Raw genomic sequence first — 55,893 nt, 5'->3', positions numbered from 1 at the left:
CTCGGCCGCCGCGAGTTCCGCCTCGGCCTCGGGCCGTCCGGCCCGGCGGACCAGCGTCGCGGAGGGGCGCAGCGCGAGCGCCGCGAGCAGCAGGGTGGCCCGGACGGGTGGGGGAGCGGCGCCCAGGAGCTGACGGGCGAGGTCACGGGCGCGGCCGGAGAGCGTCAGCGCCTCGGCGTGGTGCACGGGGGTGCGGGCGTCGGCGAGGGAGCGGCCGACGGCGAGGGCGAGCCGGGGGTTGCCGCCGCTGGCGCGGTGGATGCGGCCGGCCATCCGGGACGGCAGCCGGTGGTGGATGAGGAGTTCGGCGATCTCGTCGGCGTGGAGCGGCGGGACGAGCAGCAGATCCGCCTCGGACGGCACCCACAGGTGCGCGGAGCCGCCGGTGTGCGGCCGGCCGGGGGTGCCGGGCGCCGACCCGTCGGCGCGGTGGGTGTCCCCGTACGGCTCCGGCGTCTCGACCGCGATCACGCGCAGCGACGGCGGGGCGAGGTGGAGGGCGAAGCGCAGCAGGTCGGTGCTGTCGGGGTCGAGGAACTCGGCGCCGTCGACGACGAGCAGCACGGGGCCCCGGGAGGTCAGCGCGCGCAGGATGCGGGCGATGCCCAGGCGCAGGGCGATCGGGTCCCAGCCGCCCTGCTGGATGGGCGCCTCGCGGCAGAGCATGGCGACGGCGGTGCGCTGCGGCCCGGGCAGGTCGTCGAAGACGCCGGAGGCGAAGACCCCGGTGGGCAGGGAGCCGGGGCCGGAGAGGCCGGCGGGGCCGGCCGGGGTGTCGTCCCCGAGGGGCCCGGCTTCGGCGCGGGGGCCCGGCCAGGTGACGGTGGCCGCCACGGAGGCGACGAGGGCGGCCGCGGCGGCGCCGGGGATCGCGCGGTCGGCGGGGAGCGCGGCGAGCCAGAGCACGGTCTCGCCCCGGGTCTCGGCCCGGGCGGCGGCGGCCAGCGCGACCTCGGTCTTGCCGACGCCGGCGGGCCCCGTGAGCAGGGCGCGGCCGCGCGCGTGCAGGACGGTCTCCAGGCGGGCGAGAAGCTCCTCGCGGCCCACCGGGGCCGCCGGACCGGCCCCGCCGGGAGCGCGTGCGGGCAGAGTGCCGTGCGGAACCGTCGTCACCTGGTCGCCACCTCCGCCCGTGGGCCCCGCCCATGAGCCCTGCGCAGAGGATACGGAGCCCACGGGCATCGTCCAGGGGCCTTGTCCGACATTCGGACACGCCCCGCCGTGCCGGCGCCGATCCGGAATTCGGCGACGCCCCCGTGGTGTAGACCACGGGGGCGCCGCTGACCAGCGGTGATGCTGGTGTGGGGGGTGGTGTCAGTGAGGTGGAGCGGAGGGTCAGAAGGTGAGGCTCCAGGAGTCGATGTAGCCGGTGTCACCCGTGGCCACATCGCGGACCTGGAGCTTCCAGGTGCCGTTGGCGACCTCGCTGGAGGCGTCGACCGTGTACGTCGCGAGGACGTTGTCGGCGCTGTCCGAGGACGAGGAGGCCTTCAGGTTGCGCACCGTGCCGTCGGGGGCGACCAGGTCGACGACCAGGTCCCCGCGCCAGGTGTGCTTGATGTCCACCGCGACCTTGAGGGCGGCGGGGGCGTTGCCGGTGCGGCCGGTGACGGCGATCGAGGACGACACGGTGGTGTTGTCGGAGATCGTGACGTTGTCGGCGTTGGTGAAGACGGTGCCCGGCTGGGTGGTGCCGGTGACCGAGTCCACGGTCTTGGCCGCGTCGGCGATGCCGGCGCCGCAGCCGCCGGAGCAGGTGCCGGGCAGCGGGCGGGCGTTGCCCTTGATCGCGGTCTCGATCTGGGCCGGCGTGAGGGTGCTCTTGGCCGACTTCAGGAGGGCGGCCAGGCCCGCGATGTGCGGCGCGGCCATGGAGGTGCCCTGGTAGGGCTTGTAGTTCTCGGCCGACTGGGTCGTCGTGCCCGAGTTGAGCGTGGAGTGGATGCCGTTCTGGGGGGTGGTCACCGTGCCGGGCGTGTCGGTGGCGCGGCGGGTCTCGCCGCCCGGGGCGGACACGTCCACCAGGGTGCCGAAGTTGGAGTAGTACGACCGGTTGCCCTCACGGCTGGTCGACGCCACGGTGATGACGTTCGAGCAGTTCGCCGGCGTGAAGCCGGAGGTGTTGGCGTTGCTGTTGCCCGCGGCGACGACGACGGTGGTGCCGCGCTGGACGGCGCCGTTGATCGCGTTCTGGTAGACGCTGGGGCAGGTGGAGCTGGCGCCGCCGAGGCTCAGGTTGATGACCTTGGCGGGGGTGGCGTTGGCCGGGACGCCCGACACGGTGCCGCCGGAGGCCCAGGTGATCGCGTCGGCGATGTCCGAGGACGAGCCGCCGCACTTGCCGAGGACCCGGACGTGCTGGACCTTCGAGCCGTACGCGATGCCCGCGATGCCCTTGGAGTTGTTCGTGACGGCGCCGATGGTGCCGGCGACGTGCGTGCCGTGCCAGGAGGAGTTCGAGGCCTTGGAGCCGACGCCGCACTCGTTGTCGGTGGCGTTCCAGTCGCCCTCGTCCTTGGCGTCCGCGTCGCGGCCGTTGCCGTCGCGGGCGTCGGAGGAGGTGGAGATGAAGTCGTACCCGGCGACCGTGTTGGCCGCGAGGTCGCTGTGGGCGGCGTAACCGGTGTCGATGACGGCGACGGTGACGCCGGAGCCGGTGGTCTTGTCCCAGGCAGAGGGGACGTTCATGCCACCGGTGGCCTCGAAGAGGTCCCACTGCTTGGCGTAGTCGGTGTCGTTCGGCGCGGCGGCCATCGCGTAGGCGCGGATGTCCGCCTCGACCGTGGCGACGGACGGGTCGGCCCGGAAGGCGGCCATGACCTCGTTCACGTCCTGCGGCGTGGCCGAGTCGCCCAGGTCGACCAGGGCGCCGCCGCCGGAGAGACGCCGCTCGAAGGCGAGCTTCTCGCCCGTCTTCGCGGCCTTCTCGGCGGTGTCGGTCTTCGCGGCCGTGTTGGAACCGGCCTCGGCGGCCTGGCTCTTGTAGGTGACGATGACCTTCTCGACCGGGGCGCTCGGGAGCGCCCGCATCGCCTGCGAAGCCGGGGCCGGCTTCGGGGTGGGAGCGGCCGGGGCGGCGGCGAACGCCCCGGTGGTGGTGACAGCGGCACCGATGATCGCGGCGGTGGCGACCACGGATATGACTCTCCGCCTGGAACCGTTCAAGGTGTGGCCCTTTCGAGTACGACGTAGGTACGGAGCAGTGGCGGCGGCGCGGGAGTCGCGGGGCGAAGTGGGGTCGCGTCCGTGGTCCCTGGGCTGGGGGGCCCGTGCGCCGCCACCGGCGCCGACGGCCCGGGTCAAGGCCGTCACCGGTGGTGATCTCCCCGCATGCACCTGTCAGGTGTATGCGGGGGATGTTATCCGCCGGTGCGGAGGACAGTAGGGAACGGGGAGGTGAACGCGATACGGGGAAAACCCTTGTCACCCCTCATGGCCGGGGAGGGGGTCCCCCCGAGAGGGCCGGAGGCCGGGGCCGGCGGGCGGATGCGCGAGGGCGGGCCGAGGGGGCGCGGGGGAGCGCCGGGGGAGGGGCGGACGCTCGTGAGCTGGGACGAAGGGCTTCGTGGGGGCGGGGAGGAGGGGTGGGGAGGAGGGGTGCGGGAGGGGAGGGGCGACGGCGTTCGGTGCGCGGGCCACGGGGAGGGCGGGCGGCTGGAAAGGGGCGCCGGTGAGGCGCCCTCGGGCACCCACGGGCGCCCTCGGGGGTGCGCGGGGTGCCGGCTGGGGGGAGGTTCCCCCGCGAAGGCAACCTCACCCGAAAGGGTGTGAAGTGGCTTGAACCAGGCGTAATCGGCCCGGTCTCAGCCGAGTTCGAGCGTCGTGACGCCGAAGACGCGCTCGGCCGGGACCGGTCGCACCGGGCCGGTGTACATCCGGGCCGTCTCGAAGGTCGGCGTCAGTCCGCGCTCCTCCGCGAGGCGGGCCGCCGCCGGGTTGGTCTCGGGCATGTCGACGGCGATCGACCGCGCGCCGAACCCGCGGGCCGCCTCGCCCAGCGCGTCGAGCAGCGCGGCCGCGTCCGCGGGCCCGTCCGCGAACAGCGGCCCCACACGCGCCTCGTCCTGCGCGGGCCGGACCACGCCGTAGCCGGTCACCCGGCCGTCCACGACCCTGGCCAGGGCGCGGTGCCCCGGTGTCGTCAGCCACGCGGCGAGGAAGCGGGGCCGCTCGACGTGGTGGCAGGCGGAGTCGTACGCGGCGAGTTGCGTGGGATCGACCGATTCGGCCGCCACGACACCGGTCACCGGCCGCTCCGGGGGCGGCACTTCCCCGACGTAGCGGGCGGTCCGGTAGGCCGGCGCGAAGCCTGAGCGCCGGTAGTTGTCCTGCTGGGCCGGCACCCCGTCGAGCCCCACGGTCCGCCCGCCCGCGTGGGCGAGCCCCGCCCGCCAGGTCGCGAGGCCGAGTCCCCGCCCGCGCAGTTCGGGGCGGACCAGATAGAAGCCGAGGAAGGCGTAGGCGTCCCCGTAGGTGACCACCGAGACGGCGGAGACCGGCTCGCCGTCGAGCCGCCCCAGGAAGAATCCGTCCGGATCCTGCGCGAAGAAGGCGTCGCCGTCCGCCCGTCCGGGGTTCCACCCCTCCTCGGCGCACCAGGCCCGGACGAGCTCCCACTCGGCTCGGGTGGCGGGGGCGACGACGAGCGAACCGGGGGAGAGCGTGGTCACGTGCGTTCCTTCGAGTGCCGGGGGGAGCGAGGAAGGGGCGGAGTACGGGCGGGCGGAGCCGGGCCTCCGCGGGAGCGGGCCGCTGCCCCCCGGCAGGTCGTACGACATACCTGTCACCGCACACCACATCGGTCGAAGCGCCTCACCCTAGCGCCCCCTGGTCCCGTCCCCTGAGCTCCGGCGATCGATTCCGGCCGCCCGGGGAGTCGCCCCGGGGAGCCGAGGCGGGGGACGGGTCGGGTGCGAGCCTGAGGGGGTGGGAGTCCGGAGGGGGAGGGGGTAGGAGCCCGGGGGTGGGGGCGCGGGGTGGGTCAGCCGATCAGGCGGAGGCGGGTGTCGGCGACGGCGAGGTGGACCGTCTGGCCCCAGGTCAGGTCGAGGGTGTCGGACTCGACGCCGTCGCCGAAGGCGATCAGGCGGTCGGACTCGACGGTCAGGCGGAGCCCCTGCCCGTCGCCGAGGACGCCCTCGACGCGGCTCGTCCCGGTCGTCGGTGACGGCCACGCCTCGCGGACGAACCAGGCGAGGCGCGGCTCCGTCGGTGACGGCAGGGCGAGCGCGCTGGAGCGCTGCTGCCAGAGCGACCGCAGCCAGCCGGTCGCGCCCGTGCCCGTGCCGGCCAGGACCCCCGAGGACGCCTGGGGTTCGGGACCGGCGCCCTCCGCGTCCAGCGTGTAGCGGGCGGTCTGGTGGCCGGGCGGCCCCACATAGATCTCGTTGAGCGCGAGCAGCCGCTGGCCGTCGTCCGTGGCCGCCGCGACCATGGTGAGCTCGTCGGCCGCGGCGCCCGGCCCCGCCGCGTACGGGAGCAGCCGGCGGGCGTCCGCCGGCCGGTGGCGCACGAGCACGCCCGCGTTCCGCCCCGGGTCGGCGTCGATGCCGACGACGGGCTGGCCGGTCAGGTACTTGGCGGTGTTGGCGACGAGGCCGTCCTGGCCGACGACCACCACCACGTCCTCGGGACCGAAGAGGAAGCGGTCCAGGTCGGCGCGCTCCACCCGGGTCTGCCGCCAGGTCAGCGGCACGGCCCCGGCGACGGCGGCGAGCGCGCGCCGCGTCCGCTCGTGGCGTTCCCGGACCTCGTCCGCCGAGCGGCCGCGCGCCGCCAGGAAGAACGCGGCCTGCCCGTGCGTCCCGTGCCGGGCGAGCAGCTCCTCGTACTCCGTCCTGCGGTGCACGAGGACCGCCCGCGGCGCGAGGCTCACGCGCCCGCCCCGCCGTTGCCGCCGCTTCCGCCGTTGCCGCCGCCCAGCTTCGCGAGCAGTCCGGTGAGGACGTCGGGGGAGAGGGTGAGGTGCTCGATGCGGGGCAGCTGCTCGGCGGCCCGGGTGAGCGCCAGCGCGTGCAGGACGGCCGGTTCGGCGGCGGCGTGCGCCTGGAGCCAGGCCGTCTGCGCCGCGGCCCTCGCCTCGCCGACCTCGCGGGCCGCCTCCGCCTCGGCCCGCGCCAGGCGCACCTTGCGCACCGCCTCGGCCTCCGCCCGTACCGCGTCGGCGGCGGCGGACTCCTCCGCCTCCCGGCGTGCGTTGGTGCCGCGCTGCTCGACCAGCCGCTCCTCCTGCCGGGCCAGCTCGATCTTGCTGGCCAGCTCGTTCTCCGCGATGGTCCGCTCGCGCTCGACGGCGACCGCGCGCCGCTCGTAGGTGGCCCGGTCGGCCTCCTGCTGGATCTGCTCCCTGGCGGGGGTGCGCAGGGCGCGCTCGACCTCGGGCTCGGGACGGATCGCGACCACGCGCACGGCGACCACCTCGATGCCCGTCGCCGGCAGCCGGGGCTCGGCGGCGAGACCGTCGGTGATCCGCTCCCGCACCGCCGCCACGCCGTCCACCAGAGCCTGCGCGAGCGACGTGCGGGCGAGCACGTCGAGGGCGTGCTGCTGCGCCGTCTCGGTCAGCAGGGTCGCGATCTGCTCCAGGGGGGTGCCGCGCCAGACGCCGGTGTCGGGGTCGATGGAGAAGTCCAGGCGCGCGGCGGCGACGGCCGGGTCCCCGATCCGGTACGTGACGGTGGCCTGCACGCTCACGTCCTGGAAGTCCGCGGTCCTGGCGTGGAAGGCCATGGCGAGCTCCCGGTCGTCCACCGGCACCTCGGAGAGTGCCGCGCTGAGCGGCCGGAACCAGAAGCTGAGCCCGGTGCCGTCGTGCGTGAGCCGGCCGCCCTTCTGGTGGCGGATGTGGGCGGTGGGCGCGGAGCGGAGATGGCGCCAGCCGGCGCGGCGGGTGATGTCGGCCATGAGAGAACCCCCTTGTCGTCACGATGACGATAGAGCCGGATTCCGGTTGTCGTCAAGATGACGTAAAGGGGGTGGCCGCTCAGGGGCTCAGCGGGCGGGCTCCGCCTCCGGTACGGGGACGAGCGCCCCGCCCAGCGCCTCGGCCAGGCTCGCGACCGCGGACTCGCCTACGGGCGCGGCGGGGGCGGGAACGGGCGCCGGACCCGGGAGGGGGAAGGATGCCAGGCCCGGGAGGGGGGAGGGTGCGGGGTCGGGGTCGGGGTCGGGGTCGGGGTCGGGGTTGAGGTCGGGGTCGGGGGCGGGGGAAGGTGTCGGCTGCGGAGCGGGGGTCGCCGGGCCTCCGGTGGTGAGGAGGACGACACCCCGGGCCGCGACCATCGCCGCGCCGGCGGCGATCGCCCAGCCCCAGGCGCCCGCGCGGAACGTCTCGCCCAGCAGCGCCACGCCGATGACGGCGGCCGCGGCCGGGTTCGCCAGGTTCACCACCGCGAGCGGGGCGGCGAGTCCGCCCCGGTAGGCGGTCTGCGAGAGGAGCAGGCCGCCGACCGCGAAGGCCGATATCAGGACCGCGAGCAGCGCCGTCTGCCACCACGACGGCCGACCGCCCGGCAGGCCCACCGCCAGTGCGGCGGTGAGGGTCTGGGTGAGCGCGGACCCGACGCCGGAGGCGATCCCGGACGCGGTGGCGTGCCCGAGCCCCCCGGCCCGTACGCCGCCCTCACCGTGTCCGCCCCGCCGTCCGGTGCCAGGCGCCCGGCCGCCGGCCAGCGCCGCGATCAGCAGCGCCGTCACCGCCGCGACCACCAGGGCTTCCCGCAGGCTCAGCGCCTCTCCGGGCGCGGCGGGGCCGGTGACCGCGACCAGGCCGACGAGCCCCGCCAGGGTCCACAGCGCGCCCCGCCACTCGGTACGGGTCACCCGCCGCCGGGCGGTGTACGCGCCCAGCGGCAGCGCCGCCACGAGGGTCAGGGCGCCCAGCGGCTGCACCAGCGTCAGGGGGCCGTAGTGGAGGGCCGCGACGTGGGCGAGGGCTCCGGCGGCGTTGAGGCCGACGGCCCACCACCACTGGCCGCGCGCGAGCAGCGCCCGCAGCGCACCGCGACCCGAGGGGGTCGAAGGGGCGGCGGCGAGCCGGGCCTGGGCGACGGCGGCGAGCGCGTAACCGGCGGCGGAGACCAGCGAGAGGAGCACCGCGAGCACGGTGCCGGCGGCGGTGCTCATCGCGACACCCCGGCCGCGGCCGACCGCACGAGCGACACCCTGGCCGGTGTGGGGCCGGTGGCGGACCGCGTGTGCGGCGCCCCGGCCGGTACGGGTCCGGCGGCGGCCCGCGCGTGCGGGACGGCCCGTGGCCCTGCCGGGGCGGTCCCTGCGGGCTGTGCCGGCGGGTTCGGAGGGTTCGGAGGGGTCGGGAGCGGCGCCGGCGGGCTCGCGGGCGCCGGTACGACGAGCAGCGCGAGGCCCAGCAGCACGGTCGCGGCGAGGGCGTCCAGCCAGTAGTGGTTGGCCGTGCCGACGATCACCAGGAGCGTCAGCGCCGGGTGCAGCAGCCACCAGCGGCGCAGCGGGGAGCGGGTCGCCGCGATCAGGCCGATCGCGACCATCAGTGCCCAGCCGAAGTGCAGCGACGGCATCGCGGCGAACTGGTTCGCCATCGAGTCGGTCTCGGGGGTGGCGCCGTACACGGACGGGCCGTAGACCCGCGCGGTGTCGACGAGGCCGGCGGCGGCGAGCATCCGGGGCGGGGCGAGCGGCACCAGGATGTGCAGCGCCAGGGCCGCGCCGGTGACCAGCGCGAGGACGCGCCGCGACCACAGGTAGTGGGCGGGGCGGCGCCAGTACAGCCAGGCGAGGAAGGCGATCGTGGCCGGGAAGTGCACGGCCGCGTAATAGGTGTTCGCGACCCGTATCAGCGGCTCGCCGTGGAGTAGTAGCTGCTGAACCGCGCCCTCGCCGGGGAGGTGGAGGGCGCGCTCGGCGTCCCAGACGCGGTCGGCGTTGTGGAAGGCGCGGGTCTCGTGGCCGTTGGCGAGCAGCCGGCCGAACTTGTAGACGAGGAAGAGCCCGGTGACGAGCAGCAGCTCGCGCAGGAGGGGCGGCCGCCCGCCCTCCGCCCGGGAGGCGGGGAGCAGCCCGCGTATCCCGCCTGTCCGGGTGGCCATGGCGCCGCACTTCCCTCGGTCGATCGGTCAAACGGTCAAATCTGCAACATCCGCAACAAACGGAGGAACTCTAGATCCGATTTCATCGAGACGCAAGCGTCTCGATACGTTTGCGTCTCGATTGTGCACCCCCTACTCTCGTATGTGCAGAACTGTCGTAGGAGGGACCGATGTCCACGCAGGCCGCCACCGCCGCCGCTCGCCGCAGCAAGATCACGCCGGAGCGCGAGGCGGAGCTGTACGAGGCCGTGCTCCTCCTCCTGCGCGAAGGCGGCTACGACGCGGTGACCATGGAAGGTGTCGCGGCCCGTACGAAGTGCGGCAAGGCCACCCTCTACCGCCAGTGGGGCACCAAGCCGCAGCTCGTCACCGCGGCCCTCGCCGCCCGCCGCTGCGCGATCTTCACCGGCCTCGACACCGGCAGCCTCGCCGGCGACCTGCACGAGGCGGCCCGCATCGCCTCCGCCCGCCACGAGCGCGACACCGAGCTGATGGAGGCCGTCGCCCAGGCGTACCTCCAGCACCCCGATCTGCGCACCGCTCTGCGCGAGACCGTCATCGCGCCCGAGGTGGCCGCCATCGACGCCGTCGTCCAGCGCGCCGTCGACCGCGGCGAGGTCGCCGCCGACAACCCGGCCATCGCCTTCGTCGCCCCCAGCTTCATGGGCCTGCTCCGCATCGAACGGCTCCTGGAGGACCGCTTCCCCGACGCCTCCGCCGCCCGCGCCTTCGTCGACGCCGTCCTGCTGCCGGTCCTGCGCGTCGACGGGTGAGGGACGTTGGTCCCGCGCGTCGACAGGTGCCGGGTGCGGGTCCTGCGCGTCGACGGGAGACGGGCGCAGGTCCTGCGCGTCGACAGGTGACGGGCGCCAGGGTCGCGCACCCTGGAAGCATGCCCGCCACCACCCCCGACGTCCGCGTCCGCCGCGTCTACGAGGACCCGTCCCCCGACGACGGGGTGAGGGTCCTCGTCGACCGTCTCTGGCCCCGCGGCCTCGCCAAGGCCGACGCCCGCATCGACGAGTGGCCGAAGGCCCTCACCCCGTCCACGGAACTCCGCCGCTGGTACCACGGCACCGACGGCGACTTCGACGAGTTCCGTCACCGCTACGAGACCGAACTCGAAGCACCCGAGGCAGCCACCTCCCTCGCCCGCCTCCGCACCCTCGCCGAGACGCGGACGATCACCCTCCTGACCGCCACCAAGCACCCCGAGACCAGCCACACCACGGTCCTGAAGGACCGGCTGACGAAGTAGGGGTGCCCCATAGGGGTGCCCTTACAGGGCTGCCTTGACAGGGGTGCTCGCCGACCGGGCCGGCCGCGCGGCCCTATCGGCGAGGCACCCCCGGCCCCGCCCCCCGCCCCGCCCCCGACCCCGCTCGCCGGCTCAGGCGCCGGTCAGCCGAGGTGCCTCGCCGGCGGCGTCCGGCAGGGCGACCGCGGGCTCCCTCTCCCCGCCCGGCGCCTCCACCCGCCCGGCCAGCCCCCCGGCCCACGCCACCAGCCCGGCGACGTCCACGCCGTACGTCTCGCCGCCGCCGTCCGCGTACGCGGCGACCCGCCCGGCTCCCCGCCGCAGCAGCCGCGCGCCGCCCGTCGTGTTCCCCCGGGCGGCGTGCGTCAGCCCCACGGCCAGCTGCGCCAGCCCCTGCCACAGCTCCCGTTCGCCCTCCGGCCCCGACTTCCACGCGTCCTCGAAGACCTCGTGCGCGTGGAACGGCATGCCCGCGTCCAGCAGCCGCTGTGCCTCCCGCACGGTCTCCGCCGGCGCCCGCACGACACCCTCGGGCTGCCGCGCCACGCCCTCCGCCCCGTACGGCAGCGGCCGCCCCAGCCCGTCCCGCGGCCGCGCGTTCCGCGCCCGCCCCTCGGTGTCCCGGTCCCGCCCGTCCCCTGCCCGTCCGGCATCAGCGCTCATCCCGCCATTCTCCGCCCCCACCCGCCCGTGGGTGATCGCCACCCACGGAGTGGGGTAATGTTCTCCTGCACGCCGACGCGGGATTCACCACCGCCGACGAGCACCGGGACGTGGCGCAGCTTGGTAGCGCACTTGACTGGGGGTCAAGGGGTCGCAGGTTCAAATCCTGTCGTCCCGACTCGAAAGAGTCGCAGATCAGGGGCCGTTTCAGAGCAATCTGAAACGGCCCCTCGGTCGTTTCCGGAGCCCGGAGCCCGGAGCCCGGAGCCCGGAGCCCGGAGCCCGGAGCCCGGAGCCCGGAGCCCGGAGCCCGGAGCCCGGAGCCCGGTGACCTGTTGAGCCCGGTGAAGGACGGCAGAGGTCCGATCCGGAGGCCGGCGGAGCGCGGCCCCCTGCCCCGCCGCACGCGCCCGCCCGCCGCACGCGCCCGCCTGCCGCCCGCCCCCGCCGCGCCCGCCCGTCCGCCGCTCCTCCCGGCCTTCCCCGCCTCCACCCCCGGTCGTGCCTCCTCTTTAGGTTGAGTCGAATCTCAACCGTCAGCCGATGCGGTGCCGTGAGCCGCGCTGATTGAGTATGCGTACCGAATCGAGAGAAAGCGGAGGCTGGATTTGGACGCGATAGTGGAACTGACGGACAGTGAGCGCGATCGGCTCGTCGAGAAGCTCGGGGGCGTCGAGGCGAGTCCCTACAAGGACTATCCGCAATTCAGCGAACTCGTCTCCCGGATCGTGGCCGACGGAGGAGTTCCCGTCCGCCTCCTGGAAGCGGCCGAGAGGATTCGTACCGAGCGTTCCCAGGGAATCGCGGAAGCCCATGTCCTGCGGAACTGCCCGGTGGACGAGGACCTTCCCGACATCGGCAACGAAGACCCCTCCGGCGAGAAGAAGAGCCGGAAGGAGACCTTCATCGGCGAGGGATTCCTGGAGCTCCTGGCCCAGATCACCCGGACGCCGCTGCTGTCCTACGCGAACCGTTTCGGCGGCGACTTCTTCATCGATGTCATCGCCATCAACAAATACCTGGGGAAGCAGACCGGCTACAACGGCGGCGAGGTGGTGTTCCACAACGACCGGACCGCCCACCCCGTCCGCGCCGACTACATCACCCTCCTCGGTATGCGCTGCCCTACCGAGGACCTCGTCTACACCGGGTTCGTCTCCGGCCGCCGGCTCGTCGCCGAGCTGTCGCCGGAGATCCAGCGGGCGCTGCGCGCCCCCTGGTTCGTCACGCCGTTCGACGTCGTGTCCCGCGACGCCAACGGCGAGCTCGACAGCGCGCCCGCCCACGCGATCCTGAGCGGGGAGTCGTCGCTGCGCTACCTCGACACGCACACCACGGCCGCGCCGGACGCGCCGGTCGAGGCCAAGGACGCCCTGCTGGCGCTGAAGAACGCGCTGACCCGGGTGCCCAAGGAGCGGCACCGCATGCAGGAGGGCGACGTGCTCACGTTCGCCAACCAGCACGGCCTGCACAACCGCGAGCAGATCGAGATCAGCGACGCCCGCCGCGCGCTCGGCCGCTGGCTGCTCAAGACGTACGCCTTCGCCGACCAGGCCGCGGCGGACGCGCACCGCGACGCGTGGATCGACGGCGTCCCGGGCAAGGTCGGCGACTGACCCCCCGCCGGCCACGTCCACCAGACAAGTGAGAAGGAAGTCGCATGGCTGACCAGACGGAAAAGAACGGCCTTCCGCAGCTGTACACCGGAATTCCCGGAAAATCGTTCGGGCCGGTGGACTACGCATTCGAGCCGCTGATGCGGGACGGGCGCGTCGGTGCGGAGATCCATTCGCTCTACTCGACGGCGGAGACCGGAGAGAACGGCCCCGCGGCCGCCATCGTCCGCTACCTGCCGAACGGCACCGCCCAGCCGCACCGGCACCCCGGATACGAGATCATCTGGATCGTCGAGGGTGAACTCGAGACCGACGACGGCGTGTATCCCGCGGGCAGTCTGCTGGTGATGCCGCCCGACAGCGTGCACACCCCGCGCAGCCCCAAGGGCGCCGTCGGACTCGTGGTGTGGGAGCAGCCGGTACGACCGGCCCAGTGACCAGTTCGAAGAACGGAGGACGGATTCCCATGACGAACGCGACGAACGAGCGACCCGTACGACGGATCGGTATTTTCGACACGACGCTGCGCGACGGCGAGCAGGCTCCCGGAAACGCCATGTCCGCCCAGGACAAGCTCGATCTGGCCTTACGCCTCGAAGCGCTGAACGTGGACGTCATCGAGGCCGGATTCCCGGCGTCGTCGTCCAACGACTTCGAGGCCACCCAGGCGGTCTCGGCCGCGCTCAGCCGGGCCCAGGTGGCCACGCTGTCCAGGGCGCGCAGGGACGACATCGAGACGGCGGTCCAGGCCGCCGGCAGCCGTAACCACGTCCTGCAGATCATGGGCACCGGCAGCGACATCCACCTGGAGCACAAGCTCGGCATCACCCGCCGGCAGGCGATCGACGACGCCGTCGACGCCGCCCGCTTCGCCACCTCCCTCGGGGTGGAGACCGTCGCGGTGGGCATCGAGGACGCCACCCGCGGCGACTTCGGCTACCTCCAGGAGCTCACCGAGCGCGCCGTGGAGGCCGGGGCCCGCTACATCCCGATCGCGGACACCTCCGGCTGCGCCTCCCCCGAGGAGTTCGGCCACCTCATCTCCAGGATCCGGGAGTGGGCCCCGGCCCCGGTGCGCATCGGCGTCCACTGCCACAACGACTTCGGCCTCGCGACCGCCAACGCGATCGCCGGTCTCCAGGCCGGCGCGGACGACGTGCAGGTGACCGTCGGCGGCATCGGCGAGCGGGCGGGCAACACCGCCATGGAGGAGATCTGCGCGCTGCTCGCCTACAAGAGCGACCAGCTGGGCCTGGCCGCCGAGGTCGACCTCGCCGGCATCTACCCCGTCTACAACCGCCTCCGCGAGGTCATCCGCCTCGAAGAACCGCGGAACAAGGCCATCTTCGGCAAGTACGCGTTCGGCACCGCGGCCGGCATCCACCAGGCGGGCATGCTCCGCAACCCGGCGACGTACGAGTACGTCGAGCCGGCCCGCTTCGGCAGGGAGCGGACGCTGCACATCAGCAGGCACTCCGGCCGGGCCGTGCTGCGCCACCTGCTCGACGGGATGGGCCTGCGGGTCGACGAGTTCAAGCTGAACGAGATCTACCGCGAGTACATCGCCGAGCGGGTCGAGAGCGACTGCGAGGACCTGTCCGTCCTCCGGGAGCGCCTGCTGGCGGAGCTCGCCCCCGTACCGAACTGACGGGAGGCGCGCAGTGATCAGCCACATTGTCTGCTTCCGGTTCCTGCCCGGTGTCACCTGGGACGACCCCCGGGCCGTCGCCGCCGAGCGCATCTCGCGCGGCCACCCCCGACACATCCCGGACATCGTCTCCTGGACGGCCGGCCGCAACACCACGAGCCGTGACGCGGCCCATGACTTCGCCGTCGTCGGCCTGTTCGAGGACCGGGACGCGCTGGAGCGGTACCAGGTCCACCCCGACCACCGGCGCGGAGTCCGCGCCTGGGGCGAACTGAGCACCTGGGTGGTGGTCGACCTCGACGACACCGAGGGCGCCTCGCTCGGGGAGCCGTCGCCTCTCCGCTGACGCACGGACGGCGGTTCGGGGAGCCGTCCCCTCTCCACTGACGCACGGATCTCCGCCGACGCGCGGACAGCCCCTCGGACCCCAGGAACGACCTACGGAAAGGACAGAGGTGTTCACCCTCTTCAGGCCGGAACTCGAGGCCTACGCCCGCGAGGTGCTCGCCGAGCAGCGCCGTCTCCACCAGGAGGGCGCGCCGGCGGACGACCTGCACGCGCTGCAGATGGAGCGCGTCGCGGAGACCATCCGATACGCCCGGGCCAACTCGGCCTTCTACCGCGCCCGGTTGAGCGACGTGGCGGTGCCCCCCACGGGGCCGATCGGCCTCCAGGAGCTCGCCGCGGTGCCGTTCACGACCAAGGACGACCTGCGGTCGGAGCTGTTCGACGTCATGTCGCAGCCGCTCGACCGGGCGTGGGTCTACTACGAGACCACCGGGACGACCGGCCGCGCCACGCCCTGCCCGCGGGACGAGCGCGACTCCATCGTCAACAACACCGCCCTGACGCTCGCCTACCAGGACATCTTCGCGCAGCACGGCGAGCGCCACGTCGTCGCCGTGATGGGGCCGACGGAACTGCATTCCACCGGGGACACCTTCGGCGACGTCCTGCGCAACCTCGGCCACACCGTGGTCAAGATGTGGCCGCACTCGCCCGTGGTCGGCTTCCCGCGCGCACTGGCCCTGCTGGAGCGGCTCGGGGTGACCGCGCTCGTGTGCACCCCCGGCATGGCCATCTCACTGGCCAAGGCGGCCCGCGCCGCCGGTGTCGACCTCCGCTCCCGCCTCGGTGTCCGGCTCATCCTCACCCTGGGCGAACTGACCTCGCCGGCCATGCTGGAGAACCTGGGCGCGCTGTGGTCGGCCGGCGTCTACAACTGCATGTACGCCTCGCAGGAGGCGTCGATCATGGCGGCCTGCCACGCCGACGGCCGGCTGTACACCGAGCCGCTGAACAACTACGTCGAGGTGGTCGACCCCGACACGGGCCGGGCGGTCGAACCGGTCGACGGGGTGCGCGAGGGCGAGCTCGTCGTCACGCACCTGTACCAGGGGTCCAAGCCGCTGGTGCGCTACCGGACCGGCGACATGGTCCGGCTCTCCGCGCGGGCCGGTTCGGTCCGCGAGGTGATGCAGCCGATCGGCAGGGTCCGGGACGCGCTGCGCCTCGGCGGGCGGCGGGTGACCGCCTTCGACCTGGAGCAGGCGCTGTTCACCCACGTCCGCGGCGTCATCGACTACTACCTGGTCATCGACGAGCGGGACGGGCAGGACCTCGTCACGGTCCACCTCGAACCGGCGAACCGCGAGGCGGGACTGCGGCTCGACCGCGAGGCGATCCGGCGGTCCGTCGCCGACGCCTTCGGGGTCCGCTGCGAGGTCGTGCTCGGCCCCACGGACGCCATCACCAGCACCGGCGCCATGGTCAGCTGGAAGGCGGCGCGCATCGACGACCGGCGCGGCGGGGAGCCGGAGCCCGAACGCCTGGCGGCGCTCGCCATCGCCACGGGACGCTCCGCGTGACGGCCGCCGGCCCGACCGCGGTGACGGCGCCCCCGTACGCGTACCACGACGGAGCCTTCGTCGAGACCGGCACCGTCGGCCTGCCGGTGAGCACCCAGGCCCTGCACTACGGCACGGGCGTCTTCGAGGGCATCCGCGCCTACGCCCGGGAGGACGGGCCCGGAGTGGCGGTCTTCCGCCTCCGCGAGCACCTGGAGCGCCTGGAGCGGTCCGCCGCGACGCTGCGGATCGCGCTCCCCGGCGACGTGACGGCGCTGACCGGCATCGTCCTCGACCTGCTGCGCCGCAACGGCGCCGGCGGCGACACGTACATCCGTCCCCTGGCCTACAAGCTCGCGCTCGAACCCGGCACGCCCTTCGGCGTCCGGCTGAGCGGGGTCTCCGGACAGCTGACCGTGACCACCGTGCGGATGGGCTCCTACGTGCCGAGGGAGGGCCTGCGCTGCAAGGTGAGCACCGTCCGCAGGGTGCCGTCCGTGAGCCTCCCCTCCGGGGCGAAGATCACCGGCACGTACGCGAACAACGCCCTGGCCGTCGAGGAGGCCCACGCGGAAGGGTGCGACGACGCCCTGATGCTCGGCCTCGACGGCCACCTCACCGAGGCGAGCACGTCCAACGTCTTCGTCGTCGGCGGGAACGGGAGCGTCGCCACGCCTCCGGTGTCCGCCGACATCCTGCCCGGCATCACCCGGGCGACCGCCATCGAGCTGCTGGAGCGCGAGTTCGGGACGGCGGTCGAGGAGCGGCCGGTGTCCGTGGAGGAACTGAGGGACGCCCGGGAGGTGTTCACCACCGGCACCGGCGTCGAGATCTGCCCGGTGACGTCGATCGACCACCGCGAGGTCGGCACGGGCCGGGCCGGCACCGTGACCTCCCGCCTCCGTGACGTCTACGCCGACGTGGTCCGGGGCCGCCGCCGCGCCTACGCCTCGTGGCTCACGCCCGTCGACCCCGCGTGACAGCACTCCGTACGACGTCGCACCACCCCGCACGAACCGTCCGCAGAAGAAACAGGGGAGAAGCAGTGCAGTCACCGACGCAGCAGGGGTTCCTGGACATATCCCTGCCCACCACGGCCCAGGGGCGGAAGGTCGCCACCCTCGGTCCGGCCGGCACGAGCAGCGAACTGGCGGCCAAGCACCTCATCAGGTCGCTCCCGGGCGTGGACGGCGAGCCGGCGCCCGAACTGTTCCACAGCTACGAGATGGCCTCCCGCGCGGTCATCCAGGGCACGGCCGACCTGCTGGTCGTGGCCAACGCCTATGCCAACATCTCCGAGTTCTACATGGACACGACCCTCAGCCTGGTCGGCGCGTACCACTACCAGACCCCCCAGTACGGGATCGCGGTGCCGGCCGGCACCACCCTGACCGGGCCGGTCAGGATCGCGAGCCACCCGGCGCCGATCCCGCTGATCGAGCAGCTCCTCCCGGAGGGGCTGAGTGTCGCGGAGGTCGTACGGGCGGAGTCGACCAGCGCCGCCGCGCTCGCCGCCCGCTCCGGCCGGGTCGACGCGGCGCTCACGACCCAGCCCTCGGCCGAGCGGTACGGCCTGGCGTTCATCTCCGGGACCCGGCCCATCGACATGCTCTGGTCGGTCTTCAGCCTCGCCCGCGCCGCCGAACCCGTGGCGGCCTGAGATGGGACGGACGCTCGCCGAGAAGATCTGGTCCGACCACGTCGTACGCCCCCTCGACGACGGGGGTGACCTGCTCTACGTGGATCTGCACGTCCTGCACGAGGTCAACACGCCCCGCGCCTTCGACGACCTGAGGGCGTCGGGCAGGACCGTCCGGCGCCCCGACCGCACCCTCGCGGTCGAGGACCACAACACCCCCACCAGGGACGGCGCTTCGGAGGACCTGGCCGGGCGCCGGCAGCGCGAGCTGATCCGCGCCAACTGCGACGAGTTCGGCATCCGGCTGCACCGGCTCGGCGACGCCGACCAGGGGATCGTGCACGTCATCGTCCCCGAACTGGGCCTGGCCCGACCGGGCATGACGATCGTCTGCTGCGACTCGCACACCTCCACACTCGGCGCCCTCGGCGTCCTCGCCTTCGGCATCGGCACCGGCCAGGTCGAGCACGTGCTCGCCACCCAGACCCTCCCGGTGCACCGGCCGAAGGACCTCGCCGTCGAGGTGTCCGGCGTCCTGCCGGACGGGGCCACGGCCAAGGACCTCGCGCTGGAGCTGATCGCCCGGATCGGCACCGGAGGCGGACAGGGCAGCGTCATCGAGTACCGGGGCGAAGCCGTCCGCCGGCTGTCCATGGAAGGCCGGATGACGCTCTGCAACATGAGCATCGAGGCCGGCTCCCGGGCCGGTCTCGTGGCGGCCGACGACGTGACGATCGACTACCTCCGCACCCGGGCCACGGGCCTGGACGGCGAGGAGCTCGCCGCCGCCGAGGCCCGGTGGCGTGCGATGCGCAGCGACGACGACGCCCGGTTCGACGATGTCGTCCGCATCGACGCCGCCGAGGTCGGGCCCCGCGTCTCCTGGGGGACCAACCCCGCGCAGAACCTCCTCATCGACGGGCGGGTCCCGTCCCGGGCGGACTTCGCCGCGGACGAGGAATGGGCCTCCGCCGAGCGGTCCATGGAGTACATGGGGCTGCGTCCCGGCCAGGCGGTGCGGGACCTCCGGGTGAACACCGTCTTCCTCGGCTCGTGCACCAACGGCCGCATCGAGGACCTCCGCGAGGCCGCCGCCGTCCTGGAGGGGCGCCGCGTCGCCGACGGCGTGCGCATGCTGATCGTGCCGGGCTCAGCGGCCGTCCGCCGCCAGGCCGTCGCCGAGGGCCTGGACGAGGTGTTCGCCACGGCGGGCGCGGACTTCCGCCCCGGCGCCGGCTGCTCCATGTGCTGCGCGCTCAACGAGGACCGGCTCGCCCCGGGCGAACGGGCCGCGTCCACCAGCAATCGCAACTTCGAGGGACGCCAGGGCAAGCAGTCCAGGACGCATCTGGTCTCGCCCCGGGTCGCCGCCGCCACCGCGGTCTCCGGCCGCTTCACCACCCCGGAGGACCTGTGAGTGAGCCCGCCCTCCGCACCGGCACGGCGGTGCCGCTCCGGCGCGACGACGTCGACACCGACCAGCTCGCCCCCGCCCGCTTCGTCCCGTACTACCGGCCCGAGGGCTTCACCAACATCCTGCTCGCGGACTGGCGGAGCGACCCCGGCTTCGTCCTCAACCAGCCGCAGTACCAGGGGGCGTCCGTCCTCGTCGCGGGCCGCGAGTTCGGCACCGGCTCGTCCCGCGAGTCGGCCGTCTGGGCGCTGCAGAGCGCGGGCTTCCAGGTGGTCGTGGCCGCCCGGTTCGGCGACATCTTCCGCGGCAACGCCACGACCCGCGGGCTCTGGACGGCCGAGGTCGACCACGAGGTGATCGAGCGGCTGTGGGAACAGGTCGAGGCCGACCCGTGGTCCGCCGTGACGGTCGACCTGACCACGCGCACGCTCGTGTGCGGCCCCGTCGAGAGCCCCTTCCGCATCGACGAGCCGTTGCGCCGCCGCCTGCTGGAGCCCGGGGACCGGATCGGCGAGACGCTGGCCCACCTCCCCGAGATCGAGGCGTACGAGTCGCGGCACCCCGCGCGATGACCGCCGGGCCCGGAGCCGCCGCCGCTCCGGCCCGGCCGGCCCGCCCCTTCCCTCCCTCACCTCCGGAAAAGGTACTCATGCTCAGCCAGACCTACTCCGCGCCCGGTGCCCCGGCACCGGCGGCACGCTACTCACCGGTCGTCCGCCGGGGCCCCCTGCTCGCCGTCTCGGGCCAGGTCCCCTTCCTTCCCGGCCGGCTCGACGGGCCGGCCCCCGGCATCCGCGAACAGGCCCGGGCGGTCTTCACCTACCTCCAGGAACTCCTCGAAGCAGCCGGCGCCGACGTCTCCGACGTCCTGATGGTCAGGATCTACCTGGCCCGCGAGGAGGACTTCGCGGTGATGAACGAGCTCTTCGACGAGGTCTTCGGCGACGTCCGGCCCGCCCGTACGACGGTGTGGGTGCACCTGCCGGGCGAGCTGCTGATCGAGGTCGACCTCATGGCGGTGGTCGGCGCATGAGCTCCCCGAAGCCGCTGTTCCCGGCCCCCGGCTCCCCGGAGCCGCTGTTCCCGGCCCCCGGCTCCCCGGAGCGGCCTCCGGCGCTCCTCCGAGCGGAAAGGACGGCATGAGCGTGGAGACCACGGAGTCCATCGCGCACCTGCGCACCGAGATCGACGTCCTGGACGAGCGGCTCATCGCGCTCCTGGAGGAACGCCGGGCGCTCTCCCTGAGGGTGCAGCGGACCCGTACGCGCGGAGGCGGCGACCGGCTGGCCGCGGACCGCGAGGAGTGGATCGTCCGCAGGTACGCCGACCGCCTCGGCGACGCCGGGGCGCGACTGGCCGGCGCCGTCCTGGAGATGTGCCGCGGCACCACGAGGAGCCCGCGATGACCTCGATCGCCCTCGTCGGCGGCGGGCCCCGGGCCATGAGCGTCCTGGAACGGCTCGCCGCCCGGGCGGCCGGGTCCGGCGAACCCCTCGACATCCACGTCATCGACGCCGTGCAGGTCGGCTGCGGCCGGGTCTGGCGCACCGACCAGCCGGACTGGTACCTGATGAACACGGTGGCCGGCGAGATCACCGCGTTCTCCGGCCCGCCGGACGACGGTCCGGCCCGCCCGGGCGCGGGCCCCTCGTTCGCCCAGTGGTGGGACACGGCCGAACCGGGCCGCGACCACGCCGACGCCTACGCTCCCCGCCGCGTCTACGGCCGGTACCTGCTCTTCCTGCTCGACGCGATCGAACGCGCGCTGCCGCCCTCCGCCACCCTGCACCGGGTCACCGCCACCGTGAGCGACCTGCGCAAGGACGGCGAGGGATACCGTCTGAGCCTCGACGGCGGGCGGGAGCTCTACGTCGACCGGGCCGCCCTCGTCACGGGCCACGCCCGGCCGCGGCTCACCGGCCCGCTGCGCGAGCTCCAGCGGTTCGCCGAGACCCGCCCGGGCCTGCGCTACATCCCCGGAGGCTCCGCCGCGGACATGCCCCTGGCCGAGATCCCCCCGGGCGCCAAGGTCGGCGTGATCGGCATGGGGCTCACCTTCTACGACGTGGTCGCGGCCCTCACGGTCGGACGCGGCGGCACCTTCACCGCGTCGCGCGACGGCCTCGTCTACACGCCCGGCGGCGACGAGCCGTTCCTCGTGGCCGGCTCCCGCAGCGGCTTCCCCCAGCCGGGACGCGGCCGCAACCAGAAGCCGTCCGGCTACAGCTACCGGCCCGTCTTCTTCACCGAGGAACGCGTCCGCGCCGCGGCCGCCGGCGAACGCCTCGACTTCCACCGGCACCTGCTGCCCCGCCTGATGGCGGAGGCCGACTTCGTCCACCTCACCGCCGTCCTGCGCGAGCGCCACGGAGACGACGTCGCCGAGGAGTTCGCCGCACGGGTACGCGCCGATGGCGGCGCCGTCCCCGAACTCGCCCACTGTGCTGCGGAGTTCGGCCTCGACGACGTACGCGGACTCGATTTCGACGCCCTCGCCCGGCCGTTCGCCGACCGGACCTTCGCCGACCGGGCCACGTTCGACAAGGAACTCCTCGCCGGACTGGACGCCGACGTGCGCGAGGCGGAGCGCGGCAACGTCGACTCCCCGGTCAAGGCCGGTCTCGACGTCCTGCGCAGCCTGCGCTGGATCATCCGGGAACTCACCGACTTCGGCGGCCTGACCCCGGCCTCGCACCGGGACGGCCTCGTCGGCTGGTACGCCCCGCGCAGCGCCTTCCTCGCCGCAGGGCCGCCGCTGAGCCGCGTCCGCGAGACGCGCGCCCTGATCGAGGCGGGAGTCCTCCGCGTCATCGGCCCGCAGGCGACGTACACCGCCGACACCGCGACCGGCCGGTTCGGCGTCCGCTCACCGCGCGTGGCGGGAGCGTCCGAGGCGGTCGACGTCCTCGTCGACGCCCGGATCCCCGACCCCGACGTCCGCGCCGACTCCTCCGCACTCACGCGCGCGCTGCTGCGCCGCGGACTGTGGAGCGAGTTCGTCAACGGCGGCGAGTTCGCCACCGGCGGCGTCCACGTGACCCCCTCGCCCTTCCACCCGCTCGGCGCCGACGGCCGGCCGGACCACGGCCTGCACGTGCTGGGCATCCCCAGCGAGTACTCCCGCTACTTCACCCAGGTCGTCGCGACCGGGCCGGCGGGATGGAGCGAGTTCATGCGCGACGCCGACGACGTCGCCGCGCACATGCTGCGCCCCGCCGCACTCCCCCTTCCCTGACGATCGGAGACCAGGAAGATGTCACGGCAGGCACTGCTCGTCCTCGACATGATCAACGAGTTGGTCCACCCCGACGGCCACTACGCCCACGTGTGCCGCCGCCAGGTGGCCGAGCGCGGCGTCATCGACCGCACCGCCGAGGCGATCGCCCGCGCCCGCGCCGACGGCACACCCGTCATCTACGTGGTGCTCGGCTACAGCCGCCACTACGACGACTGGCCCGGCGAGTCGTCCCTCTTCGGACCGGCCGACCCGGAGCACCGCTTCACCCTCGGCAGCTGGGGCACCCGGGTCCACGAGCGGCTGACGCCCGAACCGGGCGAGGACATCATCGTCAAGCAGCGGGTCAGCCCGTTCTACGGCACCAACCTCGAACTCCTGCTCAGGGCCCGGAAGATCGACACCCTGCTGCTGACCGGCGTCGCCACCGACCTGGTGGTGCTCACCACCGCCCGCGACGCGCACGACCGCGACTTCGCCGTCAAGGTCCTGGAGGACGCGACGGCCACCGGTGACGAGACGCTCCAGGAGGCGGCGCGGCACATGCTCGCGCGCACCGCCGTCGTCACCCGGGTCGACGAGGCGCTGCCCCGCACGGAGAGGGCCGCCGCATGAGCACCAGGCCCGCTCCGGTCGCGGCCTCCATCGGCCGGTCCCCGACCGTGGCCCTCCTCGACGAGGTGCAGCGCCGGCGGGCGCTCGGCCTCGACGTGCTGAACCTCAGCGGGGGCGAACCCGACTTCGCGACACCCGACCACGTGGTCGAGCCGGCCGTCGAGGCGCTGCGCGACGGCTTCACGCACTACACGCCGAGCCGGGGGATCCCGGAGCTGCGCGAGGCGATCGCCGCCAAACTCCACACCGACAACGGCATCGAGGCCGACCCCGGGACCGACATCATCGTCACCCCCTCGGCCAAGCACGGCATGTTCATCGCCCTCGCCGGCGTCATCGCGCCCGGCGACGAGGTGCTGGTGCCCTCACCCGCCTGGGTCAGCTACGCCCCGATGATCACGCTCCTCGGGGGACGCGCGGTCGACGTCCCGCTCGATCCGCGAAGCGGATTCACCCTCACCGCCGAGCAGTTGACCGAGGCGGTCACCCCGCGCACCCGGGCCGTCCTGGTGAACACGCCGAACAACCCGACGGGCCGGATGCTCACCGCCGACGAGGCCGACGCCCTCGCACGCGTCGCCGACCGGCACGACCTCGTCGTGCTCGCCGACGAGATCTACGAGCACATCCGGTACGGCGGCCGGACCCACCGCAGCCTGGCCGCCCGACCGGACTGCCGGGAGCGCACCCTCACCGTCAACGGCTTCTCCAAGAGCTACGCCATGACCGGCTGGAGGCTCGGCTACGTGGCGGGTCCCACGGCCGTGATGCGGGAGGTCGTGAAGGTCCAGGAGCACACCGTCGGCTGCGCCTCCTCCTTCGTCCAGCGCGGGGCACTGGCGGCGCTCGGCGAGGCGTCCCGCCCCTGCGTCGACGACATGGTGGCGAGCTACGACGCCCGCCGCCGCTTCCTCGTCGGCGCGCTGAACAAGATCCCGGGCGTCACCTGCGACGACCCCGAGGGAGCCTTCTACGCCCTGCCGGACATCTCCGGCCTGGGCCTCGGGTCGGGGCAGGAGTGCGCCGCCTGGCTGATCGAGCACGCCGGGGTCGTCGTCACACCGGGAAGCGCCTTCGGGCCCAGCGCCGAGCGGCACGTCCGGCTCTCCTTCGCGGCACCACTCGACATCCTGACGACAGCGGTCGAGCGCATCACGGCCGCCCTCCGCACCGAGGGAGCACGCTGACCATGAGCGACCACGAGACCGTCCTCCACGCCCTCGGGAACAAGCCCGCCGACCAGCAGCCCGTCTGGCCGGACCGCGAGGCCCTGGACTCCGTCCTGGCGGACCTGTCGACCGCCGTCCCGCTCGTCTTCGCCGGCGAGTGCGACCAGCTCCGCCACCGCATGGCGGCCGTCGCCAGGGGGGAGGCGTTCCTGCTCCAGGGCGGCGACTGCGCGGAGACCTTCGACGCCGTCTCCGCCGACGCGATCCGCGACACCCTCAAGACGCTGCTGCAGATGGCCGTCGTGCTCACGTACGGCGGATCGGTACCGGTGGTCAAGGTCGGCCGGATCGCCGGGCAGTACGCCAAGCCGCGCTCCAAGGACACCGAGACCCGCGGCGGTCTGACCCTGCCGGCCTACCGCGGCGACGCCGTCAACGGCCTCGCCTTCACGCCCGAGGCGCGCGTCCCGGACCCCGAGCGGCTGCGGCGCGTGTACGAGGTGTCCGCCGCCACGCTCAACCTGGTGCGCTCCTTCACGACGGGGGGATACGCGGCCCTGGACCAGGTGCACGCCTGGAACCGGGACTTCGTCGCCCTGTCGCCGGGCGGCGAGCGGTACGAGAGGCTGGCCCGGGAGATCGACCGCGCGCTGGACTTCATGAAGGCGTGCGGGGTCCACCCCGGAGAGTTCGACGACGTCGAGTTCTACTCCAGCCACGAGGCGCTCATCCTGGACTACGAGGCCGCGCTGACCCGGCGGGACTCGCGGGGCGGCGGGCTCTACGACACCTCCGCCCACATGGTCTGGATCGGTGAGCGGACCCGCCGACTGGACGGCGCGCACGTCGAGTTCGCGTCCATGATCCGCAATCCGCTCGGGGTCAAGCTCGGTCCGGGCGTCACGGCGGACGAGGTGCTGGCGCTGATCGACCGGCTGGATCCGGACCGGGAGCCGGGGCGGCTGAGCTTCATCACGCGGATGGGCGCGGAGAAGGTCCGCGATCTGCTGCCCGGCCTGGTGGAGAAGGTCACCGCGAGCGGTGCCCGGATCGCCTGGATCTGCGACCCGATGCACGGCAACACCTTCGAGGCGCCCAGCGGTCACAAGACCCGCGACTTCGCGGCGGTGCTGGACGAGGTCAGGGGGTTCTTCGAGGTGCACCGGGAGTTGGGCACGCATCCGGGCGGCATCCATGTCGAGCTGACCGGCAGCGACGTGACCGAGTGCGTGGGAGGCGGCGACGAGGTCCTCGTGGACCACCTCCACCGGCGCTACGAGACGGCTTGCGACCCGCGGTTGAACCGCGGGCAGTCGCTGGATCTGGCGTTCCTCGTCGCGGAGATGTACCGGGGCGTGTGAGGCCCGGGCGGGAGCCCGGAGGACGCGCGGAGCGGCCCTGGCGAGGGCGTCACCTCGCCAGGGTCGTCTCGCGTCCGCTCCGCGCCGGCTCGGTCACGGGGTCGGAGGAGCGCTGGAACAGCAGGACGGCTTCGAGCCGGTTGCGGGCGCCGAGCTTGGTCAGGGCGTGCGAGACGTGGCTCTTGACGGTGGCCGGCGACACGTGGAGCCGGGCCGCCGTCTCGGCCGTCGACATGCCGGAGGCGAGGCTTCCCAGCACCTCCCGCTCCCGTGACGTCAGCGTGTGCAGCGGCGTCCCGGGCCCGGGCGTCCGCGCGTCCGGCGCGACGGCCGCCGGCGGGGCGTAGAGGGCGCGCAGTTCCGGTGAGAGCACGGTGTGCCCGGACGCGACCGCGCGGACGGCGGCCGACAGGCCGGCGATGTCGATGGTCTTCACCAGGCAGCCCGTGGCGCCGGCCGCGAAGGCGGCGTCGAGCCCGCGCTTGGTCCAGGAGGTGCCGACGAGGAGGACGCGCACCTGCCGCGACTCCAGGAAGCGCACCGCCCGTGCCGTGTCGTCGTGCGGGGCGGAGACCAGCACCACCACGTCCACCCGGTCTAACGGCCAGCGGTCCAGCGGCTGTTGATCGCTCACACTGCCCGTCACGTCGAGATCGGGGACCTTGCGCAGGACGCTCGTGAGGACGTGTCTCGAAATCGGGTCGTGGTCCGCCACCAGTACTCGAACCCGGCCGTCGTCGGCATGGCCGGCGCCGAGGAGTTCCCGCTCCAGAGACATGTGTGCGTCCTTCGGATAAGTGTGCGATCTGGACGGGATACGAGCCTAGCTTTCTGAATCTGATTCAGCAATGCTGAACACGATTTGGAAACATGAAGAGAGGTGTCCAGGCTTCGGTCGCTCGTTGTCCTCGTCTGTAGGACCTCCTACGATCGATCACGCTCGTCCCCCGTTGTCGCGATGGAAGGGAACGCGAGTGGATGTCGCACTGGCTCGAGACTGGCTCCGGTCCTTCGCGAGAGTGATGCGTGACAACAGAGGTCGCCTCACCGTCCTCGACTCCGCCATCGGCGACGGCGATCACGGGGTGAACATGGACCGTGGGCTCTCCGACGTCTGCCGCTGGCTCGACGAGGGCGACTTACCGGACTCGGCGGGGGGTGTGCTGAGCGTCGCCGGAGCGCTTCTCCTGACGCGGGTGGGCGGCGCCTCCGGAGTGCTGTATGGCAGGGCCTTCCAGGCCATGGGAGGCGAGCTGGCCTCCTCCGGGCCCGACGCCCGGCAGCTCGGGAACGCGCTCGGCGCCGGGCTCGAGGTCATCATCAAGCTGGGGGCCGCGGCGCCGGGGGACAAGACCATGGTGGACGCCTTCGCGCCGGCCCTTGCGGCGTTCCACAACTCCTGTGTCACCACCGGGAGTCTGCCGCTGGCGGTCGCCGCCGCGGCTTCGGCGGCGCGGGTCGGTGCCGAGTCCACGATCCCGCTGCGGGCGCGCAAGGGTCGCGCCTCCTATCTCGGCCACCGCAGCGTCGGCTACCAGGACCCCGGGGCCGTCTCCACGGAACTGCTCTTCCGCGCCCTGGCCGAGGTGATGTCGTCCGTCCGGGTGTGCGCCTGACCGTGCCGGGGCGTGCGCTCAGCCGGTCCGGGAGCGGTGGAGCGCGGCCTTGGCGCGATTGCCGCACCGGGTCATGTCGCACCAGCGTCGCGAGCCGCGATGGGACCGGTCGACGTAGAGGCGCGTGCAGCGCGGCGCCGCGCACTCCTTGACCAGCCGCGGCGTCTCGGTCAGCAGCCGGATCGCGTCGCGGGCCACCTCCGACAGGACCGCCTCGATGGCGCCGTGGCGCAGCACCGTCCCGTCGGGGCGCAGTTCGGGACGCGGTGGATCGGGCAGAGCGGCCTCGTTGACCGTGGCGCACTCCTCGGGAGGGAGAGGGGAGCCGGCGGCGGAGGCGAGCGCGAGTGCGTAGACCGCCTCGCGCAGGCGGACCGCCGAGGCCAGGTCGGCCGGGGTCGCGGGCGCGGGGGTGTCGACCAAGCCCGACGCCGCGGCCCACTCGGAGAGGCGGGGTGCCGTCGTGAGCAGGTCGAGCGGGGCGTCCCGCCGGCTCTGCACGGTTCCGACGAAGTCCAGGGCCACGCTGCCGCTGACGAAGGCGAAGGTCATGCCTCAAGAGTAACCGTGTTGACGGGTTACTCGGGACCCTTGTACCGTCCCGAGTAACCTATTGAACCGGTTACTTCTCAGTGAGAGGCCAGCTCTTCGATGCAAGGTGCCGATCCGAAACCCGCCACGGCCGCCGAGACAGTGCCCGAGGAGCCGCCGGCCTCCGCCCCGCCGATCTGGACCGGCGCCGTGATCCCCGCCGCCTTCGTGCTGCTGTGGAGCAGCGCCTTCATCGCGGCGGTGATCGGCACCGACGCGGCACCGCCCCTCCTCCTGACGTTCTCCCGCTTCGCGGTCGCCGGCGTCCTCCTGGCACTGATCGCGGTGGTGAGCAAGTCGCCCTGGCCCAGGGGGCGGTTGCTCCTGCACGCCATCGTCACCGGCCTGCTGATGCAGGCCGTGCAGTTCGGCGCCTTCTACACCGCGATCGGCGAGGGCCTGCCGGGCGGCGTCGTCGCGCTGATCCAGGGCTTCAACCCGATCCTGATCGCCCTGCTGGCCGGCGCGTTCCTCGGCGAGCGGATCACGGGGAGGCAGTGGTTCGGCTTCGCCGTGGGCGGTGCGGGCGTCGCGCTCGCGGTCGCCGGCGCGCTGGACTTCTCCGCCACCGCCATCGTGCTGTCCTTCGTCGGGCTGCTCGGCCTGAGCGTGGGCACGGTCTACCAGAAGCGCTTCGCGCAGGGCGTGGACGTCCGCAGCGGTACGGCGGTGCACTTCCTCGCCGGCGCACCGGTGATGGGCGTGATGACCCTGGTCTTCGAGGACCCGAAGGTGTCCGACTGGGGCGCCTTCGGCGGCTCGCTGGCGTGGATCGTCCTGGTCAACTCGGTGGGCACCTTCCTGCTCCTCAACTTCATGCTCAAGAAGCAGGCCGCCAGCCGGGTGGGCACGCTCTTCTTCCTCACCCCGGCCGTCACGGCCCTCCTCGCCTGGCTGGTGATCGGCCAGACGCTCGGCTTCTCCGCGATCGTCGGCCTGCTGCTGGGGGGCGTCGGCGTCCTGCTCGTCGCGCGCAAGTAGACGACTCCGTCACGCGCGCCCGCACGGGATCCGTACCGACGGACACGGGATCCGTACCGGCGGACTCGGGATCCGTACCGGCGGACCCGGGATCCCTTCCGACAGAGAAGAGACAGAGGCATGAGCATCAAGATCGCCATCAACGGCTTCGGCCGCATCGGCCGGGGCTTCCTGCGCGCCGTGCTGTCGCGGGGGACCGACCTGGAGGTGGTCGCGGTCAACGACCTCACCGACGCGGCGACCCTCGCGCACCTGCTCGCGTACGACAGCACCATGGGCCGTCTCGACGCGACCGTCGAGGTCGACGGGGACCACCTCGTGATCGACGGCCGCAAGATCGCGGTCCACGCGGAGCGGGACCCGGGCAGGCTGCCCTGGGGCGAGCTCGGTGTCGACGTCGTGGTGGAGTCCACCGGTGTCTTCACGGACGGCCGGAAGGCCGCCGTCCACCTGGAGGCGGGAGCGCGGAAGGTCCTCATCTCGGCCCCCGCGTCGAACGAGGACATCACCCTCGCCTACGGCATCAACCACGACGGCTACGACCCGGCGCGCCACCACGTCGTCTCGAACGCGTCGTGCACGACGAACTGTCTGGCGCCGCTCGCCAAGGTGCTGCACGACGGACTCGGCGTGGAGCACGGGCTGATGACCACCGTGCACGCCTACACCCAGGACCAGAACCTCCAGGACGGCCCGCACCGGGACCCCCGCCGCGCCCGCTCGGCCGCGATCAACGTCGTCCCCACCTCGACCGGCGCCGCCAAGGCTATCGGCCTCGTCCTGCCCGAGCTGAACGGCCGGCTCGACGGCCTGTCGCTGCGCGTCCCCGTACCGGTCGGCTCGCTGACCGACCTGTCCGTGTACCTGGCGCGGCCCACCACCGTCGACGAGGTCAACGCCCTCTTCGCCGAGGCCGCGGCCGGACCGCTCGCCGGGGTGCTGCGCTACACGGACGCGCCGCTCGTCTCGTCCGACATCGTCGGCGATCCGGCGTCCTGCGTCTTCGACTCCCAGCTGACGACCGTGACCGGCGACGGCCGCCACGTGAAGGTCTTCGGCTGGTACGACAACGAGTCCGGCTTCTCCCACCGGCTGATCGACGTCGCGCGGCTGCTCGGCGCCGGCGCCTGAGTCCCGCCGCGGGACCGCGGCCACCGAACCTCCCGCCCCGAGCGGCCCCGCGGCCGCCCGGGGCGGCGGGGTTCAGCCGGAGGTGTGCCAGGCGACGCCCCGGCCGGCGCCCAGCTCGCGGGAGAGCAGGGTCGCGACCTCCCGTACGGCCACGGCGTGTTGCTGCCGGGACTCCTCGGTGAGGAGCCGCTCGACCGAACCGACGACACCGATGGCGCCCGCCACGCGCCCATGGCGCTCGAACACCGGTGAGGCGATGCCGGCTTCGCCCAGCGCGCTCTCCTGGTCCTCCTGCGCGTAGCCGAGCCGCCGGATCTCCTCCAGGTGGCCCGCGAGGATCTCGGGGTCCACCACGCTCTGCCCGGTCAGCGTCACGAGCTCACCCCCGAGCAGCTCCTCCTGTTCCTGCTTCGGCAGGAAGGCGACCATGGCCTTGCCGAGCGCGCAGGTGTTCCAGGGGATGGTGGCGCCGAGTTCGAGGATCTGCACTCCGCTGCCGCGTCGGAAGGCGTGGTGCACGATCAGGACGTGCCTGCCGTCGAGCACGGCCACCCACACGGCCTCCCCGGTGCGCCCGGCCAGGCCGTCGGCCCACGAGAGGGTGCGGGACCGCAACTCCTGGGTCTCCAGGTAGGAGTTGCCGAGGCGGAGCAGCGTCGAACCCAGGAGGTACTTGCTGGTCTCCTTCTCCTGGCGGACCAGCCCCTCGGCCTCCAGGGTGCGCAGCAGGGCGTGGACGGTCGGTTTGGTCACGCCGATCCGCTCAGCGATCTCGGTCACGCCCAGACGGGGGCCGGCTGTCGCCAACTCCTGGAGGATGCGCGCGGCGCGCTGAACAGACTGCACCATGGAGTTTACCCGCATTCATTATTGCAGAATGATATTCAAGAATATACCAGTCCTTGAAGGTGAACGGCCTGTTCCGCAAGAGGAGAGAAGGGTTTCGGGGCCGGGATCCGGCGCCCCGCCGGCCGCGGCGGCGAAGGGCTGGGGTGCGGCGGAGGAGGCGGTGGCGCCGGAGCGGCCGACCGGGCTCATCTCGACGGCGCGACGGCCGGGCGGGGGAGTGGGTGCCGACCGGGGGGCCCGGGTCATCTCCACGCTCTCGGCGCCGAGTTGACCTCCGGGGCGCCGCATCGGATTCGATGAAGTGGCGTACGTCACTTATTAAGAGTTGTTTAAGAATCTACGTCGCGACTGTCCCGTTCCATGCCGGATTGTGCGTAGTTGACGGCTACCTTGAGTGCCGGTCAAAGTCTCCTCGACCTCCCCGGTTCTCCACGGTTTCGCTGTACCGTCCGCCGCTTCGCCCCCTCTGGAGCACTCGCATGCGCAATCCTGAACCGGAGTCACGCCCCGCGTCACGGGACCATGACGTCTTCGGCAAGGTCGCCCGGCCCGACGGCGCCGGCCCGGGGGCCCGGGTGCAGGACCTCGCGCTCTTCGACGCCACTCCGGCTCCGCCGAGGAGGGCCCACGGGTCCCGGCGGAAGAAGCGGGGTGGCGGTCCCTCCCTTCCGCTGCTCATCGTCGGATCGCTCGCCGCGGGGATCGGGCTGGCGGTCGGGCTCACCTCCGGTCTCGACCGGGCGGGTCCGGACGAGCTGACCCTCACGATGCCCGACCTGCCGGAGGCGCCCTCGGCGACGCCGGACCTGGAGACCCCGCACCCGGAGGCCACGGACGCGATGGACCCGGCCGGGGTGGCGAAGGCCGAGGCGGCCGAGGGCGGGGCGCGGACCGGTACGGCGACCCCGGGCGTGGAGTCGCCGGGCCCCGGCCCGTCGCGTACCGGCTCCGCTCCTCCGCCGGTGACGTCCGCTGCTCCGTCCTCCGTCGGGCCGGCCGCCCCGGCGGCCTCGTCCTCGACCGCCCGGCCTCCCGCCCCCGCGAGGACCTCGGCGCCGCCCGCCACCCGTCCGCCGGCCTCGCCGACCGCGAGCGCCCGGCCGTCCGGGCGTCCCGATCCGGGCGTCCTCCGCGTCGGCAGCACCGGACCCGAGGTCGAGGACCTCCAGCGACGGCTCCAGCGGCTCCACCTGTACCTCGGCTCCGCCGACGGAACGTTCGGCGGATTCCTCGAGGCGGCCCTGAGCCGCTTCCAGGAAGCCCGCGACATTCCGGAGGAGCGGGGCGTGTACGGACCGCTGACCCGCGCGGCCCTGCACGCCGAGACCGGCCGCGGCGGCGGGGGCGGCGGCTGGGGAGGCTGGGGTGAGGGCGAGGACGACGAGGGCGACTGGGGCAGCCGGCGCGACTGACGGGAGGTCGGCCGGCCGTCTCGCGGGCCGCTTCCTCGATCAGGCCGAGGGCGGCGGTACGACATGCTCGCCGGTCGCCGGTCGGGATCGCGCGGCTGTTCCGCCGCGGCCGGGGTCGTCCCCGAGGTGCGCTTCCCGGGGAGGGGGACGGCCGCGGCGGCGGGTCAGGCGGGGTCGGGCTCGATGGTCAGCGCGACGCGGTCGAGGTAGGCGCGGACCTCCGTGACCGGGTCGGCGTCCCACGGCAGGTCGGCCACGACGTAGGCCGAGCGGCCGGAGGAGTCGGCGAGCGTGCCGAGGCGGGCGTTGCGGGGGAGTGCGACCATGACCGAGGCGCAGCGGGCCGGCGCGTCGGGGGTGGTCGCCTCGACGGACGGCCAGACGGCGTCGTCGACGATCCAGGAGACCGGCTCGCCCTCGTAGCGGACGTCCGTCAGCCGGCCGGGGGTGTGCTCGACGAAGCGCTGCACGGCCCGCCGGGTCGGCGTCGGGTAGTCGGGACGCACACCCAGGGCGAGGTCGACGATGGCGGGCTCGATGGGCAGGCCGGTGGCGAGGTGCCACATCATGGTGATGGCGTCGCCGGGGAGGCGCGCGGCGATCTCCATGAGGACCGGCTGGCCGTCGCGGAGCCGGAACTCGGCGTGGGTGATGCCGCTGTCGAAGCGCAGCGCCTTGAGGATCGCGGCGTTGGCGGCGACGAGCGCGTCCGTGTGGGCGAGCGGCAGGTCGGCGGGGCTGGTGTGGCCGATCTCGGTGAAGAAGCGGCTGTCGTCCTCGTTGGTGAGCTTGGCGGTGACGCCGCTCCAGATCAACTCCCCGTTGTGGACGAGGGCTTCGACGGAGAACTCCGGTCCGGTGACGAGCTCCTCCACGAGGATCGTCTCGTCCGGCTCGTACGCGGTGAGCGCGGCGCGCAGCTCCTCGTCGTTCTCGACGCGGACGACGCCCGAGCTGAACATCCGGCCGGCCGGCTTGACGACGGCGGGGTACGCGTCGGCGGCGGCGGAGTCCCGCTGGTGGGGGGCGAAGGCGCGCCAGGAGGGTCCGTGGTCGCGGAGGATGACGCGCTGCATCACCTTGTCGCGGCAGACGCGGGCCGCCCAGGCGCCGGGGCCCGGCAGGCCGAGCGCCTCGGAGAGGACGCCGCACGGGTCGACGAAGACCTCGCCGCTGCAGATGATCCCGCGTATGTCGTACGTGGCGATCCAGTCCTGCACGGAGGCGAGGACGCCGGCGATCGCGGCGTCGGGGAACTGGCGGACGGCCTGGATCCGGGAGAGCGGGTGGGCCGGGTCGTCGATGTGTCCGGTCAGCTTCGCCAGGTCGGTGGTGGGGCCGACGACGACCAGCGGCGCCAGCCCGCGCTCCGCGATGTCGGTGATCAGGCGGTGCTGGCGGGCGAGGGCCGCCAGGTCGCTCATGACGATCACGGCGGGCGGGCGTTGGCTCTGGGTGTTCAACGGAGCTCCTCCGGTGGGGTGCACCACGGCTGCCGGGTGCGAGGAACGGTCTCTTCATGATCCAGCTTGCCCGTCCGCGGCGTCCGCGGTCCGGCGATGCGTCAATCGGCTGTTCCGGCGGCGGAATTGGCCGGAACCGTACGCTCGCTCCCTGACCGCTACTGGCGGTAGGTGGAGAGGAAGCGGCCGATGCGGTTGATCGCGGTCTCCAGGTCGTCGGCGCGCGGCAGGGTGACGAAGCGGAAGTGGTCAGGCCGGGGCCAGTTGAAGCCGGTGCCCTGGACCAGGTGGATCTTCTCGCGGAGCAGGAGGTCGAGGACGAGCCGCTCGTCGTCGACGATCTTGTGCACCTCCGGGTCGAGTTTGGCGAAGGCGTACAGCGCGCCCTTGGGCTTGACGCAGCTCACGCCCGGGATCTCGTTCAGCGCCCGCCAGGCCACGTCCCGCTGCTCGGTGAGCCTGCCGGTCGGCAGGGTGAGGTCGTGGATGGACTGGCGTCCGCCGAGCGCGGCCTGGACGGCGTACTGGGCCGGTACGTTGGGGCAGAGCCGCATGCCGGCCAGCATGGTCAGGCCCTCCAGGTAGTCGCCGGCCTGCTCCTTCGGTCCGGAGACGACCAGCCAGCCGCTGCGGAACCCGGCGACGCGGTACGACTTGGACAGGCCGTTGAAGGTGAGCGTCAGCACGTCGTCGGCGAGCGCGGCCAGGCAGTGGTGCTCGGTGTCGTCGTAGAGGATCTTGTCGTAGATCTCGTCGGCCAGCACCATCAGGCCGTGGCGGCGGGCGAGTTCGAGGATGCCCTCCAGCAGCTCCTTCGAATAGACCGCGCCCGTCGGGTTGTTGGGGTTGATGACGACGATGGCCTTGGTGCGGTCGGTGATCTTCGACGCGATGTCGTCGAGGTCGGGGAACCAGTCCGCCTCCTCGTCGCACAGGTAGTGCACGGCCCGGCCGCCGGCGAACCGCACCACGGCGGTCCACAGCGGGTAGTCGGGCATCGGCACGAGCACCTCGTCGCCGTCGTCCACCAGCGCCTGCACGGCCATCTGGATCAGCTCGGAGGCGCCGTTGCCGAGGTAGACGTCGTCGACGGTCACGCCCGTGACGCCGCGCTGCTGGTAGTACTGCATGACCGCGCGCCGGGCCGGCAGGATGCCCCGGGCGTCGCTGTAGCCGTGCGCGTTGGGCAGGTTGCGGATGATGTCCTGGAGGATCTCCTCCGGCACCTCGAAGCCGAACGGCGCCGGGTTTCCGGTGTTCAGCCGCAGGACGCTGTGACCCGCCTCCTCAAGGGCGTTGGCCTGGTCGACGACCGGGCCACGGATCTCGTAGCACACGTCCTTCAGCTTGCTGGACTGTCGAAAATTCATCTGCGGCCTCCCGACCGTGACCGTCATCCGCGCCGCCTTGGTTGCTTTGTTCTACCAAGTTCCTACTTGGAAAGTCCAACCCTTTGGCTATGCTGGCCACCATGCCACGCCGAAGCTACGACCAGTACTGCGCCGTCGCCCGAGCCCTGGACGCGGTGGGAGAGCGCTGGAGCCTGCTGATCGTCCGCGAACTGCTGCACGGCCCGCGGCGGTACACCGACCTCCACGCCGACCTCCCGGGCGTCTCCACCGACATCCTCGCCAGCAGGCTCAAGCAGCTGGAGGGCGAGGAGCTGGTCGAGCGCCGCCGCCTGGAGCGCCCCGCCAACGCGACCGTCTACCGGCTCACGGCGCGCGGCGCGGAACTCCGCCCGGTCGTCGAGGCCCTGGCCGTCTGGGGCCTCGACGCGCTCGGCGACCCGCGCCCCACGGACGCGGTCCGCACCCACTGGTTCACCACCACCACCGGCCCGGTCGGCGGGACGACCGGGGCCGCGGCGGAGGAGCCGGCCGCGGCGGCGCGGCCGTGACTCCCGGTGTGGCCGTGAGCCCCGGCGCGACCGTGACTACCGGCGCGGCCGTGACCCCCGGCGCGGCTCGTCCCGGGGCTCAGCCGTCGACGCCCGCCGCCACCGCCTGATCCAGGATGTCGAGGCCCTCCGCCAGCTCCTCGTCGGTGGCGGTCAGCGGCGGCAGCAGCTTCACCACCTCGTCGTCCGAACCCGAGGTCTCCACCAGGAGGCCGCGGGCGAAGGCCTCGTCGGCGACCCGGCGGGCGAGCGCCGCCTCCCGGAAGACCAGGCCCCACACCAGGCCCCGCCCGCGCCGCGCGGACACCCGCGCCGCGTACCGGCCGGCGAGCTCCCCCAGCCGGTCCTCGAACAGCGCGCCCCGCACCTCGGTCTGCTTCTCCAGCGCGCTGTCCGCCCAGAACTCCCGCAGTGCCGCCGTCGCCGTCACGAACGCCGGGTTGTTGCCGCGGAAGGTGCCGTTGTGCTCGCCCGGCTGCCACACGTCCAGCTCGGCGCGGAAGAGCGTGAGCGCCATCGGCAGCCCGTACCCGCTCAGGGACTTCGACAGGCAGACGATGTCGGGGGTCACCCCGGCGGCCTCGAAGCTGAAGAACGGGCCGGTGCGCCCGCACCCCATCTGGATGTCGTCCACGATCAGCAGGATCCCCCGCCGCTCGCACAGCTCAGCCAGGTCCGCGAGCCACGCGTGACCGGCCGGCTTCACACCCCCCTCGCCCTGCACCGTCTCCACGATCACGGCGGCGGGGAGGTCGAGACCGCTGCTGCTGTCGTCCAGCATGGCGTCCAGCAGCCGCAGGCCGGAGAACCCGCCGTCGGCGAAGCCGTCGTAGGGGAGCCGCCACGTGTGCCCGAGCGGCACGCCCGCCCCGCCCCGCTTCGCGGCGTTCCCGGTCACCGCCAGGGAGCCCAGAGACATGCCGTGGAAGCCGCCCGTGAAGGCGACGACCGTCTGGCGGCCGGTCACCTTCCGGGCCAGTTTCAGCGCCGCCTCCACGCTGTTGGTGCCCGTCGGGCCGGGGAACTGCACCTTGTAGTCCAGCCGCCGGGGGGCGAGGACCCGCGCGCCGAACTCGTCGAGGAACTCCTCCTTCGCCGCCGTCAGCATGTCCAGGCTGTGCGTGACCCCGTCCCGCTCCAGGTAGTCGAGCAGCGCCCGCTTCAGCACCGGGTGGTTGTGGCCGTAGTTGAGGGCGCTCGCGCCCGCGAAGAAGTCCAGGTACGCGCGCCCGTCACGGGCGGTCATCCGGCTGCCCCGGGCCCGGTCGAAGACGACGGGCCAGTTCCGGCTGTAGCTGCGGACCTCGGATTCGAGGGAGAAGGCGTTCATGAGGGGTCTCCTCGGAGAGGGGGGTGGAAAGGGAGCCGTACGGAGAAGAGGAGGAGTCCGGCGCCGACGTACGCGGGACAGGACCGGCACCGCCCGCTGTCGGACGCGGGACAGGATCGGCACCGCCCGCCGTCACAGGCCGGACAGGACCGGCACCGCCGGTACCGCCAGAGCCACGAGCACGGCCAGCAGCAGCGCCCCGGCACAGCGCAGGAGCGGCCCGCCGTGCCGCACCGCCGCCGCCGCGGCCAGCGCGTACCCGACCAGCGCCGCGGCGGCGGGGCCGAGCAGGAGCAGCGGTACGCCGCCGTCCCGCGCCCCCGCCCAGGCGAAGGCGCAGCAGGCCGCGCCGACCGCCGCGACGAGCGCGGGCGCCGGGCCCCGGGTGGTGGACCGCCGTCCGGCCGGGTGCAGCCGCGCGGCGATGCGGGCCGCGGTGCGTACGTTGGTGAGGACGTAGGACGTCAGGACCGCGGCCGTCGCCACCGCGAGCACCCAGCGCAGCGGAGCCCCGGCCGGGGCGCGGGCGCCGTGCCCCTGGACCGCCGCGAGTCCCAGGTAGGCGACGCCCACGAGGACCGCGCCCAGGACCACGCCGACGGCGGTGCGGCGGGCGCCGGCCCCGGCCGCCGGAGCGGCCCGGGAGACGACCTCCCAGCCGACCCCGGCGAAGAACAGCGCCGCGAGAGCCAGCCACAGCGCCCCCGTCCCCGAGAGCCCCGACGGGGCCAGCGCCGTGCCCGCGCCCGGGTCGGCGGGCCAGAGCCACAGGGCGCAGGCGAGCGCGAGCCCGCCGGCGGCCCACGGACGCCACCGGAGCAGCGCGGCCGACAGCCGCAGCGGGGCGAGCGCGCCCGCCACGCCCACGGCCAGCACGCCCAGGGCGAGCGGCAGCCCGTCGGGACCGGCCCGCGGCGGAGCCCCGTCGGCGGCGGCCAGCAGCGCCGTCGCGGCGAACCAGGCGATCGCCGCCTGTCCGGCCGTGAAGGCGACCGCGAAGACGCCGTCCACGGCCCGCTCCGCCCAGCCGCCGAGCAGCGTCCCGACCGCCCCCGCGAGCGAGGAGGGACCGATCCGGGCGCGGACCAGCAGGGCGAGCACCAGGGAGACCGAGCCGCCCAGGACCACGTGGGCGGCCCAGACGAGGAGCGCGTCCCCGCCCGCGAGGGCCGCCACGACGGGCGGCATGACCAGCAGCCCGGCACCGAGCACCCCGCCCGCGACCCGCCCGGCGAGCGTCCGCTCGGGCCGGAGCGCGTCCGGGCCGCCGGAGTCCGGCCCCGGGACCGGGCGCGCGTCCGGGACCGGGGCCCGTTGCGGCCCCGGGGCCGGTGAGGGCGACGTGGCGGGCGCCGACGCCCCTGCCGGGGCCGCACCGGCGGGCGTGGCCGGGGGCGTGCCGGGCGTCGCGCCCGGGCCGTGCGGGGGCTCCGTCACGGCAGGCGCTTCCGGAGGCTCTCCGCTATCACCTTGGCGCGGAGGGACAGCAGGCTGAACGATCCGGCGTCGCCGATGCCGTGGCTGGACTCGCACAGCCCGTTGAGGAAGAGCGCCGGCGTCTCGGGCGCCACCGGCCGCACCTCGTAGTCGGGACCGACCGACAGATATCCGTGCGCGTCGAACGCGAACTCCTCCGCCACCCCGCGCATCAGCGCCGGGACCCGCTCCTGGTGGGCGGCCGGGCCGAGGTCGCGGAAGCCGGTGGCGAGAACCACGAAGTCGGCCTCGTGGACTTCCGACTGACCGGTGTTCAGCTCGTCCACGCTCATCCGGACGCCGTCCTCGACGACCTCCAGCGAGCGCACCTGGCGGCTGCCGCTGACGAAGACCCGCTGCTCGCCGTCGAGCCGCTGCTCGTAGATCAGGCGGTACAGCTCGCGCAGCACGTCCCCGTCGGCGGAGGAGTAGTTCGTCAGTCGCATGAACTGGTCGATGGCGTCCTTCCGTTCGCGGGAGGCGCCGTAGTAGTAGTCGGTGAAGCCGGGGAAGTACCCCTCCTCGCTGAAGGGGCTGGTGTCCTTCTCACGGAGCGTCAGCGACCGGACCAGCGTGGTGACTTCGGCGCTCGGGTAGCGACGGGAGAGGTCGAGGGTGAGCTCGACGGCGCTCTGGCTGCCGCCGACGACCGTCACCCGGCGCGGCACCACGCCCGCCTGCTCCAGCTCCCGCAGGGCCGGCAGGTACCGCGTGAGGTGGAAGACGCGCGGCGAGTCCACCGCGTCGAACGGCTCCGGCACGAAGGGCGCCCGGCCGGTGCCGACGACGAGGGCCCGCGCCCGGACGGTCTCGCCGGCGGAGGTGGTGACCGTGTAGCGCGGCAGGCCCTCCTCGTCCCGGCCCAGCGTCACGCCGGTGACGCGCACCCCGTAGTCGACCAGCCGCTCGAAGTGCCCGGCGGCCCAGGTCACGTACTGCGCGTACTCCTTGCGCAGCGGGAACTCCATCGGGAGGTTGAGGTGGTCGAGCAGTCGGCCGTTCTCGAACAGGTAGTTGATGAAGCTGTAGCGGCTGCGCGGGTTGCGCAGCGACACCAGGTCGCGCACCGGGTGGTTCTGGATGTCCGAGCCGTCGAGCATCATCGCGCTCTGCCAGGACGGGCCCGGGCGGGCCTCCAGGAAGCGGATGTCGAGGTCGTGCCCCTCTTCTTCCAGGGCGATGGCGAGAGCCAGGTTGGCCGGACCGAAACCAATGCCGAGCACGTCATGGCAGCGGGTCACTGTTCCCCCTTGAGAGAGCGAATGGGTGTGGTGCGGGCCGGGGCGGGGGCGCGTCGGGCGCCGCCCGCGGGCCGTCGGACCGGGGCGTGCCGTCAGACGGCGCCGGGACAGGAGCCGACCGGTACGGCGTCGGCCAGGACGGCCTCGGCGATGCGGCGGCCGGCCTCCGGCGCCGTCTTCACGCCACCGCCGTTCCAGCCGCGTACCGCCCACGCGCGCGGGACGCCGGTCGCCGTGAGCAGGCCGGACGCGGGTCCGTCGCCGTCCGGGGCGCCGTAGGCGTCGGCGGCGCGGATCGTGTCGAGGTGCGGAGCCGCGGCGAGCCACGGGAAGTGCGCGGTGAGCGCGGCGACGGTCGCCCGCGCGTGGTCAGGGTCCGGCGGCGCGCCGACCGGCACGTCCCAGACCAGGTGCGGCATCCCGACCAGCGTCCGGTCGGCGCCGACCGGCTTGGCGTACAGGCCGGTCCGCAGGTCGACGAAGGTCGCGTGGGCCGGGGCGGACGGGCCGCGCCCCACGATGCTCACCTGGATCGACCGCGAGCGGACCGGCGCCGCCGGCCGCAGTCCGGGCACCGGCTCGGCCCCCCACGGGCCGACCGCCGCCACGACGGCCCCGGCGAGGATCCCGCCCTCGTCGGTGACCACCACCGGGCGGCCGCCGCGCGCCTCCACCGCACGCACGCGGACCCCGCAGCGGACGACGGCGCTGTCGGCGCGCGCCTGCTCCAGCCAGTCGGCCGTGACCTCCGCCGGGTCCACCCAGCCGGCCTCCGGCTCGACCAGGGCGATCCCGCCGGCCAGCTGGACTCCGGCCGCCTCCGGGGGGCCCGCCACCACGTGCGCCGAGGTGCCGAGGGTGTCGTTGACGCGCCGCGCCGCGGCCCGTAAGGCGGCCTCCTCTGCGGGGTCGGCGACGGTCACCGCGCCGACCGTACGCAGCGGGGCCCGCCCCGACGCCCAGCGTCCCGGATCCCGGTAGGCGGCCAGACCGGCCACCGCCAGCGGGGCGACGGCCGGGTCCGGGTCGTAGGCCCGGACCATCCCGCCGGAGAAGCCGGTCGCCCCGGCGGCACCGGGACGGTCCGCCTGCTCCAGGACGACGACGGACGCGCCCCGGCGGGCCAGGTGGTGCGCGACGGCGGCGCCGGTGATCCCGGCGCCCACCACCACGACGTCCGCGGCGGCGGGCAGTCCGCCGCCGGGGACGGGACCGGCCGGTCCGGCGTCGCTCACGACCGCCCGCTCGCGGCGGGTGCGTCCGCCGCCGCGCGGGCGGGCGCGGGCGCCGCGCACCGGGTGCCGGAGGGCAGGAAGGACCAGTCGGCCTCGCGGACCGGCTCGCCGGGCAGTCCGAGCCACGCCCAGACCCGCCCGGCGAGACCGGGGGTGACCGGCCAGGCCAGCGCGGCGAACACCTTGGCCGCCAGGAATTCGAGGGCCAGGCTGGTACGGGCCTCCTCCGCGAGCGACCGCACCCGGCGGGCCACCTCCTCCGTCGCCCGGAACTCGGCGCAGCGCTTCACGAAGGAGTCGAGCAGGTCGACGTAGCCGCGGGCGCTGAAGGCCTCCGGCAGCACCAGGCCGTCGAGTTGACGTGTCGTCAGGTTGAGGTAGCGGTAGAACTCGCGGTGCGCGTCCGTCCAGGCGCCGGTGCCCGGCACCGCGCCGTCGTCCACGCCTTCCAGCGTCGCGAAGCCGTCGAGCCAGGCGTGCGCCGCGAGGTACAGCGGGTCCTCGGTCAGCCGGCCGGCCCGCTCCTCGGTGATCCGGGTGACCCGGCCCTCCGGGGCGTCGCGCAGCAGCGCCAGGCGGACGGCGTCCGGTCCCGCCTCGGCGAGCGCGTCGTCGGCCCAGACGGCGTGGCCCCGGCTGGTGGAGAACTTCTCGTCGCCGAGGTGCAGGAACTGGTTGGTGACGAACGCGGAGGGCAGATAAGCGCGCAGACCGGCGGCGAAGGCCAGCACCGGCAGCAGCACCGCGTAGTAGAAGCTGTTGTCGTAGCCGAGGAAGAGCACGATCCGGGCCGGCCCGCCCTCCTCGGCCTCGGACCTGGCGGCGTCGAGGAAGGCCAGCGCGAGGTCGGCCCACGCGTCGAGGGCCCGGCCGTCGCCCAGGTCGACGCCCCAGTCGGTGGCCCGGTCGAGCCGGTACGGCGGCAGCCCCTCGTCCAGCAGGCGCTCCACCAGGATCTGGAGGTCGGGCGCGGTGGACGACACCCGCAGGTACTCGCGCAGCTCGTCGGCGTAGGCGTTCATGTCCAGCCAGAGCCCGCGCTCCGGCCGGGTGACGGCCGCCGTGCCGCAGATCCGGCACGTCAGACCGGTCAGCTCCCGGGCCTCGTTGGGGCGCCCGCACGCCTCGCAGATCTCGCCGACGCTGGACGCGTCGCAGTGCGCGCAGTTCCCGCTGGCGAAGGCCTGGTGCAGCGACAGGTCGCAGCTCGGGCAGTACGCCGTCTCCCGCTCCTCCTCCCGCACCGCGGGCGAGGCCTTCACCAGATCGAGCAGGGCCCGCATCCGGTCGCCGTGGCCCGGGTCGGTCAGGGGGCGGGTGAGCCGGTCGACGCCGACGCCGACCGTCCGCAGGGTCGCCACGATGCCGTCGCCCTCGGCCGCCGCCACGGCCGTCGGGGTGGTCCCGCGGAGCAGCGCGGCGGTGGCGAGGTACGACTGGTTGTCGTCGGTGCCGGTGGTGTGCCGGGCGTCGCGGCCGGAGCTGCGCAGGGCGCGCACCATCATGTCGGCGCGGACGTAGGGGCCGGCGAGGTGACCCAGGTGGAGGCCGCCGTTGGGCGTGACCGGCGGGCAGCACACGAGGGTGCGGTCGGCGAGGCGGTCGCGCGGGGGCGACTTCTCCAGGACGGCGACGGCGCTCGGGATGTGCTCCCAGTACACCGAGACGATGTCGAAGGGCTCGTCGTGGTCGTTGCGGATCTCGTGGAAGCCGAACGGCGACAGGTAGCAGACCTGCCCCGGTCCGAGCTCGCGCTCCTCGTCGCCGAGGAGGACGACCGCCTTTCCGGCCAGGACGATGAACATCTCGCCGTCCTGGTGGGCGTGGCGCTTCGAGGTGGTGTGCGCGGGGACGCTGCCGAAGACGGAGCCGAACGGCAGCCCCTCGATGTCGGTCGCGGACAGCATGGGTTGCAGGTGCATCTCGTACGACCAGCTCATCGCCGAACGGTCGAAGGCGCGCGTGATCACGGTTTCCCCCTGGTGGAGTGGATGGTGCGGGCCGGGCGGTGTCAGGAGTCCGCGGCGGGGCGGGCCGCCGGGGCGTTCACCTTGGTCGGGGCGCCGTCGGCGTCGAACGGCCGGCGGAAGGAGAAGGAGAACGGCGAGGAGCCGTGGTCGTGCAGGTGCTCCAGCCGGACGCAGGCGTCCGCCCAGGTGGGCACCTCGTCGTCGGCCACCCACCAGGCCGCGTACGTCGGCCACTCCGGCTTCAGGAACCACTCGTGGCGCCGGCTCAGGGTGGTGCGGTGCAGCCCGCCGTAGGCGAACGCGAAGACGGACTCCAGGTCCGCCCAGAGGGACAGGGTGCAGGCCCGGCTGTCCGTCTCGTCGGTCCTGCCCCCGGTGTAGAAGCGGGGCACCTCGAACTTCCCCCAGTCGCCCCAGTCCCGGTGGAAATTGCTGAGGTGGCTCTGATCGGGTTCCTCTTTCGCCCGGGCGACGAATCCGCGGCTCCTCTCCGCCTCCTCGAAGGTCGGCGGTGTCAGGTCGTCGAACTCCTGCACCTCGGGATGTCCGTACGGTTCCTTCAGGATCGCGAACGTCGTGAACGCGACACGCGCCATCGGTCTCGGTCCTTCCCTCGTGAATGGTCCGGTCGTGGGAGACGGTTCTCTGCGGGCGAGGCGGCTATTTCCGTGCCGCGCCCGAACCGCGGGCCATCAGACCGCGCATGAAAGCGCGCTGGAATTCGGCCGGCATGATCATGCGGCCGGTCAGGGCGAGGTATTTCCCGCTCAGTTCCTGATTTCCGCAGATGGTCTCGAACATGCGCTTGCGGGTCGTCTCGTCCTTCTCGACGAGGGAATCCCCGCAGATTCCCTCCGCGTGCGGCAGCAGGGTCTTCTCGAATCGCTCGCGATAGGCGTCGAGCCCTTCGCGGACGCCGTCGGCGTCGAGCGTCCGGCCGGTGAACGAGTGGGCCAGCAGCTGGGCCGTGAGGAGCGCGAACCCGCAGCCGACGCCGCTCATGGCGTCCAGGGACAGCGCCGCGTCGCCGACGAACGGGACGGAGCCGGCCACCGGCCGGCGGATCAGGCTCGGGTAGTCGGCGTAGCCGAGCAGCGGCCCTTCCGGGACGGCGTTCGTCACCGACGGCGCGTCCGCGAGCCCGTCGAAGTACTTCAGGAACTCCTGCATCCGGCCGTCCGCGCCCCGCCATCCCTCGACCCGGGACTTCTCGGCGAAGAGGACCAGCTCGGTCCTGCCGTCGACGAGCGGGTAACTGCACGCCAGATCGCGCTCGTTCATCACGAAGACCGAGCGGTTGTCGGCCGGTGCCTCGATCCCCGTGAAGTAGCCGAAGACCGCGGCCCGTTCGTTCGGCCGGCTCTCCGCCTCGTTGCCGAGCAGCCCGGCGAGGCGCGAGCGCCGCCCGTCCGCCGCCACCACCAGCCGGGCCCGGTACCGCCGGGCCCCGGACTCGGCCGAGGTGTGCACGGTCCAGCCGTCGGCGTCCCGCTCGACGCCCTCGACCCCGGTGGCCTCGACGAAGCGGACGCCGTGCCGCCGCGCGGACTCCCGGATCGCCGGGTCGAGCACCCGCCGCTCCAGGTTGAGCGCGTACGAGTCCGGCACCTCGGGGTCGTATCCGGGGCCGGGCGTCTCGACCACGCCGCCGGGCGTCACGAAGACGGCCTTGGTCGCCACCGACCATGCGGGCTCGCGGAGATGGGCGAGCCCGAGGGCGTTGAGCAGGGGGACGGTGTGCGGCTGCACGAAGTGGGTGCAGAGCTGCTTGTGGTACGCGTCGGGCGCCGCCTTCTTCTCGAAGACCGCCACGCGGTGGCCCATCGTGGCGAAGTGGACGGCGGTGGCGCAGCCGGCCAGGCTGCCGCCCACCACCGCCACGTCCAGCGGCGCTTCGTCGTGCTCCTCGGTGCTGCTCACGGATCGGCTCTCCACATCTGCGGTTCGGGCGGGGTGTTCGCGCGCGGGGGCGGGTTCTAGCACCCGCAGGCGGCGTGGTGGGTGTGGTCGGCGGCGGCGTGGCCCTCGACCGGGTGGCCGTCCCGCTTCCACCAGTCGAGGCCGCCGATCAGCTCCTTGACCCGGAAGCCCGCCGTCGCCAGCTTGATCGCGGTCTTGGTGGAGGCGTTGCACCCGATGCCGTCGCAGTAGGTCACGTACAGCGGCGCCCGGGACAGGCCGGCCAGGGAGTCCTGGGAGATCGAGCGGTGCGGGATGCTGACCGCGCCGGGGATGTGGCCAGCCGCGTACGACTCGCTGCTGCGGCCGTCGACCACGACGAGGTCCTGGCCGGCGTCTAGCGCGTCCTGGAGGTCCGCGGAGTCGATCTCGTACGCGAGCTTCGCCTGGTAGTGGGCGAGCTGCTCGTCGTGCTCGCGGGGCTCGGCGGCGCTCGGGGCGGCGGCGGCCGGTGCCTGCTCCTGCGGCGCGGCCAGGAAGCGGCCGGCGAGGGCGTACAGGTCGCCCAGGGTGCTGGGCGTGACGAGGGAGTCGGCGTGCTCGCCGAGGTCCACTCCGGCGTCCTCCAGGAGGGTCACCAGGACGCTGATGGTCAGGAGCGAGTCCAGCCCGAGGGTGTTGAGCGGGGTGGAGTCGGGGAGCGGGGCGAGGTCCACCGGCTTGCCCAGCGCCGTCTCCAGGTACTCCCCGACCTTGTCCTTCACCGTGTCGTTCACCGCTGTGCTCATATCCCCACCTCGTCATCAAAGGGTTCGACGGCGCCGTCGGCCGACATTTCGAAGTACGTCGTGTGCGAGGGCGCGGCGGTCGCCGCGCCGAGTCGTCCGGCCAGGAAGGACCCGCCGCGGTCGCCGGCCCAGGGGGCGGGTGCCGGAGGGTTCCAGGCGAGCAGGGCCGGGCGCAGAGGCTCGGGCAGGTGTCCGCGCAGGTGCGCGGTCAGGTCGGGCAGGCTCCGCCGCTCCTTCGCGGCGACCAGGAGCGCGACGACGTCGCGCCCGGCCCGGGTGACCACCGCGGCGGCCGCCCGCTCGACACCGGGGAGGCTCAGGGCGGCCCGCTCGATCTCGTGCAGATGGGTGCGGCGGCCCGCCAGCCACACGATCCGCTCGTCGGCGTGGCGGCGCAGGACGAGGGCGCCGTCGGCGTCGTACGCGCAGACGTCCCCGGTGCGCAGCCAGCGGGTCCCGTCGGCCTCGACGACCAGCCGGTCCGTCTCCTCGGGCTGGTCGAAGTAGCCGCGCATGACCTGCGGGCCGCCGATCCAGAGCTCGCCCTCCGCGCCGGGCCCCCGGACCTCGGCCCCGTCGCGGACGAGCCGGGCGAGGGTGCCCCGCAGGGGCCGGCCGACGGGACAGGGGTCGGTGCTCGCGGTCTCCGCGTCCCCGACGGTGTGGGTGAACCCGAAGATGGTGGCCTCGGGCGGTCCGAAGGCCTGCACGAGCCGGATCCCGGGGAGCCGTTCGGCCCAGACGCGCAGGACGGCGGACGGGCAGACCTGGGCGCCCGTCATGACCAGTTCCAGGGTGGGCATCTTCTCCCGGTCGATCTGCCGGGTGTCGCGGGTGAGCAGGTCGAGCAGCACGGTGACGGCGAGGAGGTGGGTGATCCGGTGCCGGGCGATCGCGGAGCGCAGCAGGGCGCCGACCGGGAGGCCGCGGTACTGGTGGACGAAGGCGCCGACGGAGAGGGGGAGCAGGGTGTCCAGGAGGGACACGTCGAAGTGGAACGGGGAGAGGCTCAGCACCCGGGAGTCGGGGGTGAGGCGCAGCACCTCGTTGTGGCCGGTGAAGTGGGAGACCAGCCCGGCGGCGGTGATCTCCGCGCCCTGCGGCACTCCGGTCGCGCCGGAGGCGAAGACGATGTAGGCGGTGTCCCGCGGTCCGTGGGCCACGGTCGGGTGCGGGGCGTCGGGTCCGGGGAGGACCGCGTCGAGCGCCTCGCCGTGGAGCAGCGGGGTGCCGGGGAGCGGGGTCGGCCGCGTCGCCGGTGTGATCACGGCGGCCGGCCGGATCCGTCGGAGCAGGGCGAGGGTCCGGTGCTCGGGCTCGTCGGAGTCGACGGGCACGTGGACGGCGCCGCGCTTCCAGATGCCCAGGATAATCATGGGCATGACAGGCCTGGTCGCGGTGAGGACCGCGACCCGGTCGCCCGGGCCCACTCCCTGTCGCGCCAGCCAGGCCGCGATCCCCAGGGCGCCCTGTTCGAGCTCGGCGAAGGTGTACCGGGTGGTCCCGTCGTCGATCGCGACGCGCTCCGGCCACTTGCGGGCCGGGGCCGCCAGGAGGTCGCCGAGGGCGGGCGGCGCGCCGTCCGCGGCGGCGGGATCGGTCGACCACGGCGGCAGCGTCACCGCGCCGGTCCTGGCAGTCATGAGAGGCCCTGTTCTGTGAGGGGGAAGGCGGTTCCGGCGATCTCGGCGACGGCGCTCCCGGCCGAGGCGAGCCGTCCGGCGTACAGGCAGAAGTCGTGAGGGAGGTCCGGGAAGTGCCGGTGCCGCAGGCCGGGGGAGCGGGCGGCCGCGAGCTCCGCCCAGGCGAGCCCCTCGTCGCGCAGGACGTCGTGTCCCGCGGTCACGATCGAGCAGTCCGGCAGCCGGACGAGGTCCCGCTCCGGCAGGCGCATCGGATCGAAGTCCCGCGCGGAGAAGAAGGGTTCGAGGAAGGAGGTGAAGAGCCGCATCGCGTCCCGGTCGAGGAAGTGCCCCTCGCCGAAGGCCTCGTAGGAGGCCCGCTCCGTCCGCAGGTCGAGGACGGGATAGAGGAGGACGACCCGGGCGAACGCCCCGGGCAGCACCCGCAGGCTCAGGTAGAGCGCGAGGAGTCCGCCGACGCTGTCGCCGGCGAGCACGACCGGACGGTCCGTCAGGGTCCGGCAGCGGTCCGCGATCCGGTCCGCCAGGAGCTCCACCGCCTCCTCCACGGTGTGCTCCGGCGCCTTCGGGTAGTCGAAGGCCTCCACGGGCGCCCGCAGGGTGCCCGCCAGCGTGCGTAAGAAGGGCTGGAAGACGGCGGTCGAGTAGTGGACCATCCCGCCGCCGTGGATGTACACGACCCACGGGCTGTCCGGGTCCTCGTCGGCCGGCCTGACGGTGATCCCGTGCGGTCCGGTCTCGACCGAGGCGCCGTCGGCCGGGTCGACGGCGCCGCCGAAGCGGGCGATCCACCGCTCGGCGTTGGCCCGGTCCTCGGTGAGGGAGCCGGTGGAGCCGCGTACCGCCATGATCCGGCGGGCGGCGGCCAGCCGGGCGAACTCGGGGTGGAGTGCCGCCGCTTCCGCGTCCACGTCCGTGCCGGCGTCAGGCATGGGCGTCCTCGTCGACCGGCTCGACGTCTCCCGCCGGGGTGAACGCGAAGCGGGTCGCGCCCGAGTCCCGGGCGGCCTCGGCGAGCCGCCGCATCAGCAGCTTCTCGTCCGTCTTGCCGGTCGAGGAGACGGTCAGCTCCGGGGACCAGGCGACGACGGTCGGCAGCATGTACGCGGGCAGCAGCTCGGCGAGCCGCTTCTCCACGTCCGCGACCACCGCCCGGTCCGGCGTCATCACGACCAGCGCGATCACGTCGTGGCCCAGGCGCGGGACCAGCGCGACGGCCGTCCGCTCGACGCCGGGGCAGCTCAGCACGGTCTGCCGGATCTCGCCCAGATGGATCCGCCGGCCGGCCAGTTTCACCTCGTCGTCGTTCCTGCCGCGGAAGACGATGTCGCCGTTCCCGTCGTAGCTGCACAGGTCGCCGGTGCGGTAGTAGCGGACGCCGTCCACCTCGACCACCCGCCGGGCGGTCTCCTCCGGCTGCCCGTAGTAGCCGCGCATCACCTGCTCGCCACCGATCCACAACTCGCCGACGCGGTCGGCCTCGTGGACCTCGGAGCCCTCGTCCACGATCCGCGCCGCCACCCCGCGCAGGGGCCGGCCGATCGGGTACGAGCCGACGCGCTCCCGGTCCACCCGCTCGATCTCGTGGGCGACGCAGACGATCGTGGCCTCGGTCGGCCCGTACACGTTGATGACCCGGACCTCGGGCAGGCCGTCCTTCCAGACGTTGATGACGCCGGGATCGCAGACCTCCGCGCCCGTCATCACCATCTCCAGGCCCGGGAAGTTCTCCCGGGTGACGTGCCGCCCGCCCTCGGTGATCATCGTCAGCAGGGTGGAGACCGCGATCAGGTGGGTGATCCGCTCGCGGGCGATGACCGCCCGCATCACGGCGCCGGCGTGCATGCCGCGGAACTGGTGGACGTACGCGCCCAGCGACAGCGGCAGCAGCGTGTCCTCGATCGACACGTCGAAGTGGAACGGGGAGAGGCTGAACACCCGGGACTCCGGCGTGAACCGCAGCACCTCGTTGTGGTTGCCGAAGTACGCGACCAGATTGGCGACGGTGATCTCGACGCCCTTGGGCTCACCCGTGGAGCCCGAGGTGAAGATGATGTACGCCGTGGAATCCGGCCCGTGCGGCACGGTCGGCCACTCCCGCGCCGGGCCCGACAGGATCTCGTCCAGCTCCGTCCGGCCCGCCCACCGGACCCCGTCGGCCACCGGCTCCCGGTCGTCTAGGGCGAGCACCACCCGGGGTTCGAGCCGGCCGAGCAGTCCGCGCAGCCGCGGTTCCGGGGCCGTACCGTCGAGGGGGACGTAGACGGCGCCGCACTTCCAGATCGCGAGGGCCAGCACCGGCATCAGCGTGCTCTTCTCGGCGAGGATCGCCACCCGGTCGTCCGGGCGCACCTCCCGCTCGGCCAGCCAGGCCGCGAGCGTCGTGGCCCGCCGCTCCAGCTCCGCGAAGGTGAGACCGATCCGTCCGTCGTGGAGGGCCGGGCGGTCCGGCCGGTACAGCGCCGCCGCGCGGACCAGGTCGCCGAGCGCGGGCGCCGGCCGGCCGTGGCCGGCCGGGTCGATCGACCAGGGGGGTAACGGGGCGGACGGCTCGGCGGTCCGCCGCTGTTCGGGGTCGGTCGTCACGAGGCGTCACGCACCCCGACGTCGTAGTGGAAGCGGACCTTGTCCTTGGTGCGGGCGCCCATGCGCGCGTAGAAGCCGATGCCCGCCTCGTTGTCCGGCGGCGTCTGCCACTCGGCCCAGCCGCACCCCTCCGCGAGCGCGAACTCCCGCAGCCGCTCCAGGAAGACCCGCCCGAGGCCCAGGCCCCGGTAGTCCTCCTGGAGGTAGAGGCAGTCCATGTAGGCGAACCGCTCCGCGCTCCAGGTGGCGAAGTCGGTGGTGACGGTCATGAAGCCGCAGGGCTCCCCGCCGTCCAGCGCGACCCAGCCGTACAGCGTCGGAGGCTCCGCGAAGAACGCGGCACGCCAGCGCTCCACCTGCCCGTTCTCGTGGAACTCCGCCTTCTCGTACTCCGCGTGCTCGACGCAGAGCCCGAGCAGCGCGTCCAAGTGGTCCGGCTCGATCGGCCGGACCTCGATGTCGTACGTCACACCCACCCCGAGAAGGTCGTTTCCAGGTACGCGTCGATGGCCGCCCGGTCGTCGCTGCCGCGCGCCAGCACGGTGTTGACCCAGGCGTCCCGCTCGAACTTCACCACTTCGAGCTCCCAGACGCAGGCGATCAGGTCCCGCTCGGCGAGGGGGGTGAAGGCCGTGTTCCCCTCGGCGTCGACCACCGCGCCGCGCACCCAGTGCTTCAGCATGTCGGCGTCGTACCACTGGCTGACCAGAAGATACGTTCCTTCTGCACCGCGGTGCAGAATCAGGAAGCCCGCCGGGTGGTCACCCGGGGCCGGGGACCCGCTCAGCACCGTGGCCGCGTGCCGCTCCAGGAACTCCGGCTTCGGCAGCTCGCCGGCGAGCTCCGGGTCCGCGAACATCGCGTACGCCTTCAGCACCCGGCCGTTCACGTGCACCGGGGGAAGCGCCTTCACGAGGCGCGGTGTGTAGGTCAGAGGGTTCATGCGGGACTGTTCCCCGCCCTCGGTTCGCGTTCCATGCCTGTCACGTGCTCTTCGCCTCCGGGCTGTCGTGGATCAGCGGTGCGGAAGTGCTTTGAACAATGAGAGGAACTTCAGTGACGGATCCTCATATACAGCCGTACATCACTGCATGGGACCGGTGCGCGAGTAAGATCATAGAGATCCGGAGGCCCGTGCGAAAGACCCCGCTGACCTCGCCGTTTGTGTGAAACCTGTTCAACTTCCCCGCCCTGGGGCCGGCGAGGGCGCTCTGTCTCGTCCACCGTAGACCTCGGGTGAGGAACACCGTCACTCTTCGGTCGAAAGCTTCCCCAACGCCTCGGTGAACGACATTCGGGGGCGGTCCACACATCTGCCCGAACTCGCTTTCCTCGCAGTCGTGTTCAGCGCGCGGAGTCCGGAAGGCGATGGCCGGGAAGCAATGTCCGGGAATCAACGTCGCCTGTTTCATGGCGTGTTCCCGCCTTTCGCGGAACCGCTCCGACCGGTATTCATTCGATGTTCGGACGGCCGGAACTCCGGTCTCGTACCATCCGCCACATCCGACGGTGCCACGACGAAGGGGAACGCATGGGAATCCGGCCACTGACGAAGGCGCGCGCGTCCTTCGCCGCGACCTTCGGCGGGCTTCCGTCCGGCTTCTGGTGGCTCTGGACCGCCCAGCTCATCAACCGCGCCTGCGGGTTCGTGATGCCCCTGCTGGCCTTCTACATCACCGAGGAGCTGGACCGCAGCGCCGCCTTCGCCGGCACCGTCGTCGCCGGCATCGGCGTCGGCTCGCTCGTGGCCGGACCGTTCGGCGGCGCGCTCGGCGACCGGTTCGGCCACAAACCGACCCTCGTCGCCGCCCTGGGCGCCACCGCCGCCAGCATGATCGCCCTCGCGTACGCCCGCTCCCCATGGGCCCTGATCGTCGGCGCCTTCGTCGTCGGCGTGACGAACAACGCGACCCGCCCCGCCCACAACGCGCTCATCGCCGACGTGATCCCCGGCAAGGACCAGGTCCGCGCCTACTCGCTCAACTTCTGGGCCATCAACGTGGGTTACTCCATCGCGATGCTCTCCGTCGGCCTCGTCTCCTTCACCGGCTACACCGCCCTCTTCTGGCTCAACGGCGCCACCACCCTGATCGGCGCGGTGATGATCGCGACCCGCGTGCCCGGCCGGGCACGGACCACCGAGGCGACGGAGGCGGAGGAAGCGGCCGGGGGGTTCGGCACCGTGCTGCGCGACCGGAGCTTCGTGGCCTTCGTCGCCGCCCAGTTCCTCGTCCTCACCATCCTGCTCCAGTCCGAGAGCGGACTGCCCATCGCGATGAGCCTGGACGGCTTCTCGCCGAGCACCTTCGGACAGGTGGCCGCGCTCAACGGCATCGTGATCGTCGCCGTCCAACTGCCGCTCACCCGGCTCTACAAACGCTTCCCCGAGTCGTGGGTGCTCGCCGGCTCCTCGGCCACGGTCGGCATCGGCTACTCCGTCCTCCTCCTCGGCGACTCGGCCTGGATCTACGGCGCGTCGATCGTCGTCTGGACCCTGGGCGAGATCGGCAACACCCCCACCAGCTTCGCGCTCGTGGCCCGCATCTCCCCGGACCACCTGCGCGGCCGCTACCAGGGCCTCTACCAGGTCGCCTGGACCGGCTCCGCCGTCGTCGCGCCGCTCGTCGGCGGCTGGGTGATCCACACCTGGGGCGCCGGCCCGCTGTGGATCGGCTGCCTCGCCGTCGCCCTCGCCGCCGCCGTCGCCCAGCTCGGCATCGGCACCCGCCTCACCCGCCGGGTCGCCGCCAAGGACCCGGACCAGCAACCGGAACCCGCCAAGTCGGCCCCGGCCCCCGACGCGGGCTGAACCGGCGCCCGACACGGGCTGAACCGGCCCCCGACGCGGGCTGAACCGGCCGACGGGGGAGGGCGTGCTCGGTTGGGGCGGGCTGGGGCAGCTGGGGCGGGCTGGGGTGGGCAGCACCGGCCGTCTGCCCGTCTGCCCGTCCGCGTGGAGGGCCCCCGCCGTCTGCTCGTCCGCGCGCAGGGACCCCCGCCGCCGGCCCGTCCGCACGGAAGGAACCCCTCCGCCGGCCCGTCCGTCGTACCCTCCGAAACCGCCATCCGATCCACCGTGCGCGAACCGAGCGAGGTGCCATGCCGACGAACGACCCGGACACGCTGGAGACGACCCTGCCCGACGGCCGGAGGATGACCCTCTCCCTCCCCGCCGACGGCGCGGGCTGGGCAGCCGACGGCATCGCCGCGCTGCGCCCCGTGCGCCCCACCCACACCGGCCGGGGCCAGGAGCCGCCCGCCCTCCCCGAGCGCCCCGCCCTCCCCCTGGAGGTGGCCCTCCTCGGGTTCGCCCTCTAGAGCCTGTCTGAGACCGCACCCCCGACCGGACCGGCACCACCCGGGGACTCACGCCCGTACTCCGGGTGCGTCCAGCGGTGTGGCCGGTCCGCCGTGCTGCCGGGGAGCGGGGCGGCCGGCGGGTTACGGTCGCCGGTATGGCCGGTGATCGACGCGGGTGGCTGCCCTGTCTGCTCGCGGGAGCGGTGTTCGTGGTGTGCATGGCCGGCACCACGCTCCCGACCCCGCTCTACCCCCTCTACCAGGAGAAGTTCGGCTTCTCCGAACTCACCGTCACGGTGGTGTACGCCGTGTACGCGTTCGGGGTCATCGGTGTGCTGCTGCTCGCCGGCAACGCCTCCGACACCCTCGGCAGGCGCCCCACCCTGCGGTGGGGACTCGCCTTCGCGGCGGCGAGCGCCGTCTGCTTCCTCTGCGCCGACGCGCTGGGCTGGCTGTACGCGGGCCGGCTGCTGTCCGGGCTCTCGGCGGGCCTCTTCACCGGGGCCGCCACCGCGTACGTGATGGAGCTCGCCCCGCCCGGCGGCACCGCCCGCGCCACCCTCGTCGCGACCGCCGCCAACATGGGCGGCCTCGGCTGCGGCCCCCTCCTGGCCGGCCTCCTCGCCGAGTACGCCCCCGATCCGCTGCTGCTGCCCTTCGCCGTCCACCTCATCCTCGTCGCCGGCTCGGCCCTCGTCCTCCAGTGGCTGCCCGAGACGGTGGCCGACCGCAAGCCCCTCAGCGCCGTACGCCCCCGGAAACCCGCGCTCCCCGCGCGCGTGCGGGCGGTCTTCGTGCCGGCGGCCGTCGCCTCCTTCGTGGGCTTCGCCCTCTTCGGCGTCTTCACCTCCGTCAGCCCCGCCTTCCTCGTCCGCTACCTGGACGTCGACAACCACGCCGTCAGCGGCCTCGTCGTCGCCCTCGCCTTCTTCGCCTCCACCGCCGGACAGGTCGCCGCCGGCCACTTCGGCCCGACCCGCTCGCTGCCCCTGGGCTGCGCCGTCCTCTTCGGCGGCCTCGTCCTGCTGGCCTGCGCCCTCTACACCGACCAGCTCGTCTTCGTGATCCTCGCCGCCCTCGTCGGTGGCATCGGCCAGGGCCTCGCCTTCCGGGCCGCGCTCTCCGCCGTCGCCGCGGCCTCGCCCCCGGACCGGCGGGCCGCCGTGATCTCGTCGCTGTTCGTCGTCGCGTACACCGGCATCTCGCTCCCGGTGATCGGGGTCGGCCTGCTGGCCGACCCGCTCGGTCTGGAGGGCGCCGGGCTTGTCTTCATCGCCTGCATGCTGGTCCTGGTCGTCTCCGCCGCCGTCTACCTGCTGCGGAGGATCAGGACGGGGGCCGACGCCCCCACACCGTGAGCATCCCGGCCGACAGCGCCGCGCACTCCTCCGACGCCAGATGGCGCGCCGCGTCATCGAGGGCCGCGTCGTCCACGAGACCGGTGGCGACCATCGCCGCCCGGCTCCGCTCCCAGGTGTCCGCCCAGAACCGGCTGATCGGGCTGCCCGGCACCAGCGGCGGCACGTGGATCTCGGCGGCCACCCCGGTCAGACCGGCCGCGCGCAGCAGCGCCGGATACGACGGGACCCAGGACACGTCCGTGCCGATGGTCTCCCGCAGCCCCCGCCACATCGCCCGCATCGCCCGCGTGTACGGCGTCGCGGGCGCCACCTCGCTCGTGAGGTCCACCGCGTCGCTCAGCACCAGCACCCCGCCCGGCTCCAGAAGCTCCGCCAGCCGTGCCACCAGCCGCTCCCGCTCCGGGAGGTGCATCAGCACGAAGCGCGCGTGGACGAGCCGGAACCGGCCCGGGGAGAAGTCCGGGGCGGTGACGTCGGCCTCCAGGAGGCCGAGCTCCGGCACGGGCCGCTCGGCCAGGAACCGCACGTCCCGGTCGACGGCGAGCACCCGGTCCACCCCGGCCTCCCGCAGGAGCCGGCGGGCCACCGTGCCCGTCCCCGCGCCCACGTCGAGGCAGCTCCACCCGGGACCGGCGCCGAGCGCGGTCAGCCGGGCGAGGGTGACGTCGTCGTACGCGAGCGCGCCGAAGTCGATCCGCTCGCCCTCGCCCGCCTGCTCCGGCCGGAACACGGCCTCGCCGTACCGCCCGCCGGCGTCGTCGCCCGCGCCGGGGTTCATGAGGACGTCCGTCGGTGGCGGCCGGGACCGCTGTCGTACAGGCACATGGGTGAAAGGGCCCCTTCACGCGGGCGGGTGGGGGAGGGAGGCGGGTCCCCGAGACGGCGGGGCCTCTCGCCCCACCGATCGTCCACCCGGGCCCCGCCGTCCGCATCCGCGGCGGCCGTTCGGCCGAGGGCCCCGTGCTCCGACCCGTGCTCCGTTCAGGAGGGGGTCGTGGGCACTCCGGTCACGTGGACCAGACGGACGTGGTGGTCCTCGCGGGCCAGCTCCCGCCCGCGGCCGTCGGTCAGACGGCCGGTGATCCGGTACAGGCCGCAGTGCGTCCTGCCGACCGGCATCCGCTGCGGCGGCAGCCAGACCTCGTACGGCCCGCCCCGGCGGAAGCCGCCGAGCAGCGTCCGGACGGTGTCCAGCACCCGCCCGTCCCGGGCACGCACCTGTTCGAAGGTCAGCGCGTCCACCGCGTGCCCCAGCCGGAAGGTCAGCCCGACGCTCACCACCGTGCCCTCCGCGAGGACCAGGGGGACGGCCTCCCCCGCTCCGCCGCCCAGGACGACCGGGAGCCGGCCGCGGTCCTCCGTGTGGAGCGAGACGTCGAGGAGCCGGAGCCCGGGATCGGAATCGGAATCGGGGTGGGAACCGGGGGCGAGGCGGGAGCCTGGGCTGGGGCCGGATGCGGAGCCTGAGCGGGATTCGTCCATGACGGCGATCACGGGGTCCATGGCTACATGGGGCCGTCGTACGGCGGCCCGGCCCGCCGCGGCGTGTCCTCGGAGGGCGGCGTCACCATGCCGTACGGGGGGATGTCGT

53 protein-coding genes, 1 tRNA gene and 1 pseudogene (2 of these 55 running past the window's edge) are annotated in these 55,893 nt (G+C 73.5%); 26 read left to right on the top strand and 29 right to left on the bottom strand.

Annotated features, from left to right (window positions below):
- From ACF1BN_RS00870 to ACF1BN_RS00840, 7 genes are all read right to left on the bottom strand, one after another.
- Positions 1-1,113, bottom strand: the 5' portion of a protein-coding gene (locus ACF1BN_RS00870; RefSeq protein ID WP_392329441.1) for an AAA family ATPase. The gene continues 1,863 nt to the left of window position 1, outside the view; 1,113 of the gene's 2,976 nt are visible here — the first part of the coding sequence; it begins with the start codon at positions 1,111-1,113; its stop codon lies off the left edge, out of view.
- Positions 1,114-1,335: 222 nt separating this feature from the next.
- Complete coding sequence (locus ACF1BN_RS00865) at positions 1,336-3,030, bottom strand: S8 family serine peptidase (RefSeq protein ID WP_392329958.1); 1,695 nt, start codon at positions 3,028-3,030, stop codon at positions 1,336-1,338.
- Positions 3,031-3,803: 773 nt separating this feature from the next.
- Positions 3,804-4,670, bottom strand: a complete 867-nt coding sequence (locus ACF1BN_RS00860; protein ID WP_392329440.1) for a GNAT family N-acetyltransferase — start codon at positions 4,668-4,670, stop codon at positions 3,804-3,806.
- Between the two features lie 311 nt (positions 4,671-4,981).
- Positions 4,982-5,875: a hypothetical protein gene (locus tag ACF1BN_RS00855; protein ID WP_392329439.1), complete on the bottom strand. Its 894-nt coding sequence runs from the start codon at positions 5,873-5,875 to the stop codon at positions 4,982-4,984.
- Positions 5,872-6,903 (bottom strand): SPFH domain-containing protein, encoded by a 1,032-nt coding sequence (locus tag ACF1BN_RS00850; RefSeq protein ID WP_392329438.1) that lies wholly within the window; start codon positions 6,901-6,903, stop codon positions 5,872-5,874. Before ACF1BN_RS00850 ends, ACF1BN_RS00855 begins: the two co-directional genes overlap by 4 nt.
- 87 nt (positions 6,904-6,990) lie before the next feature.
- Positions 6,991-8,124, bottom strand: coding sequence for a DMT family transporter (locus tag ACF1BN_RS00845; protein WP_392329437.1), 1,134 nt, complete (start codon positions 8,122-8,124; stop codon positions 6,991-6,993).
- Positions 8,121-9,065 (bottom strand): phosphatase PAP2 family protein, encoded by a 945-nt coding sequence (locus ACF1BN_RS00840; RefSeq protein WP_392329436.1) that lies wholly within the window; start codon positions 9,063-9,065, stop codon positions 8,121-8,123. The genes ACF1BN_RS00845 and ACF1BN_RS00840 overlap by 4 nt, the downstream gene beginning before the upstream one ends.
- A 170-nt stretch (positions 9,066-9,235) precedes the next feature.
- On the opposite strand from ACF1BN_RS00840, the gene ACF1BN_RS00835 reads away from it, so the two are divergent.
- On the top strand, positions 9,236-9,838 hold the full coding sequence (locus ACF1BN_RS00835) for a TetR/AcrR family transcriptional regulator (protein WP_392329435.1): 603 nt from the start codon (positions 9,236-9,238) through the stop codon (positions 9,836-9,838).
- A 119-nt stretch (positions 9,839-9,957) separates the two neighbouring features.
- Entirely contained in the window at positions 9,958-10,323 is a 366-nt protein-coding gene (locus tag ACF1BN_RS00830) for a DUF488 domain-containing protein (RefSeq protein ID WP_392329434.1), read from the top strand.
- 132 nt (positions 10,324-10,455) lie between these two features.
- On the opposite strand, the gene ACF1BN_RS00825 is transcribed toward ACF1BN_RS00830, so the two are convergent.
- On the bottom strand, positions 10,456-10,986 hold the full coding sequence (locus tag ACF1BN_RS00825) for a DUF309 domain-containing protein (RefSeq protein ID WP_392329433.1): 531 nt from the start codon (positions 10,984-10,986) through the stop codon (positions 10,456-10,458).
- Positions 10,987-11,090: 104 nt separating this feature from the next.
- Here ACF1BN_RS00825 and ACF1BN_RS00820 point away from each other — a divergent pair.
- The 16 genes from ACF1BN_RS00820 (at position 11,091) to ACF1BN_RS00745 (ending at position 25,530) form a co-directional block, all read left to right on the top strand.
- A tRNA-Pro gene (locus ACF1BN_RS00820) sits at positions 11,091-11,164 on the top strand.
- A 430-nt stretch (positions 11,165-11,594) separates the two neighbouring features.
- The gene (locus ACF1BN_RS00815) at positions 11,595-12,602 is read left to right on the top strand and encodes a TauD/TfdA family dioxygenase (RefSeq protein ID WP_392329432.1); all 1,008 of its coding nucleotides are present in this window, start codon (positions 11,595-11,597) and stop codon (positions 12,600-12,602) included.
- A 44-nt stretch (positions 12,603-12,646) separates the two neighbouring features.
- The gene (locus tag ACF1BN_RS00810; RefSeq protein ID WP_392329431.1) at positions 12,647-13,039 is read left to right on the top strand and encodes a cupin domain-containing protein; all 393 of its coding nucleotides are present in this window, start codon (positions 12,647-12,649) and stop codon (positions 13,037-13,039) included.
- Between the two features lie 29 nt (positions 13,040-13,068).
- On the top strand, positions 13,069-14,250 hold the full coding sequence (locus ACF1BN_RS00805) for a LeuA family protein (RefSeq protein WP_392329430.1): 1,182 nt from the start codon (positions 13,069-13,071) through the stop codon (positions 14,248-14,250).
- Between the two features lie 13 nt (positions 14,251-14,263).
- A complete protein-coding gene (locus ACF1BN_RS00800; RefSeq protein ID WP_392329429.1) occupies positions 14,264-14,596 on the top strand; it encodes a Dabb family protein in 333 nt (110 codons plus the stop codon).
- Between the two features lie 109 nt (positions 14,597-14,705).
- Positions 14,706-16,118 carry a phenylacetate--CoA ligase family protein gene (locus tag ACF1BN_RS00795; protein ID WP_392329428.1) on the top strand — a complete coding sequence of 471 codons (1,413 nt, stop codon included), beginning with the start codon at positions 14,706-14,708 and terminating at the stop codon, positions 16,116-16,118.
- A complete protein-coding gene (locus tag ACF1BN_RS00790; protein WP_392329427.1) occupies positions 16,115-17,077 on the top strand; it encodes a branched-chain amino acid transaminase in 963 nt (320 codons plus the stop codon). The genes ACF1BN_RS00795 and ACF1BN_RS00790 overlap by 4 nt, the downstream gene beginning before the upstream one ends.
- Positions 17,078-17,142: 65 nt before the next feature.
- Positions 17,143-17,757, top strand: coding sequence for a prephenate dehydratase domain-containing protein (locus ACF1BN_RS00785; RefSeq protein ID WP_392329426.1), 615 nt, complete (start codon positions 17,143-17,145; stop codon positions 17,755-17,757).
- 1 nt (position 17,758) lies between these two features.
- Entirely contained in the window at positions 17,759-19,153 is a 1,395-nt protein-coding gene (gene leuC, locus ACF1BN_RS00780; protein ID WP_392329425.1) for a 3-isopropylmalate dehydratase large subunit, read from the top strand.
- Positions 19,150-19,722, top strand: coding sequence for a 3-isopropylmalate dehydratase small subunit (leuD, locus tag ACF1BN_RS00775; protein WP_392329424.1), 573 nt, complete (start codon positions 19,150-19,152; stop codon positions 19,720-19,722). Before leuC ends, leuD begins: the two co-directional genes overlap by 4 nt.
- Before the next feature lie 77 nt (positions 19,723-19,799).
- Positions 19,800-20,183, top strand: coding sequence for a RidA family protein (locus ACF1BN_RS00770; RefSeq protein ID WP_392329423.1), 384 nt, complete (start codon positions 19,800-19,802; stop codon positions 20,181-20,183).
- Positions 20,184-20,289: 106 nt separating this feature from the next.
- Positions 20,290-20,556, top strand: coding sequence for a chorismate mutase (locus tag ACF1BN_RS00765; RefSeq protein WP_392329422.1), 267 nt, complete (start codon positions 20,290-20,292; stop codon positions 20,554-20,556).
- On the top strand, positions 20,553-22,385 hold the full coding sequence (locus tag ACF1BN_RS00760; RefSeq protein WP_392329421.1) for an FAD/NAD(P)-binding protein: 1,833 nt from the start codon (positions 20,553-20,555) through the stop codon (positions 22,383-22,385). Before ACF1BN_RS00765 ends, ACF1BN_RS00760 begins: the two co-directional genes overlap by 4 nt.
- 18 nt (positions 22,386-22,403) lie before the next feature.
- Positions 22,404-23,000: a cysteine hydrolase family protein gene (locus ACF1BN_RS00755; protein WP_392329420.1), complete on the top strand. Its 597-nt coding sequence runs from the start codon at positions 22,404-22,406 to the stop codon at positions 22,998-23,000.
- Positions 22,997-24,187, top strand: coding sequence for a pyridoxal phosphate-dependent aminotransferase (locus ACF1BN_RS00750; protein WP_392329419.1), 1,191 nt, complete (start codon positions 22,997-22,999; stop codon positions 24,185-24,187). The genes ACF1BN_RS00755 and ACF1BN_RS00750 overlap by 4 nt, the downstream gene beginning before the upstream one ends.
- Positions 24,188-24,189: 2 nt before the next feature.
- Positions 24,190-25,530, top strand: coding sequence for a class II 3-deoxy-7-phosphoheptulonate synthase (locus tag ACF1BN_RS00745; RefSeq protein ID WP_392329418.1), 1,341 nt, complete (start codon positions 24,190-24,192; stop codon positions 25,528-25,530).
- Positions 25,531-25,579: 49 nt separating this feature from the next.
- Here the strand turns inward: ACF1BN_RS00745 and ACF1BN_RS00740 are convergent, their stop codons facing one another.
- Positions 25,580-26,308, bottom strand: a complete 729-nt coding sequence (locus ACF1BN_RS00740; RefSeq protein WP_392329417.1) for a LuxR family transcriptional regulator — start codon at positions 26,306-26,308, stop codon at positions 25,580-25,582.
- A 196-nt stretch (positions 26,309-26,504) separates the two neighbouring features.
- On the opposite strand from ACF1BN_RS00740, the gene dhaL reads away from it, so the two are divergent.
- Positions 26,505-27,146, top strand: coding sequence for a dihydroxyacetone kinase subunit DhaL (gene dhaL, locus ACF1BN_RS00735; protein WP_392329416.1), 642 nt, complete (start codon positions 26,505-26,507; stop codon positions 27,144-27,146).
- An 18-nt stretch (positions 27,147-27,164) separates the two neighbouring features.
- Here dhaL and ACF1BN_RS00730 read toward each other — a convergent pair whose 3' ends face one another.
- Positions 27,165-27,698 carry a CGNR zinc finger domain-containing protein gene (locus ACF1BN_RS00730; RefSeq protein WP_392329415.1) on the bottom strand — a complete coding sequence of 178 codons (534 nt, stop codon included), beginning with the start codon at positions 27,696-27,698 and terminating at the stop codon, positions 27,165-27,167.
- Positions 27,699-27,797: 99 nt separating this feature from the next.
- Here ACF1BN_RS00730 and ACF1BN_RS00725 point away from each other — a divergent pair, with 99 nt between their 5' ends.
- Together ACF1BN_RS00725 and gap are read left to right on the top strand one after the other, a co-directional pair.
- Complete coding sequence (locus tag ACF1BN_RS00725; protein WP_392329414.1) at positions 27,798-28,718, top strand: DMT family transporter; 921 nt, start codon at positions 27,798-27,800, stop codon at positions 28,716-28,718.
- A 120-nt stretch (positions 28,719-28,838) separates the two neighbouring features.
- The gene (gene gap, locus ACF1BN_RS00720) at positions 28,839-29,849 is read left to right on the top strand and encodes a type I glyceraldehyde-3-phosphate dehydrogenase (RefSeq protein WP_392329413.1); all 1,011 of its coding nucleotides are present in this window, start codon (positions 28,839-28,841) and stop codon (positions 29,847-29,849) included.
- Between the two features lie 72 nt (positions 29,850-29,921).
- On the opposite strand, the gene ACF1BN_RS00715 is transcribed toward gap, so the two are convergent.
- Positions 29,922-30,698 (bottom strand): IclR family transcriptional regulator, encoded by a 777-nt coding sequence (locus tag ACF1BN_RS00715; protein WP_392329412.1) that lies wholly within the window; start codon positions 30,696-30,698, stop codon positions 29,922-29,924.
- A 479-nt stretch (positions 30,699-31,177) separates the two neighbouring features.
- Between ACF1BN_RS00715 and ACF1BN_RS00710 the strand changes: the two genes are divergently transcribed.
- The gene (locus ACF1BN_RS00710) at positions 31,178-32,110 is read left to right on the top strand and encodes a peptidoglycan-binding protein (protein ID WP_392329411.1); all 933 of its coding nucleotides are present in this window, start codon (positions 31,178-31,180) and stop codon (positions 32,108-32,110) included.
- A gap of 164 nt (positions 32,111-32,274) precedes the next feature.
- Here ACF1BN_RS00710 and ACF1BN_RS00705 read toward each other — a convergent pair whose 3' ends face one another.
- Complete coding sequence (locus tag ACF1BN_RS00705) at positions 32,275-33,573, bottom strand: acetyl-CoA carboxylase biotin carboxylase subunit family protein (RefSeq protein ID WP_392329410.1); 1,299 nt, start codon at positions 33,571-33,573, stop codon at positions 32,275-32,277.
- Positions 33,574-33,731: 158 nt separating this feature from the next.
- The gene (locus ACF1BN_RS00700) at positions 33,732-34,943 is read right to left on the bottom strand and encodes a pyridoxal phosphate-dependent aminotransferase (protein ID WP_392329409.1); all 1,212 of its coding nucleotides are present in this window, start codon (positions 34,941-34,943) and stop codon (positions 33,732-33,734) included.
- Between the two features lie 101 nt (positions 34,944-35,044).
- Between ACF1BN_RS00700 and ACF1BN_RS00695 the strand changes: the two are divergent.
- Positions 35,045-35,398: pseudogene (locus ACF1BN_RS00695) on the top strand (winged helix-turn-helix transcriptional regulator); the annotation flags it as partial.
- Between the two features lie 154 nt (positions 35,399-35,552).
- Here ACF1BN_RS00695 and ectB read toward each other — a convergent pair.
- From ectB to ACF1BN_RS00630, 13 genes are all read right to left on the bottom strand, one after another.
- Positions 35,553-36,803, bottom strand: a complete 1,251-nt coding sequence (ectB, locus tag ACF1BN_RS00690; RefSeq protein ID WP_392329408.1) for a diaminobutyrate--2-oxoglutarate transaminase — start codon at positions 36,801-36,803, stop codon at positions 35,553-35,555.
- Between the two features lie 132 nt (positions 36,804-36,935).
- On the bottom strand, positions 36,936-38,240 hold the full coding sequence (locus tag ACF1BN_RS00685; protein WP_392329407.1) for an amino acid:polyamine antiporter: 1,305 nt from the start codon (positions 38,238-38,240) through the stop codon (positions 36,936-36,938).
- Complete coding sequence (locus ACF1BN_RS00680) at positions 38,237-39,520, bottom strand: lysine N(6)-hydroxylase/L-ornithine N(5)-oxygenase family protein (protein ID WP_392329406.1); 1,284 nt, start codon at positions 39,518-39,520, stop codon at positions 38,237-38,239. Before ACF1BN_RS00680 ends, ACF1BN_RS00685 begins: the two co-directional genes overlap by 4 nt.
- A gap of 92 nt (positions 39,521-39,612) precedes the next feature.
- Positions 39,613-40,755, bottom strand: a complete 1,143-nt coding sequence (locus ACF1BN_RS00675; RefSeq protein WP_392329405.1) for an NAD(P)/FAD-dependent oxidoreductase — start codon at positions 40,753-40,755, stop codon at positions 39,613-39,615.
- The gene (locus tag ACF1BN_RS00670) at positions 40,752-42,725 is read right to left on the bottom strand and encodes a class I tRNA ligase family protein (RefSeq protein WP_392329404.1); all 1,974 of its coding nucleotides are present in this window, start codon (positions 42,723-42,725) and stop codon (positions 40,752-40,754) included. Before ACF1BN_RS00670 ends, ACF1BN_RS00675 begins: the two co-directional genes overlap by 4 nt.
- Before the next feature lie 41 nt (positions 42,726-42,766).
- Positions 42,767-43,321, bottom strand: coding sequence for a DUF3291 domain-containing protein (locus tag ACF1BN_RS00665; RefSeq protein WP_392329403.1), 555 nt, complete (start codon positions 43,319-43,321; stop codon positions 42,767-42,769).
- A gap of 64 nt (positions 43,322-43,385) precedes the next feature.
- Positions 43,386-44,645 carry an NAD(P)/FAD-dependent oxidoreductase gene (locus tag ACF1BN_RS00660; RefSeq protein ID WP_392329402.1) on the bottom strand — a complete coding sequence of 420 codons (1,260 nt, stop codon included), beginning with the start codon at positions 44,643-44,645 and terminating at the stop codon, positions 43,386-43,388.
- A gap of 56 nt (positions 44,646-44,701) precedes the next feature.
- The gene (locus ACF1BN_RS00655) at positions 44,702-45,412 is read right to left on the bottom strand and encodes a rhodanese-like domain-containing protein (protein ID WP_392329401.1); all 711 of its coding nucleotides are present in this window, start codon (positions 45,410-45,412) and stop codon (positions 44,702-44,704) included.
- Positions 45,409-47,055 carry an AMP-binding protein gene (locus ACF1BN_RS00650; protein ID WP_392329400.1) on the bottom strand — a complete coding sequence of 549 codons (1,647 nt, stop codon included), beginning with the start codon at positions 47,053-47,055 and terminating at the stop codon, positions 45,409-45,411. The genes ACF1BN_RS00655 and ACF1BN_RS00650 overlap by 4 nt, the downstream gene beginning before the upstream one ends.
- Positions 47,052-47,987, bottom strand: coding sequence for an alpha/beta hydrolase fold domain-containing protein (locus ACF1BN_RS00645; RefSeq protein WP_392329399.1), 936 nt, complete (start codon positions 47,985-47,987; stop codon positions 47,052-47,054). Before ACF1BN_RS00645 ends, ACF1BN_RS00650 begins: the two co-directional genes overlap by 4 nt.
- Positions 47,980-49,641, bottom strand: a complete 1,662-nt coding sequence (locus ACF1BN_RS00640; protein WP_392329398.1) for an amino acid adenylation domain-containing protein — start codon at positions 49,639-49,641, stop codon at positions 47,980-47,982. Before ACF1BN_RS00640 ends, ACF1BN_RS00645 begins: the two co-directional genes overlap by 8 nt.
- Positions 49,638-50,117, bottom strand: a complete 480-nt coding sequence (locus tag ACF1BN_RS00635; RefSeq protein WP_392329397.1) for a GNAT family N-acetyltransferase — start codon at positions 50,115-50,117, stop codon at positions 49,638-49,640. Before ACF1BN_RS00635 ends, ACF1BN_RS00640 begins: the two co-directional genes overlap by 4 nt.
- Positions 50,108-50,584 (bottom strand): hypothetical protein, encoded by a 477-nt coding sequence (locus tag ACF1BN_RS00630; RefSeq protein ID WP_392329396.1) that lies wholly within the window; start codon positions 50,582-50,584, stop codon positions 50,108-50,110. Before ACF1BN_RS00630 ends, ACF1BN_RS00635 begins: the two co-directional genes overlap by 10 nt.
- Before the next feature lie 588 nt (positions 50,585-51,172).
- Here ACF1BN_RS00630 and ACF1BN_RS00625 point away from each other — a divergent pair.
- The 3 genes from ACF1BN_RS00625 to ACF1BN_RS00615 all read left to right on the top strand — a co-directional run bounded on the left by ACF1BN_RS00625 (position 51,173) and on the right by ACF1BN_RS00615 (position 54,299).
- Positions 51,173-52,450 (top strand): MDR family MFS transporter, encoded by a 1,278-nt coding sequence (locus ACF1BN_RS00625; RefSeq protein WP_392329395.1) that lies wholly within the window; start codon positions 51,173-51,175, stop codon positions 52,448-52,450.
- A gap of 290 nt (positions 52,451-52,740) precedes the next feature.
- Positions 52,741-52,959, top strand: coding sequence for a hypothetical protein (locus tag ACF1BN_RS00620; RefSeq protein ID WP_376599380.1), 219 nt, complete (start codon positions 52,741-52,743; stop codon positions 52,957-52,959).
- 137 nt (positions 52,960-53,096) lie between these two features.
- Complete coding sequence (locus ACF1BN_RS00615) at positions 53,097-54,299, top strand: MFS transporter (protein ID WP_392329394.1); 1,203 nt, start codon at positions 53,097-53,099, stop codon at positions 54,297-54,299.
- On the opposite strand, the gene ACF1BN_RS00610 is transcribed toward ACF1BN_RS00615, so the two are convergent.
- The 3 genes from ACF1BN_RS00610 to ACF1BN_RS00600 all read right to left on the bottom strand — a co-directional run.
- Positions 54,268-55,080: a class I SAM-dependent methyltransferase gene (locus ACF1BN_RS00610; RefSeq protein WP_392329393.1), complete on the bottom strand. Its 813-nt coding sequence runs from the start codon at positions 55,078-55,080 to the stop codon at positions 54,268-54,270. The two genes, ACF1BN_RS00615 and ACF1BN_RS00610, sit on opposite strands and share 32 nt — an antisense overlap.
- 203 nt (positions 55,081-55,283) lie before the next feature.
- On the bottom strand, positions 55,284-55,805 hold the full coding sequence (locus ACF1BN_RS00605) for a hypothetical protein (RefSeq protein WP_392329392.1): 522 nt from the start codon (positions 55,803-55,805) through the stop codon (positions 55,284-55,286).
- Positions 55,806-55,807: 2 nt separating this feature from the next.
- Positions 55,808-55,893, bottom strand: the 3' portion of a protein-coding gene (locus ACF1BN_RS00600; RefSeq protein ID WP_392329391.1) for an SRPBCC family protein. Its footprint extends 505 nt past the window's final position; 86 of the gene's 591 nt are visible here — the last part of the coding sequence; its start codon lies beyond the right edge, outside the window — the gene reads right to left on this strand; it ends in the stop codon at positions 55,808-55,810.

It is taken from the genome of Streptomyces sp. NPDC014861, assembly GCF_043081625.1.
Classification (GTDB): Bacteria; Actinomycetota; Actinomycetes; order Streptomycetales; family Streptomycetaceae; genus Streptomyces.
The sequence above is the reverse complement of the archived record's forward strand: the minus strand, read 5'-3'. Positions and strand labels throughout refer to the sequence as shown.

What these genes read in the sequence shown, in the direction of transcription:
- ACF1BN_RS00650 (WP_392329400.1), bottom strand. Translation starts at nt 47,055, where the DNA reads ATGACTGCCAGGACCGGCGCGGTGACGCTGCCGCCGTGGTCGACCGAT.
- ACF1BN_RS00615 (WP_392329394.1), top strand. Translation starts at nt 53,097, where the DNA reads ATGGCCGGTGATCGACGCGGGTGGCTGCCCTGTCTGCTCGCGGGAGCG.
- ACF1BN_RS00840 (WP_392329436.1), bottom strand. Translation starts at nt 9,065, where the DNA reads ATGGCCACCCGGACAGGCGGGATACGCGGGCTGCTCCCCGCCTCCCGG.
- ACF1BN_RS00865 (WP_392329958.1), bottom strand. Translation starts at nt 3,030, where the DNA reads ATGCGGGCGCTCCCGAGCGCCCCGGTCGAGAAGGTCATCGTCACCTAC.
- ACF1BN_RS00645 (WP_392329399.1), bottom strand. Translation starts at nt 47,987, where the DNA reads ATGCCTGACGCCGGCACGGACGTGGACGCGGAAGCGGCGGCACTCCAC.
- ACF1BN_RS00740 (WP_392329417.1), bottom strand. Translation starts at nt 26,308, where the DNA reads ATGTCTCTGGAGCGGGAACTCCTCGGCGCCGGCCATGCCGACGACGGC.
- ACF1BN_RS00665 (WP_392329403.1), bottom strand. Translation starts at nt 43,321, where the DNA reads ATGGCGCGTGTCGCGTTCACGACGTTCGCGATCCTGAAGGAACCGTAC.
- ACF1BN_RS00725 (WP_392329414.1), top strand. Translation starts at nt 27,798, where the DNA reads ATGCAAGGTGCCGATCCGAAACCCGCCACGGCCGCCGAGACAGTGCCC.
- ACF1BN_RS00710 (WP_392329411.1), top strand. Translation starts at nt 31,178, where the DNA reads ATGCGCAATCCTGAACCGGAGTCACGCCCCGCGTCACGGGACCATGAC.
- ACF1BN_RS00610 (WP_392329393.1), bottom strand. Translation starts at nt 55,080, where the DNA reads ATGAACCCCGGCGCGGGCGACGACGCCGGCGGGCGGTACGGCGAGGCC.
- gap (WP_392329413.1), top strand. Translation starts at nt 28,839, where the DNA reads ATGAGCATCAAGATCGCCATCAACGGCTTCGGCCGCATCGGCCGGGGC.
- ACF1BN_RS00835 (WP_392329435.1), top strand. Translation starts at nt 9,236, where the DNA reads ATGTCCACGCAGGCCGCCACCGCCGCCGCTCGCCGCAGCAAGATCACG.
- leuC (WP_392329425.1), top strand. Translation starts at nt 17,759, where the DNA reads ATGGGACGGACGCTCGCCGAGAAGATCTGGTCCGACCACGTCGTACGC.
- ACF1BN_RS00700 (WP_392329409.1), bottom strand. Translation starts at nt 34,943, where the DNA reads ATGAATTTTCGACAGTCCAGCAAGCTGAAGGACGTGTGCTACGAGATC.
- ACF1BN_RS00765 (WP_392329422.1), top strand. Translation starts at nt 20,290, where the DNA reads ATGAGCGTGGAGACCACGGAGTCCATCGCGCACCTGCGCACCGAGATC.
- ACF1BN_RS00620 (WP_376599380.1), top strand. Translation starts at nt 52,741, where the DNA reads ATGCCGACGAACGACCCGGACACGCTGGAGACGACCCTGCCCGACGGC.
- ACF1BN_RS00850 (WP_392329438.1), bottom strand. Translation starts at nt 6,903, where the DNA reads ATGGCCGACATCACCCGCCGCGCCGGCTGGCGCCATCTCCGCTCCGCG.
- ACF1BN_RS00805 (WP_392329430.1), top strand. Translation starts at nt 13,069, where the DNA reads ATGACGAACGCGACGAACGAGCGACCCGTACGACGGATCGGTATTTTC.
- ACF1BN_RS00750 (WP_392329419.1), top strand. Translation starts at nt 22,997, where the DNA reads ATGAGCACCAGGCCCGCTCCGGTCGCGGCCTCCATCGGCCGGTCCCCG.
- ACF1BN_RS00630 (WP_392329396.1), bottom strand. Translation starts at nt 50,584, where the DNA reads ATGAACCCTCTGACCTACACACCGCGCCTCGTGAAGGCGCTTCCCCCG.
- ectB (WP_392329408.1), bottom strand. Translation starts at nt 36,803, where the DNA reads ATGAACGCCTTCTCCCTCGAATCCGAGGTCCGCAGCTACAGCCGGAAC.
- ACF1BN_RS00755 (WP_392329420.1), top strand. Translation starts at nt 22,404, where the DNA reads ATGTCACGGCAGGCACTGCTCGTCCTCGACATGATCAACGAGTTGGTC.
- ACF1BN_RS00745 (WP_392329418.1), top strand. Translation starts at nt 24,190, where the DNA reads ATGAGCGACCACGAGACCGTCCTCCACGCCCTCGGGAACAAGCCCGCC.
- ACF1BN_RS00605 (WP_392329392.1), bottom strand. Translation starts at nt 55,805, where the DNA reads ATGGACCCCGTGATCGCCGTCATGGACGAATCCCGCTCAGGCTCCGCA.
- ACF1BN_RS00830 (WP_392329434.1), top strand. Translation starts at nt 9,958, where the DNA reads ATGCCCGCCACCACCCCCGACGTCCGCGTCCGCCGCGTCTACGAGGAC.
- ACF1BN_RS00825 (WP_392329433.1), bottom strand. Translation starts at nt 10,986, where the DNA reads ATGAGCGCTGATGCCGGACGGGCAGGGGACGGGCGGGACCGGGACACC.
- ACF1BN_RS00770 (WP_392329423.1), top strand. Translation starts at nt 19,800, where the DNA reads ATGCTCAGCCAGACCTACTCCGCGCCCGGTGCCCCGGCACCGGCGGCA.
- ACF1BN_RS00810 (WP_392329431.1), top strand. Translation starts at nt 12,647, where the DNA reads ATGGCTGACCAGACGGAAAAGAACGGCCTTCCGCAGCTGTACACCGGA.
- ACF1BN_RS00655 (WP_392329401.1), bottom strand. Translation starts at nt 45,412, where the DNA reads ATGAGCACAGCGGTGAACGACACGGTGAAGGACAAGGTCGGGGAGTAC.
- ACF1BN_RS00760 (WP_392329421.1), top strand. Translation starts at nt 20,553, where the DNA reads ATGACCTCGATCGCCCTCGTCGGCGGCGGGCCCCGGGCCATGAGCGTC.
- ACF1BN_RS00730 (WP_392329415.1), bottom strand. Translation starts at nt 27,698, where the DNA reads ATGACCTTCGCCTTCGTCAGCGGCAGCGTGGCCCTGGACTTCGTCGGA.
- ACF1BN_RS00845 (WP_392329437.1), bottom strand. Translation starts at nt 8,124, where the DNA reads ATGAGCACCGCCGCCGGCACCGTGCTCGCGGTGCTCCTCTCGCTGGTC.
- ACF1BN_RS00625 (WP_392329395.1), top strand. Translation starts at nt 51,173, where the DNA reads ATGGGAATCCGGCCACTGACGAAGGCGCGCGCGTCCTTCGCCGCGACC.
- ACF1BN_RS00715 (WP_392329412.1), bottom strand. Translation starts at nt 30,698, where the DNA reads ATGGTGCAGTCTGTTCAGCGCGCCGCGCGCATCCTCCAGGAGTTGGCG.